We start from the raw sequence: 56,596 nt of genomic DNA on the forward strand, positions 1-56,596 counted from the left end.
CCCCCGAACGGGGCGCACTCGGGGATTCGGCCACGAAATCGTGCCAGGCGTGCCGAACCGCGATGCGCCGGACACGCCCTACTAGTTGGCGTTCATTCACGGCACTTCGACCCACTCTCCGGGCTCGCTGGAGAACTCATCCTGGGCCGCGATTGTGGGGTTCTGAATTCCAGGTCCAGCACTGGTGCATGCCGGGGGTTCCGGGACCATGGCGGCGTTCGGGATGGCGCTAGCGCAGGTATCGCAGGTGTCGGCGAGGTGCCAGGTCCGGCCGTGATCCGCTCGGATCAGCAAGAGGCGTAGAGGGCCACAGCATGGCCCCTGACGCCGGTGCCACGCGCAGGACCTTTCGCGGCATTGACAGGTGCGCAGGTGGGGCGGCAGCTGAGACTCCAAGAGGTGCCGTGTGAGGTGACGGCGAATCTCCGGGAACGTGGCAGCACCTGCCGCTGGTGCTGGCAGGAGGCAGGCGCTGCACGTCAGTACGGGCCGCCCAGCTGGACTGCTGATCGTGATGGTCCAGGCGCGTGAGGGCAGGGCGGTGGTCATCGGTCCTTCCATGCAGTGATGGACGGTCCCCGGGCCTCCTCGCGAGGTGGCTCCGAGCGCGGACACCGTAGTGCAGACCTATGCCCCAGGTGAGATGCCTGCGCACCCCCGCAAATAGGGCAGAGGTCTGCACTGTCAGGGCAGGGGTCTGCACCTTCGGATGGACGGGTGACGATCTTCCCGCCGCCGGAACCCGACCCGACGGCACTGTGGCAGTCCCATTCGCGTCTGCGCGCGGAACGCGGCTGGAGCTACGACCAACTCGCCGCCCGCAGCGGCCTGTCCTGTCGCACCCTCATCGAGATCGAACGGGGCCGCACCATCGGCTCGCTGGCCACCTGGCACGCTCTCGCCCACGCCTTCTCACTCCCGCTGGGCGAGCTCCTCGACCCGCTGTGCACCGGCCACGAACCTCCAAGCGCCCCGCGCTGACTGAGCCGTCACCAGTCACCCGAAGGGAAAGCCGGTCTCGTACACCAGTCCGCGCGCTTCTCGTGAGTCCACGTTGAAGAACCGATAGACCTCGACGCCCTGTCTGGGCAAGGTATGTCAGCCGGTCCACGGAGATGTTGTGCTCTGCCGGCTTCGAGTCTGCGCTCACGCGGACTTGGCCACCTGGACGGCGACGGGTGGGGTCTCGGTGATGACGGCGCGCGCAGCTGCTCCTGCTTCGTTGGCAGGTCAGCGAGCCCGTACCGGTCCCGAGCCACGGCGGCAGCTCGTGATCGTCTGCGCGCTGAGCAGATCAGTCGCAGATCCTCGATTCTTACTGCGCAGAAAAGAGTTCGACACGATCGTCGCTGCCTGAACGTCACGCTCAACTCGGTGATCTTCCGCACCACCGACCAGGACTGACCACCGCCGGCGCCTACATCGAGCTGACCTCCCGCCTGGCCGAGCCGGTCCTTCTGGGCCTTGCGGTCCTCGCCGTCCGCAACCGCGTCAAACGCTGCCCCACTGCCACCCGACACTGAAGCAATCGCTGCACCCGAACCCGCATGAGCCTTCGCACGTTTCAGTGCCCAGGTCACAGGCCCGCTCACTGAAATCTTCCGTGCTGTTCGACAACCCGATCGGTGCGGCGAGACGCACACCCGCGGTGCGCTGGCCTCTCCACCGCAATGTGAACCGCTCCCCGCGGCAGCCATCTCCCGGCCGCTCTGAGCCGCCAGGCATGCGAGGCCCCGGAGAAATCCGTGCCTCGCGCCAGCGTGCCGGCGCTACTGTCCCTCCCCTGATGCCGGGCTGTTGTCTCTCGGGCAGGTCCCGGTCCCCAGGCAGGCAACGAGCCGGAGAGAAAAGGGGGAGGCTTCGGGTGCTCGCGAGGCGGACACTGTGCAGTTTGAGCCGCGCGCCAGCCGCCGCACTGACCCGCCGGAGGCCGCGGGCCGCGTGCGCGGCGGCCACCGGTACGGGGCCCGTAATGCGAGCCAGGCGTCCACGCGCCACCGGGTGCCAGCCCTCGGCCACCTGCGGCGAAACGCCCTGAGGTCAATCACGCCCCGCATCACGAGTTGCAGATCTCACACCATAGATCGTTTAGGATCTGGGCAGTCTCGAAGCGCACTTGAGTCATCAACTACCGACTCAGGTGGAGCAGTTCGAGTCACCGGGCGACAACAACGATCGCCCGTTCGCAGGGGCGGGGGCCTGTGATTCGTCTCAAGAGAGGACGCGCATGCCACAGGACGTCAGGTTCGAGCTCCCCTTCAAGACCCCGGTCAGCGAGCACTTGGAGTACGCCCGAGAGCGGCATCTGCGCTGGGTCTGGGACATGGGGCTGGTACGCAGCCAGCCCGGGTTCGAGGAGTACCAGTCCTGGGACCTCCCCCAGGCCGCGGCACGCACCTACCCTCACGCCTCGGCCGACGACATGGTCGTCCTGATGAACTGGTTCAGCTTGGCCTTCCTGTTCGATGACCAGTTCGATACCGGCAGGCCCGACCGCGCGGACCGCATAGCGGAGGTCGCGCGAGAGCTGATAGCTACTCCGCTCCGTCCGGCCGGGACCACTCCACGCGTGGTGTGCCCGATCACTGTCGCCTGGGCCGAGGTCTGGTCCCGCCTCTCAGATGGCATGTCCCTGACTTGGCGGAGTCGTTTCGCTGCCTCCTGGGGGCGCTTCCTAGTGGCACACACGGAGGAAGTCGACCTGGCAGCGCGGGGTCTGGCGGGCACGCTCGGCCTCAAGGAGTACGCCGAGTTCCGGCGCCGCACGGTGGGCATCCACCACAGCATCGACGCCGGCGAGCGCAGCCGTGGCTTCGAAGTGCCGCCGCAGGTGCAGGCCCATCCGCTCATGGTCCGGATGCGCGATCTCGCCGCGGACACCATCGGGTTCATGAACGACATCCACTCCTTCGAACGCGAGAAGCGTCGAGGAGACGGCCACAACTTGATAGCCGTGCTGCACCGCGAACGCGGCTACAGCTGGGAGGAAGCCGCCGCCGAGGCATACCGGATGACCACCGACTGCCTCGACGAGTACCTCGAACTCGAAGCCCGCGTCCCTCACATGTGCGACGAACTCGGCCTCACCGCCGAGCAACGCGCCCACGTCCAGATGGGCGTGGAGGCAATTCAGCACTGGATCAACGGCAACTATGAGTGGGGCCTCATCTCCGGTCGCTACGCCGCATCGAAGGAAGGCCCCGCCGCCACCGCGGAGCTGGCAGGCAAGGGATCGTTGGACGACCTGCTCGCCGTGTGACCCACTCTCTCTGTCCGCCCGGATCGTCACGGCGGGCGGAAGGAGCACCCCACGCACGGTGCGGAGCCCGTTCAAGAGGACGGGCGGGCTCCGCGCCCACGTCAGTCGCTACACCCCGCGATGAGTCGTGTGCCGCATGCTCGTTGCCTTCACCGTGGCGGCAGCGCGGTCCTATTTCTTCACGGCAGGGCCGTAGCGGGCGAGCTGTCGCATGCAAGCGATCACAGCTTCGGGCAGTTCTGGTTGCGGCAGACTGAGCATCGCCATAGGCCTCTTCCCACGCACAGAGGTGTGTCGGGGTGGGGATCGGACTGTCTGAGGTGTTGGCCGAGCTTCGCGAGGAGCTGTACCAAGCTCAGGAGGACGGGTCGGGCGAGCAGTTCCGCTTCGAGGTCGAGAGCGCGGAGCTGGAGCTGACCGTGGAGTTCCGTGAAGGCGGCGACGGCAAGGTCAAGGTCTCCGTCGGGGCAGCAGGCGTCGAAGCGGGCGGCACTGTCGCAAGGTTCTCAGAGGTACGCGCGCTGTGATCCGGCGGAACGCTCGTCAACTGCCCGGTCGTGAACGATCGGGCTTGCTGCTCGAGTCATCACTGGCTGTGATGGGTTCGGCTGCGTCCAGTTCTCACGCGATGAGGGTGAGTTCAGGGGCCGTTGACTGAGCCCCGCAGACCCACCCCATCCAGCCGCGTTGGGCGATGTTGTGGGACGCGTTGTAGTCCGCGTGCTCAACGAAGCCGCAGGACCTACACGCGAACCGGGCCTGGGAGGGCCGGTTTCCGCGTACGGTGTGATGACACTTCGAGCATTCCTGGCTGGTGTAGGCCGGATCGACATAGACGACCGGCACCCCGGCCCGCTTCGCCTTGTAGGCGATGAACGAGCCGAGCTGGGCGAACGGCCAGGAGTGGAGCGTGGTGCGTTGGGGCTTTCTCAGCCGTGCCCGCTCGCGGATGCCCGTGAGTGTCTCCAGGGCGATCCCGCGACCGGTGCGTTCAGCCTCCGCCACGATCCGCTTCGAAATCTTGTGGTTGATTTCCTTGTTCCGCCGGGCTTCCTTGCCCGCGTACTTCTTCGCCCGCCGCTTGGCGGACTTGGTGTTCTTCTTCTGCAGCTTGGAACGCAGCTTGCGGTCACTCTCGCGCTTGCGGTTGATCCGACGCCCGCAGTGGCGCTCGCCATCGGAAGTGGCCGCGATGTTCACGATCCCCAGGTCCACCCCGAGGAACCCGACCGGATGAGAGTTCGGGGCGGCTTCGGGGATCTCGCACGTCGCGATCAAGAACCACTTCCCGCCCTGGAACACCAGGTCGGACTCACCCTGGCGGTGCGCAGCCAGGACCTCCAGCTGCTCGGCCTGCCCGGTGAACTCCACGCCCTTGAGCCGGCCCGCGGTGGTCCAGATCGACACCGTGCGTGCCTGGTGCTGCCAGGACAGCATCCGGTCGTCGTACGGCTGCGCCGCCTCGGACCGGCTTGCCCGAGGCGCGGGCGTGCCGCTTCGTGCCGGGCCGCCCGTAACGTCCCGCCCGGAGGTTCGCCTTCAAGGTGGTGTAGGCGTCGCAGGTCTTCTTGATCGCGTGCTGGGCGGCCTGCGCGCCCAGGCCCCACCTGACCCGGATCTCGGCATAGGTGTGCTTGCGGAGCTCAAGCGGACGTCGCGCGTTTTCCTCGAATGCGACCCCGGCCGCCCAGGTCGCCGCTTGATTGCAGGCGTGCAGGGTCGCCTCAAGTGCCGCCGCCTGTACGGGCGTCGGCAGCAGCTTCACCCGCACCACCAGCTTCACGATCAGCGAACCTATACACCCGGACGAAGACCCACCACACGTTCGCCCCACCTCACCCGAACGAGCGACACCCACCCCGACCCTGACCGCACACACCGCCGTAGCCCGGCTCCGCCGGAACGCCCCGGGCCGCTCCGCGGCCGTCATGGCCTGAGGCACGTCACGGCGACGCTCCGCGTCGCACCCCGTGGAGGCGATTCCTCCCGGGCGTGAACGCCCGGGGCTCCTCGCAAGAACCCACTGAAGCACCCCCAGCTCCCGGAACTTGCGATGGCCCCCCGGGGCGCCGGCAACGAGTACGGGCGACGCCGGGGAGGAAGTACCTGCGGAGACTGTGGAAGAGCGGCCAGTTCGCCCGTGGGACCGGTGACGTGGATCCTGCGCGTCTGGCTGCGAGCGGGTCCTACAGCTGGTCGCTGGGGCCGTTGAGGGAGATGAGGTCTCGGTCGGGCACGTTCACTTGTACGCCGACATCAGGGGAGCCACGTGCGTTTGTGGCTCCCCTGCGCTCACGCTCAGGTGGGCTGCGCCGCGAACTCCACCGGCAGGGCGTCGAGTCGTGCCTCCCAGGTGGAGGCCGTCGAGGTGAGCTCATCGGCTGGCACAGCCAGCCGCAGGCCGGGCAGCCGGTGCAGGAGGACGTCGACGGCGGTCTCGATGATGGCCTGACCGATGTTCTGGCCGGGGCACTCGTGTGGGCCGCCGCTGAAGGCCAGGTGCGACTGGTTGCCCTGGAGTGAGACGCCGGCGTCGGGCCTGATCTCGGGGTCGAGATTTCCTGCGGTGAGCCCGAGTACCAGGAGGTCGCCCTCCTTGAGGTGTTGGCCGCCGAGTTCCAGGTCAGTGGTGGCGAAGCGTCCTGGTAGGACGGCCAGCGGCGGCGTGTTCCACATGACCTCCTCGACGACCGTGGAGACGCTGAGCTGTCCGCTCACGAGGCCGGCGAGACGGGAGGCTTCGGTGAGGATGAGCTGGAGAACCCGGGCCAGCAGATTGCTGGTGGTGGTGTGTGCGGTGATCAGTACCAGGCGCAGGTGGCTGAGGATCTCGTCCTCGTCGAGGTCCGCGTGGTGCCCGAGGAGCCCTGTCGTGAAGTCGGCGCCTGGCTCGTCACGCTTGCGCGACGCGAGGTCTGCGAGGATCTCCATGATGCGGTCGTTGTGGGCGACGGCGTCTTCGCCCTTGATGAGCTTGGCGCAGGAGACGGCGAGGTTGCGTCCCTCGGCTGCGGGGAGCCCGAACAGCCGGGTCAGGACGAGCATCGGCAGGTACTCGGCGTAGTCACTCACGAGGTCGGCGCTGCCTGCTTCAGCGAAGGCGTCGATCTGCTTGTTGGCGAAGTGTGTGACATGGCGTCGGATGCCGCGCCCGGCGACGGTTTGCAGGCCGTCGGTCACCGCACCGCGCAGTCTGCGGTGCGGCTCGCCGTCCTGGGATACGCAGTCGGGGCGCCAGCCGAGCATGGGGATGAGCGGTGAGGTGGCTTCGATCCGGCCGTCGTTCCAGTCTCGCCAGATCCGCGAGTCGCGGCTGAACTGGCGGGGGTTGTCCAGCACGCGCCGGTTCTCCCGGTACCCGAGGACGAGCCACGCGGGGATGTCGCCGTCCAGAAGGACCGGCGCAACCGTCCCGTGCTCCTTGCGCAGGCGCGCGTAGATGCCGTGCGGGTCGATCGCTGCTTCCGGCCCGTACAGCCGCATGAGGTCGCCCCCGTCGCCGTGTGCGACGGGGCATCCGCGAGGGGCGTCAGTGCCGTTTAAGGGCTGATTGTTCATCGGGACTCCAGAGCGACGGCAGAGCGTTCCTCAGCGACCGCGGTCCGTTCCTTGAGGTGACGTATCAGAGCGATGAGGACGTCACGACTGGATTCGCGCTTGCGTGCGTCGAATTCCACGACCGGTGTGTGGGAGGAGATGTCCAGCGCGTCGCGGATCTCTTCGACCGGGTGGTCCTTGGAGTCGGGGAAGCGGTTCAGCGCGATGACGAAGGGGACGTCCTGGCGTTCCATCTCCTCGATGGCGCGGAAGCTGGAGGCCAGCCGCCGGGTGTCGACCAGGACAACAGCGCCGAGGGCGCCTTTGAACAGGCCGTTCCACAGGAACCAGAACCGCTCCTGGCCCGGCGTCCCGAAGAGATAGAGGACGAGCTCCTCGTTGATTCCGATCTTGCCGAAATCCAGGCTGACGGTGGTCTCCGCCTTGTCCGCCACACCGATCAGGTTGTCGACGCCGGCGCTGGCCTGGGTCAGCGCCGCCTCGGTGGTGAGCGGCGTGATGTCGCTGACCGAGCGCACCAGCGTGGTCTTGCCGGTGCCGAAGCCACCGGCGATCATCACTTTCACCGAGCGGGTGCCTCCGCTCTGCTGCCGGTCGGGATAGTCAAAGCTTTTGGAGTGCACTCAGAACCTCCTCGAGGAGCTCAAGGTCCGGCCCGCTTCCGGTGCTTGAGGCCGGGATGGGGTTACGGGCTTCAACGCGGCCTGCGTCCAGGAGATCGGCCAGGAGCACCGCGACAATGTGGAAGGGCAGGCCGAGATGGGCGCCGATTTCGGCTACGGCCAGCGGGTCGCGGCAGCGCCGGATGATCTCCTCGTGCTCGTGCTGCATCCCGGGTACGGGGGCGGTGCGGGAGACGATGAGGGTCGCCACGTCAAGGCTTGAGGCCGGGCCGTCCGGTCCGCTGCGGCCGCCCGTGAGGACGTAGTAGCGCTCGAGACCGGACGGGTCCGTGGGCCGGGAGGCACTCATCCAGAATTCTCGTCCAGGCGCGGAGTTGTGCCCAGGAGCTCGCCCATCCTGTGGGCGCAGTCCATCATCTGGTGGCCGAGAACACCCTGGTCGAGGCCTTCCTTGGCTAGTACTCCCAGGTACGTCTCCACGCCGGCTCTCACCACGAAGAGGTGGCCTCCGTCGACCTCGATCATCGCGAGGCGTAGCTGGCCTTTCTTGGGGAACTGCTGGGCCACCGGCTGGGCGAGTGCCTGCAGGCCCGCGACGACGGCGGCGAAACGGTCCACGTCATCAGGATCCTCGGCACCAAAGGATGTGATGGCCGTGCCGTCACTGGAGGCTACGAGAGCGAACCGGATTTCCGGGATGCTCTCCGTGAGGTCACGCAGCGCCCAGCTCACGTCGGTTGATTGAGTCATCGGGACTAGTCGCTCTCTTCAGTGTCACGTCCGGCGCTCTCGCCGCTGCCAGCTGCGTCGCGGTCCGCGTTCCTCTCGCGCGGCGGGCCGCTCTGCCGGCCTGCGGTGGCGAAGGCGGCGAGGCCGTCGAAGGACGCCTCCGACGGCACATCCGACGCGGCCTCGTCGGTGTGCACGGCGTGCCCGAGCAGCTCTGCCTTAGCGCTGCGCAGGCCCTTGCGCCGGGGCAGGCCGCCGGGGGTGGTGTCTGTGGCCGCGGAGGCGGGGACCGGGGCGGGTTCGGCGCTCGGCTCTGCCACTGCGGCCGCCGCAACGGGCTTGGGCGCGGCGGCGGGAAGGGGGCTGAAGTATTTGTGGGGGACAAGAATGACCACCGAGGTGCCTCCCCAGGGGGAGTCGGTGAAGGTGACGCGGATGCCGTAGCGGCGCGCGAGGATGCCCACCACGCGCAGGCCCAGGTTGGCATTCTCGGAGATCCCGCCGAGGCCGGGGCCCGCTGCGGTGCCCGCGAGGGCCTGTTCGGCTTCGCGTTGCTTCTCCTCGCTCAGGCCCTTGCCCGCGTCCTGGATCTGGATGCCGACACCGGCGGGGACCTGCCTGCCGGATACCTGCACCGGCTCGGAGGGCGGCGAGTAGCGGGCCGCGTTGTCCAGGACCTGGGCGAAGATCAGCGTGAGGTGGTCCACCAGCCCGCCATCGACGCCGAGCTCGGGCAGGGCGTCGACCTTGACACGGTCGAAGTCCTTGATCCGGCCCTGGCCGCCTCGGACCACGCTGAGGAGCTTTTGCGGCTCCTGCCACTGCCGTCCGGGACGGACCGAGCCACCGAGCACGGCGACGCTGGCCGCGAGGCCGTCGGCGGGTCCCAGCCGCTGATCCAGGTCCATGAGGCCCTTGGCAACCGCTGGCCTTTGTCCGTGTTCCGTCTGCAGATCATGCAGGCGGCCGCGCACGCCGCTGATCAGGGCCTGGAGGCGGCTGGCGATGCTGACGACGGAGTGCTCGGCTGAGGTCGCGCGGTCGAGCTGTTCCTCCACGGCGATCAGTGCGGTGCGCAGAACCTTGCGCACCCCGGCCCGCAGTTCGGGCGTAGCGGCCGGCTCGTCGACTTCGGCCAGGACGTCGTCGATGGCGTCACCGGCCCGCAGACGCTCAAGCGCGCTCGGCAGATGCGCGTCGGCAAGTCGCGCGAAGACGGCCTGCTGCCTCTCGGCTTCAACGCCCAGCCTCGCTTCATGGGTCTGCGTCTCTTCAGCGAGGTGGGCCTCCAGGGCGGAGCGCTCAACGGCGAACTCCTGCCTCAGGCCCGCCACATGTTCTTCCCACTTCTGCTGGTGCTTGGCCTGCTGTTCCTGGTGGTGCTTGGCCTGCTGCTGGAGCTCGGCCCGTGCGGTGATGGCGTCAGCGGTGCTTCGGCCTAGCTCGGCCCGTGCGGTGATGGCGTCAGCGGTGCTTCGGCGTAGCTGGGCCTGGGCTCGCACGAGGAGCCATACGCAGGCGGAGCTGGCCGCGGTGGCCGCGACGCCGGCGAACGTCGCGGGTATCTGGACCTGGTCGGGTCCCACGACAGCGGTGAAGACCGTTCCAGCGCCTAAGGCCGATGGCATCAGCCACCAGCTCTTCCAGGCGCCGGGTGCCTGAGCCACCGGGGGCGGAGTGGCTTGTTCCATCTGGATCCTTCGCAAGCAACACGATCGGACAGGGGGTGTGTGCGGGCGCCGCATGCGTCGGGGAACGCAGCGTGAGGCAGTCGAGTGAGGTGTCGTCAACTCGCAGCGCCGCAGGGGAGCTTATCGGTTGTGAGATCGAAAGGATCAACTCCCCTACCCGTACTGACGGGTATTCGATCATGTTCAGACAGGAATGCTCGTGTCGACAAATCCCCTCACTGACAATGCAGTTGCCAAGAGAGTTCGGCGACTGAACGTTCGGCGGTGATCAGATCGCTGGGGTAAGCAGCGATCAGCAGGGGCATGCATGCCACGCTCGACCCCACTCGGAATGATCTTGAGGAGACGTACGCATGAGTCGCCTGTCGGGTTCCCCCACCGCGGCACCCACCGCGCCCGGCCGCTTGCCCCTGATCGGACACGCCCACCAGCTGGCCCGCCGCCCGCTGGACTTCATGGATTCCCTGCGCCGGCACGGGAGCGTCGTGCGGATCCTCCTCGGACCCACCCCCGCCTACGTGGTGACTGACCCCGCCGTCACCCGCAAGGTATTGGTGACGGAGGTCGAGACCTTCGCCAAGGGCGGAAAGATCATCGACGCGCTGCGGGTCTTCTTCGGCGACGGACTCGCCACGATCGCCGACGGCGACCTGCACATGAAGCACCGCCGCCTGATGCAGCCCATGTTCAACAAGGCGCACATCGCCACCCGCGGCGACGTCATGATCAACCATGTACGAGCGGCGACCGGCGCCTGGACGCCCGGGGTCGCGCGCGAGACGTACGACGACATGAACGATCTCGCCCTCTCGACCTTCCTGGTCGCCCTCTTCGGCTCCGGTCTGCCCGACCATGTAGAGGAAGAGTTCACGGACCTGATGCCGGCGATCATGCGCGGCACGATCCGGCAGACGATCCTGCCGGGCTGGGTGACGAAACTGCCGTTGCCGGCGAACCGCGCGCACGAGCAACGCGTGGCGCGCCTGCGGGCGTTGATCGACCAGGCGATCGACCACCACCGCGCGCAGCTGTCTGCCTCGGCACCGGCCGCCTCCGAGGTACCGACCGGCTGCCCGGCGCACCAGCCGGCTGAACAGGCCACATCGGGTGGGCTGTTCTCCACTCTCCTCACCGCCGACGATCCCGAGACCGGGCCGCTCTCGCATCAGCAACTCCAGGACGAGGCGATCACGCTGCTCACGGGTGCCATCGAGACCACGGGCACGACCCTCGCCTGGGCGCTGTACGAGATCAGCAGGAACCCGGCGGTCGAGAAGAGCCTGTACGCGGAGCTCGACGCGGCCTGCGGCGACCGGCCGCTCACCCAGGAGGACCTGGCTTCCCTCCCGTACATGCGCAGTGTTCTGAAGGAGACCATGCGGATGTACGGCCCTGCGTGGCTGGTCACGCGCACCACGACGCGCCCGGTCACGCTGGACGGCCACCCGATACCCAAGGGCGCGGACGTCATCTACAGCCCGTACGTCCATCAGCACGACCCCGAGGTCTACAGCAATCCGGGCACCTTCGACCCGGGCCGCTGGGAACCCGAGCGGGCAAAAAGCGTCAACCGCTCCTCGTTCCTGGCCTTCGGCGACGGCCGCCGCAAATGCATCGGCGAGGAATTCGCCTGGACAGAACTACTCATCATCCTCGCCACGGTGCTCCAGCGCTGGCGGCTGACGCTCACCTCGGCTCCCCCGCGCCCGCAGGCCATCGTGACAGTCAAGCCGGACAAGCTGTCGATGACGCCCAACCCGCGTACGGCCTAGGCCTACGCCGGCCGCCGCCGCAGCCGCAGCCGGTGCGCACGAAAACGTGCGCGCCGTCGTCCAGCCCGATCGGGGTTCCGGCCGGGCTCCTCCGTGGCACCAGGCCGAGTGGCTGGCGGCCACGGGGTCCATGCTCAGCTGGGGGCAGACGTTGCAGCAGACGGACGCAGTGGCAGTTCGTGGGCGCCCCGGACCCGATGACCGCCACGGTGTGCATCCCCTGTCGGTGTGAGGTCTCAGGACTTCCTTGCCGGTTTGTCGTCAGGAGATCCATGCCGATCCGCAAGAGGAATGCCTCGATCCCAGCTCAACTGACCACACTGATCAACGACATCCTGGGAGTCGAGGATCCGCGCGAGGGCGTCACTCCCTCGGCGGAGGAGTTCAATCGCGCGCTGAAGGAGGCTTTGTGAGCTTGGCTCGATGTGAGCGTGAACGGATGCGCGCAGCGAGACGGGGAGGCGCGATTGGCGCCCCTGCCGCCCTTGGCTGGCCGGCGTCTGGCTCCTCGCGCTGACCTTGCTGGGCACGCTGTCATTCGGCACCGCCTCCCCCAACCCGGTCCAACGAGGCGAAGGTGCCCCGTTCCAGCCCCTCGTCTACCCACTCGATCTCTTGATCCCCATCGGCGGACTGGGGCAGCGCACAGCGTTCGTGCTGGTCTCCGACGGTCATTCGTGCCAGCCAGTCGGCCACTGAGACATCCCCCTTGTCCGCGACCACCATCCCCAAGGGCACCGACCTCACCGTCCACACTCGTGGCTTCGCTCACTTCTTGCGACAGCGTTTGTTCACGAGTTTTGGCGTCATCGTCCGGCCGAGGGCTTCGCGGATCGTCACGAGTTTTGAAGGCATCTGCTGATTGAGGCGAGTTGGGTCGGCGGGCGACAGGACCGTCACAGGCTTCGAAGATCACTTGACCTTGCCCCAGGGGGAGAGACGACGGTGTCCATGTCGATCACATGAGCGGGCGATCTGTGCTCGCTGGTCAGGCCAGGCCGAAGAGGGGGAGTTCGCGTGAGCGAGACCTGCGTCATTCTCGACATCGGCGGCGTGCTGGAGATCGCGCCGGAAACGGGATGGGTGCAACGGTGGGAAGTGCGGCTGGAGCTGCCGCTGGGCACTGTCCAAGAGCGGATGCGCGACGTGTGGCGGGCTGGGAGCGTCGGGAGCGTCAGCGAGCGAGAGGTGCACGAGCAGGTAGCGGCCCGTTTGGGGCTCGACGCGCCCCAGGTTGAAGACTTCATGGCCGATCTCTGGGCGGAGTATCTGGGGACGCCGAACGAGGAACTCATCGGCTATGTGCGAGGGCTGCGCGGAAGCTGCAGGCTCGGCATCCTGAGCAACAGCTTTGTCGGCGCCCGGGAGCGGGAGACGACGCTGTATCACTTCGACGAACTGGTGGAGCAGATCGTCTACTCGCACGAGATCGGCATTGAGAAGCCTGACCTGCGTGCCTTTGAGGCGGCATGCGCCAGCTTGAACGTGCGGCCGGGGAACTGCCTGTTCATCGACGATGTCGCAGACAACGTTGAAGCCGCCCGGGCGGCGGGCATGCAGACGCATCTGTTCGAGGAAAACGCCCGGACCATCACGCGCATCGCAGCTCATCTGGACGCCGGGCCCTTGGTCCCAGGGCGTGTCCCGCCCGGATGACGTCGGCCTGGCCGGTCTTCAGCGGTTGCCGGCCAGGCGCTGAAGCAACGCGTCGGCACCGGGCGACCGGACAGATCCCAGCGGACCGGCTCGATATCGAACGCACCACCTTGCACGTCCTCCCGCTGGAGCCGCTGGCGCTCACGCTGGGCGAGGAGCAGGTGGTCGGCTCGGACCGCACCGTCAGCTTCAACTCGGTGCGCTACTCGACCCCGCCCGGCTACACCGGCGCCAGGGTCTGGTGCCGGGTCGTCGGCGAGGAGCCGTCGATCACGGCCCGCACCAGCTCCGGTGACCTGTCGGAGATCTAACGCCACCAGCTGTCCACACCTGGCGTCCCGCAGATCATCGATGCGCACTGCCCCGAACACCCTGACGGCCGCTCGGTCCATCAGCCCAGGCTGCGACCGCGCTCGGAGGCGAAGGTCGCGTTCGTTGGCATCGGCCCGGGAGCTGGGCGCTGGCTGAAGGAGGCCGGACCCGCCGGGGTGTCCCGGATCCGCGCCAAGATGGCGGTGCCGTCCGGGTACAGCAGAGCCGACGATTCGGCCCGGCGAAGGAGCGCATCCGAGGCATCCACGTGCCGCTCCCTCGCGGTCGTCGAGCCATCACCTCATGGCTTCAATATTCGCATTCCACTTATTCATCGCACTACCTGCGCCTTGGTGCCACAGGTGGCTTAACCTCTCGCCCAGCATTCACTCAAGTTCGCTCATCGAGTGCAGCTGCGTGAACTCGTCAGCGAGCATGCCCATCACAACGAGATCATGGTGGCGGCCGGCAAAGAAGGGCCTTCCCCCGTGATGGTGGACACGCTTCGTTGATCACGCGGCGAGCGTGAGCTTAGCCGCGTGGTGTCGGCTGTTCGTATTCGTTGGGGCTGAGGTGGTTGTTGGCGGAGTGTCGGCGGCGGGTGTTGTAGCGGGCCAGCCAGACAAATACCGTCCTTCTGCAGGTGCCGGCGTCGCCATAGTCGCGGGCGCCCTGGAGGGTCTCGCGTTTCAGGGACGCGTGGAAACTCTCGCAGGCCGCGCTGTCCGCGCTGGTGCCGACCCTCCACGAAGGAAGGCCCGCAGCACCGTCTGCTGGCGCCTGCCAACAACCACCAACCTGCCGGGTCCACCCGCATCCACCCCAGCCCCCAAACGGCCGCCCCGCACAAAGGCTCAACCCTCAATGCAGGGTGCAACCATCACTCGATGGGAACATGAGCCATCACCCATGCGTACTATCGCTACACCACCATTCGCCGCCGCAATACATGAACAAGCGGGCTCCCCTACCTCAGTAGCACTCACGGTGATGCGCCATTGCTGCCGAATTGAAGAAAGGCCAACACCATGACTGACAACCCCGTCACCATCACCAGCGTGACATCTCAGTACGCCACTCAGGTCGCACAGGACCTCGAGCTCAATACCAAAGAGCAGGAACGCATCGGCGCGGAGCTCTCCGCCCTGCAGGCGCAGTTGCGCATCCTGCAGGACGACCAGAGCGTGCTGCACAGCATCCAAAAGACGCTCGACAGCCGACCGGCATCTGCGCCGACAACCCCGGAGCCTTCGACGTCCCTCCCACAGCAGGCATCCGGCAAGAACACACCTACCCGACGTGCCCCGTCCAAGACTGCAGCCAAGGCCCCCAGCGCAAAAAAGACCACTGTGCAGGCCAAGAAGGACAAGACCCAGGGCGCAGAGCCGAAGGCGGCTACGGCATCGGCGCAGCCCACGCTGATCGCGCTCATCCGCACCCACCTCGACCAGCAGAAAGCACCCCGTTCCGCGGCAGAGGTCACCTCGGCGCTCGCTAAGGCCCACCCCCAGCGCAACATCAAGTCGACCGTCGTGCGCACCACGCTCGAGAATCTTGTCGCCAAGAGCCAGACTCATCGATCGAAGCAGGGCGGCTCGGTCTTCTACACGTCAGTTGCCGTGCAGACCGCGACTGAAAAGGCCCCGGCTCCCGCGCTGCCCCAAACCGAGCAGGACAGCAACAAGCGCGAGAAGGCCGACGCGGTCAGTTCGTAGCCGTCGAGGACATCCGAAGAAGCCAGCTCTCGGCGAGCAGCCAAACGAAGTACCCGGCCACGCGGCCGCGGTCGCGGCGGCCTGTGTCGCTGCGCCAGCCCGGTGTGAAGGCGTTCAGCCAGGCGGCCAGCGTGTCGCGTAGGTAGGGGTAGCGGTCGGCGTGGCGGCGCCAGGGGGCGTCGGCGCGCAACCTGCCGCACGCCGCGACCGTGGCACGGACAACTCCCGAACTGTTGCAGGCCCGCGATCGACCCCTCGTTGGCCGGACAGGTCTCTCTGCGCATCGCTCAGCCTCAGTGAGCACGAACGAGGGCTGGCAAGAATGGGCAGCTCAGCAACTCCCATCCTTCTCCGAACGCTGACCCCCTCCGCCAACGCGCCAACAGGCGCCCCTATAAAACTCAGTTGAAGCGAGAACTCGCAGCTCAGCGTTTCTGCTCTGCTCACCCAGATTGGTCCGCGACAGGGGAGCGGGGCCCGCCGAAGCCGGATCAGGCGCGCAGGGTGACGCCGAAACGGGATCTCATCCGCCGCAGTTCCCACAGCGAGACGGCGGTCACCGACAGTGGCCCGCCCAGCGTGGAGCCGAACTGGACGATGGGCGGGCCCCCCGGCATGCCGTCGCCGGTCAGGTTCAGGACCGCGAACACCCACACCAGCGCCATGGTGAGGACGGGCGGCAGCATCGGGTGGACCTGGGCGCTGTTGAAGGCACTGCGGGCCGAGTACAGCGACGCCATGAAGAAGAAGGGAAAACCCCACGCGACCACGACGAGCGCGACGACGGCCAGTACGTATTCCCACCAGCTCTTCCCGTCGCGGTCGTCAACGGTCAGGGCCGTAAGGACGAGGACTCCGCCGATGACGGCCAACGTCAACACGTACCAGCCGACCGCCTTGAGCGGAGCCCGCAGCCGGGAGCGCAGATGCGGCCGCAGGTGCGGGGGCGCGTAGTAGATGAATCCGATGATGACCAGGGGCGCGGCGACGATCAGCACGAACGGGGCGATCATGAGTTGGGCGGCACCGCCGTACGCCGCGTCCTTCCAGCGGTTCGGATCCACGTTGTAGGCGAGGATCAGGGCCATGGTGGCGGCGGCACCGAGCACCGTGCGGGCCAGCTGGACGCGGTCCACGGTCCGGTCCACGATCCGGCCTTCACCCTCCTGCGCGAAGAGCCTGGTGGCGACGCGGTGCGCGGAGCGCAGGATCGCGCCGACGAGCCCGAAGGGAGACACGTACGACAGGCAGCCGCGGGAACGCCGGACGGCGGGCCTCGTGGGCTGGGGGCCGTAGGGGTACGGGTTCGGGTACGGAGACTGGTTCGGATACGGGCCCGGATTCGGTGGTGGCGGACCGTACGGGCCGCCCTGCGGTGGTCCGTAGGGAGCGCCCCAGCCGCCCTGGCCTCCCGGCCCGTTGCCGCCAGGCTGACCCGGGCCGTTTCCCGGCCCCCATCCCCCCGTAGCCATCCCGCTCCCCGTTCACTTTCGGTCAGTTACTGTGTGGCGCCCTGTGGCGCCACGGCGCAGTGTATTGACGTCCTCCCCCGCTGAAGCAAGGGGATTCCTAGCTCACTTTGCCTGGCACCTAGCAGGTGGCAGGGCTTACAAGATCAGCACTAGCCGGGTTGAGACCAGCCCGGACGAGCATCACGCGGGCGGAGTTCTTGTCCCTGGGGGACACGGTTCCGCACGCGGTGCACGTATACATTCTCTCGGAGAGAGGCAGGCGATGCTTGGCTCTCGCATCGCAGTGCGCACAGTCCATCGTGGTGTACGCAGGGCTGACGAGGTGCACAGCCCGGCCGTGTTTACGGGCCATCTCCACCAGGGCGCTCTTGGTCGCGCCGATCGCAGCGTCAGCGGCCTTGCGGGCCATCGTCGACTTCGCCAGGAACTTCGGGCGGAAGTCCTCTACCGCCAAGGCATCGTGGTCGCGGACCACACGCTTGGCCCACTTGCGGGCGGTGTCCTGACGCTGCCGGGCCACCTTCTTGTGCAGCTTCGCCGCCTGCTTCTTGGCGCCCCTGTAGCCGTTCGAACCGGGCCGGCCCTTCTTCGGCTTCCTGCGGGCCATCATCCGCTGGTAACGGGCGAGGCGCTGCGCGGCCTTGCGGCCATGCTCGGGATGGGGAAGATCGTAGTCGTCGGATGTGGTGACCGCGGTCTCCTTCACACCCCAGTCGATGCCGATCACGCAACCGGTTTCGACAAGCGCCTGGATGCTGGTGGCGACAACGAACGAGGCGTACCAGTGGCCGAGACTGTCGCGGTAGACGCGCACGCTGGACGGCGGCTCGGGCAGCTCACGCGACCACACGACCGTCGCCCCGATGCCGCCGGCCAGATGCAGACGGCCGTCTTTCACCCGGAAACCGCGCTGGGTGTAGTTCAGGCTCGGGTCGACCTGATGCTTCTTCTTGTACTTTGGCATACCGGCCCGCTGCCGCATCGGCAACCGGGCCTTGATGTCTTTCAGCGCCTTCGCCCGGGACTTCGCGAAGTCCCGTATCAACTGCTGCTGCACCACGCTGGAGCCCTCACGCAGCCACGCGTTCGCGGTACGGGCCGCGGTCAGCATCTTGTCGAGCTGCGCCGGGCCACACGTTGTCTTCTCGCCGGTGGCCTTGTTGTGCAGATGCACGGCCTTCGACTTGGCCACCGACTCGTTCCACACCCAGCGGCAGCGCGCCCATTCCGCTTCCAGCGCGCGGACCGCCCTGGACGACAGACGCAGCCGGAAAGTGTAGCGGGCATGCCCGCCACCTGCCGCCAACGCTCCGATCGTCATGAAACACAACCTATCTGGGAGGACTGACAGTTGAGCACAACCGATCTCGCTGGGGTTCCTCACCATCACGCGAGATGGACCCGCCGGATCGCCCCGACGGCAATCCGGCTCTTTCTGCCCTGCTCCCCAGGAGTCCGATATCTCCCCGGCCCAAAGGCCGGGGCGTCCTCGGAGGAATCCGATGAATCAGAGATCGTCGGGCAGGAGTGTGAAGATCAACTCCGTTGCATCGTCGAGCAAACGCGGTTCGTGCTCGTGCATGGCCGGGTCGGCTGCCCTTTTGTCCTTGGCCTGTGCGAGGCAATGAAGGTTGGCGTCTGCCAGGCCGGTCTCAGGTGTGAGACGTGCCAGGAGGGAGGTCAGTACTGCACGGGCGATCAGCGCCTCAGCTGCGGCGTCCACCGCAACCTGCGCCAGGATCAGGGATGACATGGCCCAGTCCAGTGCAGGCGGGCCGTGGCCGGTGTTGCACCAGTCGATCACCACCGGACCATCAGGGGTGAGCATGACGTTGTCCGGGTGCAGATCGAGGTGGAGGGTGCGCACCGTCGGATCGGCGGCGTCCGGGCCGGGGATTGCGTGCAACTGGTGCAGTAGGTCGGCGAGTATCGCTCCCGCTCTTTCGGCCGTGATGGTGCCCTGAACCAGTGCCTGCAACATGGTCGGACCACGCAACCGCCGAAGCACTAGATCCGTGGAGGCCGCTCCGTCTGCCGCTTCCCGCACAGCTGGTACCGGGTAGCCGCGCTCGAAGAGGTAAGTCATCACGGCGGCTTCGGCAGTGGCATCCCCACCGTCTCGATAGCGGCGCAGCGCCCAATGGTCATCGATCGCGAAGACGTCCGCGCTGCGGCCGGAGCCGAGCAACTCTCCCATCCTCATGCCGAGCAACCTACAGGTGGTGACATCAAGTGGCATTGTTGCTGGACAGGTTACATATGCGCGGAATTCTCGACTCAGAGGACTAGGGCCTGTCTCCCCGATCACGTGCGGCTGGGGCTTGTTCCGTCACGAGTGACGTGACCGGTATCAGGATGCGAAGCGGCCGATTGAATCGAGGAGTTGGAGTTCGTCCGGTGTGAGCCGGAGTGCGCCCGCTGCCACGTTGTCGACGAGATGTTCCGGGTTGCCCGTGCCGGGGATGGCCAGCACATGGGCACCTTGCTGCAGGATCCATGCCAGGCGGACCTGCGCAGGTGAGACGCCGCGCGCGTGAGCCACAGCTTGGACCTCGTCATGCTCGGCCTGGACGGCTCCGGCCTCGCGGCCTTTCCCGGCGATGGAGAAGAAGGGCACGAAAGCGATGCCGCGCTCTGCGCATGCCCGGAGCATCGCCTCCCCGCTGGGTGCGTCGATGCCGTAGCGGTTCTGGACGCAGACCACCGGTGCGATCTCCTGGGCCTCGGCCAGGTGTTCTTCGCGGGCGCCGGAGATGCCGAGGTTGCGGACGAGCCCGGCGTCGCGCAGTTCGGCGAGAGCCCCGAAATGCTCGCTGATGGAGTCTTGGCCCATGAGGCGCAGGTTGACCAGGTCGAGGTGGTCGCGGCCGAGTTGGCGCAGATTTTCCTCGACCTGGCCGCGCAGTTGGTCGGGCCGCGCCGAGGTGGCCCACTCGCCGTCGGCGTCCCTGGCCGGGCCGACCTTGGTGGCGATGACGAGATCGTCCGCATAGGGCGCCAGCGCCGAGTTGATCAGCTCATTGGCGGAGCGCAGCCGGGAGAAGTAGAACGCCGCGGTGTCGATGTGGTTGACGCCGAGCTCGACCGCGCGGCGCAGTGTGTCGATCGCCTGGCTGCGGTCTCTGGGGGTGCCCTGGTGGAATGCGGCGCTGCCGGTGAGGCGCATGGCGCCGAAACCGATCCGGTTGACCTTGAGGTCACCGAGCATCCATGTGCCGGCGGCTGCCGCAGAGACCGTTTGGGACGTCATCTATTCCATCAGCTCCATCTGATCGGCCGTCGCCTTTCGACGGTTCAAGGCGTGGCGGTCCTGGAGTATGCGCAGGTGGCAGGTGTAACGGGAAGGCGCGGAGCGTTGGGGGAATGTCACAGCGTGACCGGGAATCCTGGCTACGTACTGCGAGTTGTTACTGGTGAAGCATTCGTCCATGAGCGCCCCTTGTCAGGAGCGAAGCCAGATAAGGAGCGCGGCAGCTGTGACGGTGCCGAGGTAGACATATCCGTGCTTGTCGTAACGGGTGGCCACGGCTCTGAACTGTTTTAGCTTTCCGATGGCCCGCTCCACCGTGTTGCGATCTTTGTATCGGGCCTTGTCGAATCCCGGGGGCCGTCCGCCGCGTGAACCGCGGCGCAGGCGGGCGGCCTTGTGGTCCTTCTTCTCTGGAATCACGTGCCGGATGCCGCGCTTGCGGAGGTAGCCGCAGATCTTGCGGTTGCTGTACGCCTGGTCGGCGCTCACGCTGTCTGGCGTGCAGCGGGGGCGGCCGAGCCCCTTCTGGGGAACGCGGATCTGGTCCATGACCGGCTCGAACTGGGTGCAGTCTGCCCGCTGCCCCGGCATGATGAGCAGGGCCAGCGGCCGGCAGCGGCCCTCCGCAGCAACATGGATCTTCGTGGTCAGGCCGCCGCGGGACCGGCCGATCTTTTCGCCAGGCTCACCACCAGCGGCAGTTGCTGAACCGATCTTCGCGGGGCCCCTTTTGAGGAGCCCCGCAGCGACGGCGGCGGGCCTTCGGCGCGCCCGCGGCGTGCTGGTGCGCACGCACGACGGTGGAGTCGCCGTTGATGTCCCAGTCGATGTTATCTTCCGCGTCGGCGGCGGCCTGAACATGTCGCAGAAGCATCTTCCAGGTGCTGTCGGGCGACCACAGCGCATGCCGTTTGTGGACGGTTTCCACGGGCCGCAACGCTCCGGCAGCTCGCGCCACTGCACTCCGGTGCCCAGCCGGTGAATGATCCCGTTGATCACCTGCCGGTGATCCCGCCAACGGCCACACCGGTTGTTGCTCACCGGCAACAACGGCTCCAGTACAGCCCACTCGTCGTCCGACAGATCCCCCCGACTCATCATGATCAGAACAACGGCTACCTGATCGAAGAGACACGCCCTAGTGTCCTGCGCCGCGGAAGCTCCGCCGATGAGTTTCCGGCGGTTGTGCCGTCTACCCGTCGACGAAGGGAGCGCACCATGCGCAAGATCATCGTTTGCACGTTCCTGACGCTGGACGGCGTCATGCAGGCGCCGGGCGGTCCGGACGAGGACGCTGAGAGCGGCTTCGAGCACGGCGGCTGGCAGAAACCGGTGGACGACGACGAGGTCGGCACGGCCATCGCCGGTTGGTACGAGGACTCCGACGCGATGCTGCTCGGCCGCAAGACGTACGAGATCTTCGCGTCGTACTGGCCGACCGCCGATCCCGACAACCCGTTCACCAGTCGGATGAACAGCATGCACAAGTACGTGGCGTCTCGGACCCTGACGTCCGTCGAGTGGCAGAACTCCACGCTGCTGGAGGGCGACATCGTCGATGCCGTACGCAAGCTGAAGGCGTCCGACGGCGGCAACATCAACGTCGTCGGCAGCGGCGACCTCGCCCAGAGCCTCATGCAGCACGGCCTCGTCGACGAGTACCGGCTGACCATCCATCCGGTGATCATCGGTACCGGCAAGCGGCTGTTCGCCGACGGGGCGATCCCCACTGCGCTGGAGCCGGTCAGCGTCTCGACGACGAAGGGCGGCACCATCGTCGGCGTCTACCGGCCGAACGGCAAGCCCAGCTACGACAGCTACTGAGCGGTTTCGTTCGGATCACACCACGAGGAGGACGTCCGTCATCGGTGGACCGCGAGACGGCAGCGAAACGGTTTCTTGCCCCGGGCTGGAACCGATCTTCACCGAGATCGGTTAGTGGTGGGAGAGTGCGGGACGTCGTGTCCCCGGCGGGTATGACGAGGCGCGGCCCCGGTCAGCGGAACCGGGTTCCCCGGCCGGGGCCTGAGCGGCCTCGCTGCATCGCGATCGTCAATCTCTTTGAGGCAGCTGGGGCTTGATCCTGAAGAGCTCGCCGCCGACTTGGCCGGTGAGGTCGTGGGGGTCGCTGGGGTCGTCGAGAAGGACGGGACCACGCACACCGTCCGTATCGATGCCATCTCAGGGAAGGTGATCCAAGTCCGTCGTCGAGACCGGCCAGGACTCCGGTGACAAGCGTGAGATGGCCGACCGGATCGCCCGTGCCACGCAGTCGCCGCAGGAGGCGGCCAAGGTGGCCACGGACAAGCAGAAGGGCACGGTCACCGTCGATCTCGAAGTCGGTCTTGTTCCAGTCCTTGGTGACGACGTCGAGATGACAGTCTTGGTTGTCAAAGGGCACCATCACCCGTGAGGAGGTCGACCACGACTGACACGTTGCCGCCGTGGGAAGCGGGTGAGCCGGCCTCTCACGAGCACAGCTCCGGCGGCTGGAGCTACCTCAGGGGGCCGCACCGCCGTCGTCCTTGTCAGCGCGTGGCCTGCGCCGTGGTGTGGTCCAGCCCCAGCCGTAGTGCGTCGCGCTCCGGGCGGATGCTGGCAACAGAGAGCAGGCCGGCGAGGACCATGACGAGGGCGGCGACGAGGAAGGCGGTCGTATATCCGGATGCCCTGGTGTCCGCAGCGTCGATGAGGTGGCCGGTGAGGGAGGGCGCGACGAGACCGGGGAGGGTGCCGGTGGCGGCGACGATGCCGAAGACGGCGCCGCGTTGGGCGGTGGGGACGACTTCGGCCGTGGTCATGTAGTGCAGAGGGATGGCTACGGCGACGGTGCCGAAGGCGAGCGCGATGAGCAGCAGGCGAGGCAGGGTTGAGTTGATGAGCGGGAAGGCGGCCATGGCGGCGCCGCCTACGCAGACTGCGATGCCTTGTGTCGCGCCGCTGGACCAACGGCTGGTGACGCCACGGGTCTTGAGCGCGTCCATGAGCGGGGAGACGGTCAGCAGCAGGACGAGGCTGAGGGCGGAGACGGCGCTGATGGTGGTGGCGGCCGTGCCGGGGCTCATGTCGAGTTCGGTGCGGAGGTAAGAAGGCAGCCAGGCCTGGCTGAGGGACAGGGCCCAGGCGGCGCCGAAGGCGCTGGAGATGCTGCCGAGGACCGTGCCGGTCAGTAGAAGTCTGCGGTAGGGGAGGCGTGTGATGCCGGGCGATGCCGTTGTCCCCGAGGCTCTGGGGCGTGCGTCGTCGAAGGGGCCGTCGTGACCGACGCGCCACCAGACCAGGGCCCAGGTCGAGCTGGCGACGGCGAGCGCGGCGTACGCGGAGCGCCAGCCGTGTTGGCTGATGAGCCAGGTCAGGGCGGGCGCGGAGACGAGGGTTCCCAGGGCCGCGCCGCCGATCTGCAGGGCGGAGGGCAGGCCGCGTCGATGCGCGGGAAACCATTTGTAGAGGGCGTGCATGGACATCGAGGCGGCTGGTCCTTCGGCGGCGCCGAGGAGGAGGCGTCCGGCGATGAGTGTGGGGACGGAGGCCAGGACGAGGATGGGCAGTTGGGCGACGGTCCACGTCAGTGTCATGACGAGCAGGAGGGTCCGGCTGGAAATGCGGGAGGAGAGCAGTCCGACGACGAGTCCGGAGAGGCTGAACAGCAGGGAGAAGGAGCTGGAGATCAGTCCGTACGTGCTGTGGCTGATGTCCAGTTCGTCCATGATCGGGATGGCGGCGAGCCCGAGGACGGCCTTGTCGGCGAAGTTGATGACCATGAAGGCGACGATCACGGCGGTGAGCAGCCAGGCGCGACGCCGGTCGTACGGGGGAGCGTCGGCCGCCTCGGCACTGCGAAGTGTGCCGGGTGGCGCGGGTGGTTGGGGTGCCATGGGTGACTCCTGCGGGCGTGGGTGAAGCAGGGGTACGGGCGAGGGGAAGGCGAGTTCGTGTGGTGACCGGACGGTCGCCCTGGCGTGGTCCTGGCCCCACCGTCCGGTCGCGCCGGTTCGTGGGGCCACGGCCGGCGGTCCGCATTGAGGGCGTCAAGTGCCCTGTGCGGTACGGGGCTTGGTCAGACGAGCGCCTTGGCGATGGCGTTCTTGTGGATCTCGGTGGTGCCTGTGACGATCCGGAACATGCGCAGTGTGCGGAAGATCTGCTCGACCTCGTGGCCGCGCGTCAGGCCCGTCTTGCCGTGGATCTGTACGGCCTGGTCGGCGATGCGGAAGCACGCCTCGGAGGTGAACAGCTTGCACATGTTGGCCTCGACCGCGATGTTTTCGCCGCGGTCGGCGCGTGCCGCGGTCGCTAGCACCATGGAGCGGGCGGCGTAGAGGTCGGTGGCCATGTCGGCGAGCTTGTGCTGGACGGCCTGGAGCGCGAGCAGTGGCTGCCCGAAGGCGACCCGGCTCTTGGAGTGCGCAACGGACAGGTCCCAGGCCCGGCGGGCGGCGCCGATCAAGGAGGGGCAGTGCAGCAGCCGGTTCAGGGTGATGCGGCCGATGCCGATCCGCAGGCCCTGGCCGATCTCGCCGAGCAGGTTGGCGGCCGGGATCCGGCAGTCCTCGAAGACGAGATCGCCCTCCATCTGCTGCCCGGACATGGGGACGTCACCCTCCAGGACCCGGCAGCCGGGGGAGTCGAGGTCGACGAGGAACGCGCTGTACGCCTCCTCATTTCCTGCCATGCGGGCGACGACGATGGCGAAGTCCGCGAAGGGGGCGGCGGAGGAGAAGACCTTGTGCCCGTTGAGGACGTAGGTGTCGCCGTCCGGTGTCGCGGTCGTGCTCATCCGTCGTACGTCGGAGCCCGCGTCCTGCTCGGTGATGGAGAAGCAGCAGGCCCGCTCACCGCGGATGACGGGCATCAGATAGCGTCGCATTTGCTGCTCGGTCGCGTACTTCACGATCGCGCCGACGCGCAGCGGCCCTCCCATGTCGCCGAGGACCGAGTGGGACAACGCGGCCCCGGAGGCCGTCAGTTCCTCCTTCAACGCGCACAGATCGGTGAAGTGCAGGCCCTGGCCGCCGAGTTCGGGCGGCAGGCTGATGCCGTAGAAGCCGAGTTCGGCGCTGCGCTTCCAGACGTGTTCCAGCGTGGCACGGTCGAGTTTGCTCTCGGCGGTGATGTCGCGGTCCCGCTCGAACGGGATGAGTTCGTCGGTCAGATACGTGCGCAGCCGCTCGACGAGTTCCTTCAGGCGCGGGTTGTCGTCGTAGGAGGGTTCGAGGGTGTAGGGCATGGTGCGGTTTCCCGTTCTCGGTTGCAGAGGGCTTGTCGGTGTCAGTGGACGCGGCGCTCGGCGCCCGCCCAGTACCGCTCGCGGATCGCGCGGCGGTCGATCTTGCCGTTGGGGTTGTGGGGCAGGGCGTCGACGACGTCGACGGATCGGGGCTTCTTCATCCGGGCCAGGCGCTCGGCGCAGAAGGCGATCAGCTCGGTCTCGTCGAGGACGGTCCCTTCGCGCGGCACGACGACGGCGTGGACGGCCTCGCCCCACTGTTCGTCCGGAACTCCGACGACGGCGGCCTCGTAGATGTCGGGGTGCTGGTGGAGGACGGCTTCGACCTCGACGGCGTAGATGTTGAACCCGCCGGAGATGATCATGTCTTTCTTGCGGTCGACGATGAAGACGTACCCGTCGGACCTGCGGCGGGCGAGATCGCCGGTGTGGAACCAGCCGTCGCGGAACGACTGTGCCGTGAGGGCGGGTTCGTTGTAGTAGCCGGGTACGACGTCGGGTCCGCGGACGGCGATCTCGCCGATCTCCCCGTCGGCGACGGGGCAGCCGCTGTCGTCGACGATCCGCACCTCGGCCTCGGCGAGCGGCCGCCCGCACGACAGCAGCAGTTCCTCGTCCTCGCCCTCGATCGCCCGCCGATGGTCCTCGGTGGACAGGAACAGCACCCCGGAAGTGGTCTCACCGCAGCCGAACCCCTGCGAGAGCACCGGGCCGAAGAGATCCCAGGCCGCCCGGATCCGAGCCGGTGACATGGGGGCCGCGCCGTAGATGAGCCGGCGCAGGCTGGAGACGTCGTAGTCGCGGGCACCCGGCAGCGCGAGGACCGTGTTGACCATCGTGGGGACGACGAAGGCGTGCGTGGCGTGTTCGCGCTGGACGGTGGCGAGGAACTCCTCGGCGTCCCAGCGCGGCAGCACGATCGCGCAGCCACCGGCGAAGAAGATGCCCAGCAGCGGCATGCCCGAGGCGTGGGTGACGGGACCGGCCAGGATCTGCCGGTCACCGGGGCCGACCCGGGTGCCCTCACTCATCACCGACTTGCGCAGCAGCGCAAGACGATTGCCGTACGTCTGGACCGCCGCCTTGAGCTTGCCGGTGGAACCGGACGTGAAGTGCAGCACGGCGATGTCGCTCTCGGCGCACTCCACGTCGACGGGTTCGGCCACGGTGGCGGTGAGGATCTCGGCGTAGCCGGGGCCCAGCTCGCTCGGGCCGTCGTAGCCCACGACCGTCCGCACCCCGGTGCCGGGGATCGCCTCGCGTGCCGTCTGCCAGTGGGCCGCGTCGGTGAGCAGGACGCGGGCGTCCGACTCCGTGAGCAGGTGGGCGACTTCCGCTGTGCCGAGCCGGGCGTTGATCGGCGCCCGGGTCAGACCGGCCTTGTACAGGGCGACTTCGGTGACGACGAGTTCGGCGCGGTTGGCGGCAAGGGTCGCCACGCGCTCGCCCGGGCCGAGATCGAGCCCGCGCAGCGCGGTCGCGAGGCGGTCGCTGTGGTCGTCGAGTTCCGCGTACGACAGCCGGACGGGCCCGCAGACCACGGCGTCGGCGTCGGGTTGGTGGCCGGCGGTCCGGCGTATGTACCGCCCGAGGTTCATCACGTCTCCAGAGCTTCCGAACAGTGTGTCTTGTAGCAATCTTGGTGTCCGGAAACGTAAGGGCAGCGTTAGGGTCAGGTCAACGGTCCGGAGAGAGGGAAGCGAAGTGGACATGAACCCCGCGGGAGACCGCCGCGTCCGCAGGACCAGGGCCGCGCTGCGCCAGGCCCTGGTCGAACTGGTCCTGGACAGGGGGTTCCAGGCGATCACCGTCGAGCAGATCACCGAGCGGGCCGACGTCGGGCGCGCCACCTTCTACGCGCACTACCGCGACAAGGAAGACCTGCTGGTCGGGATCGTCCGGGACCTCGCGCAAGACCGCGAGCGCCTCCTGCCGGCGGTCCAACAGGCGCACGCCGAGGGCTTCACCGGCCTGCCGGTAAAGTACATTTTCGAACACGCCGAACAGGAGAAGCCCGTCTACCGCGTCATCCTGCGGGGCGAAGGCGACGGGCGGGCCCTGCGCGAGTTCACCGACCTCATCTGCGCGCACGCCGAAGCCGCCTTCCGCACGCGGACACAGCAGCTCGCGGTCACGCCCAGGATTCCCCTCGAGGTCGTCGCCAGGGCCTGGACCGGCGAACTCATCGGCCTGTTGACCTGGTGGGTCGAGAACGACACCGGCTACAGCGCCGCCGAGATCACCGCCCACCTGCGCGACCTGTCCGTCTACGGCCGCGTATGGGCCACCGGCCTGACTCCCTCCGACGCCCCCGGGGCGCTCGACCTCGCCCCCTGAGGCGCGATATCCGCTCCCTCCCTGGCACCCCTGTCCGCGTTACAAGACACCATGTACGGTATCGAGCTCAGTGAACTACGACAGCGCATGATGGAAAGAGCGGAGCGGACGCATGACAGGCATGCCCACACTGGCCGACCTCGTCTGGGCACGGGGATACACCGATCCGGCCTGGGCTCGTCGGCACACAACATCAGGCCGGGAACTCATTCCCAGCCGCAGTGTCTGGCGCGGCTCCGGCACGGCTTCGGCCCTACCCACCGCGCCGCCCGGCGCCCTGGACAGCCTCACCTTCACCGGACCACACGGGCAGCCGCTCCCCCTCCCCGAACTGCTCGCCGCCGCCGAGACCGACGCCCTGCTCGTCATGCACCGAGGGACACTCGTCCACGAGCAGTACCTGCACGGATACGAACCCCACGTCCCGCACTTCAACGCCTCAGCCGCCAAGTCCTACCTCGGCCTCGTCGCAGCCGTCCTCACCCACGACGGGCAACTCGACCGCGGCGCGCAGGTGGCGAAGTACGTCCCCGAACTCGCCGGCACCGCCTTCGGCGACGCACAGGTCGACCACCTGCTCCACATGGGCACCCGCATGAGCTACGCGGGCCGCCCCTACGACAAGGCACTCGAAGCCCAGCGCTACTTCGCCGTCCTCGCCCCCCAACTACGCCCCTACGGCTACACCGGTCCCGCCACCATCCGCGAACACCTCGCCACCGCCCGCACCACCGGCGAACCCGGCACCGAGTTCCGCTACGAGAACGGCAACGTCGAAGCCCTCGCCGAGTGCCTGCGCCGCATCACCGGGACGACCACCTCCGCGCTGCTGTCCGAGATGATCTGGTCCCGCATCGGCGCCGAGGAGGACGCCTACTACCTCCTCGACGCAGACGGCACCGAGGCCGCATGCGGGGGGTTCAGCGCCACCGCCCGCGACCTGGCCCGGTTCGGCGAGATGATCCGCTGCGGCGGCGCGATCGGGGACCGTCAGATCGTCCCCGAGGCAGTCGCCACCACGATCGCCTCCGGTGTCCCTGACGGCTACGCCCGCCGCGTCCGCTTCCCCGCCGCGCCCCCCGAGGCTCCCGCCACCCTCTCGTACCACGACCTGTGGTGGATCCCGAACGACCCCTACGGCTCCTTCATGGCCAGCGGCATCCACGGCCAGCGCCTCTTCATCTCTCCCGCCCTCGACCTGGTCATCGTCCACTACGCCTCCCAGATCGTCTCCCCAGCAGTCCCCCAAGTCCCGCTCGTCCAGGCATTCCTCGGAATCGGCGCCCACCTCTGCGCCTGAGGAGCAGCAGCGGCCGGACGGACGTTGCTGTCCCTCAGAGGTCATCTGGAAATCGTCCCCTGGTCGACAGGCACTCGAACCCCAGTCTGTCGACCACCACCAAGTCGGAACCGGGCCACGACGAGGGGTGCCCCCGCGGCACCCCCGACCTCGATCCGGTCGGCGCCCAGACCGGCCTCGGCGCTTCGCCGGAGCGCTGACGGGTATGCACGTATGTGGCGCGACCGGCAACGAGCGCAGCCTCGGTTACCCGATGTGTCACCGGATTCCTCCGAGGATGCCCCGGCCTTTAGACGCCATTTCACTTGGCGCGATCTTGAGGGAGCCTGGGGTGATGACTGCTGGGCTTGTCGAGCGGATGGCACCGGAGGATCTGTGGGAGTTGTTTCAGCGGGTGGTTCCTGCGGCCCCGCAACGGCCGCAGGGTGGTGGCCCGCGTCGGCGAGGTAACCGCGAAGTTTTGGCCGCGATCATCTTTGTGGCCACGTCGGGGTGTACCTGGAACCAACTGCCGCCAGGCTTCGGCCTGTCGGGAGTGACCGCCTTTCGACGGTTCACCGAGTGGACGGAGGCCAGAGTGTGGGCCAAACTTCACCGCCTGGTCCTGGACGAACTCGGCTCCCGCGGCGAGCTGGACTGGTCGCGGTGCGCGATCGACTCGGTCAGTGTCCGAGCCCTCAAAGGGGGCGGCTGACGGGACCGAATCCGACCGACCGTGGCAAGAACGGCTCGAAAATCCACCTGATTGTCGACCGCCACGGCCTGCCACTGTCGATCGGCATCTCCGCAGCGAACCTCCACGACAGTCAGGCCCTCATACCGCTGGTCCGAGGTATCCCGCCCATCCGTTCACGTCGCGGCCGCCGACGCCGGCGGCCCGGCAAACTGCACGGAGACAAGGGCTACGACTATCGGCACCTGCGGCGCTGGCTGTCGTCCCGCGGCATCCAGCACCGCATTGCCCGCAAAGGCATCGAGTCCTCCCAACGACTGGGCCGGCACCGCTGGGTCGTGGAACGTACCGTGTCATGGCTGTCAGGCTGCCGCCGACTCCACCGCCGCTACGAGCGCAAGCCAGAGCACTTCCTCGCCTTCACTGCGATCGCGGCAACGCTCATATGTCACCGGAGGCTCGCCGCCTGACCTTTCGCTGTATTACAGGGCGACTGCAGCAAGACCAACTGCCGTATAGCCGGCCAGAAGGACAGCTACAACAGCCGCGGCGAGAGATGCCACCAGGTGAAACCGGTTGCCCGACACACACTCCTCGGCGTTGGCGAGCGAAGGCCGGGCCGGATCGTAGAGGATGACCATCTCCTGTCCCGGAGCGGTCCCCGTGACCGAGACTATGGAAGATTCGCTACAGTATGTGACTCCCTTCACCTCGTACTCGAAGTGCAGGGACACACCGCCGTCGAAAACCTGAAGGTACGTACAGCGTGCCGTAGCTCGGAGGCCGTCACGGCTGAGGCGGTTACCGGCACGCCACGATCTCAGCAGGTGCAACGCCGCGACAGCTAGACCCACCGCCATGGCTCCGTAGATCGCTAGCGCTACGAGGTTCTGCACCATGCACGTCTCCCCACCCAACGTCTCGGTGTCTCATAGTGCCCCAACTACCACGCCTCGCAAGTAGCACCGCAACCATCTGCGTCAGCCACCGCATCACCTAGTGAAATCACCTCTTACTGATCTTTTCGTAAGTTCGGTGGGTGTGGTGGGCGGATGGTCAGGCCGGTGTGGGCGAGGAATGACCATGGCAGTTGGGGGTTGGTGTTGATGCGGTGGATGCCTTGCTCGGTGGCGTCGGCGACATCGGCGAGGTGGTCGCTGGCGAGGTTGGCGAGTTCACGCTTCTTGAGTGAGGACCACAGCAGTTCCACCGGGTTCAGCTCGGGAGCGTAGGCGGGTAATCGTTCCAGGGTGAGCCAGTCCTGTTCGGCGACCCAGGCCCGCATCGCCCGGCTCCAGTGGGCGGACAGTCCGTCCCAGACCAGGACCACTCGCTCGCCGCGGTAGAACACCTTCATCTGCTCCAGGACCTCGATGAGTCCGGCGGTGTCGTAGCTGCCGGGCTTGAGGTGGAAGCACAGGCGGGCCCCGCGATCGGGGTCGGTGGAGTGGTAGCCCAAGGCCCCGGCCATCGACGCACGCTTCCAGTTCAGGCGGTGCCGCAGGAGCGGAGTTTGCCCTCGGGGCGAGTAGGTGCGGCGGATCTGAGGGAGCAGGGAGACGCCTGATTCGTCGAGGAAGACGATCCAGGAACGTGTGTTCACGGCCCCTTTTTGATGCGCGGCCACTCGTGCGCGATCCAGCGGGCGATCTCCGATTCGTCCCGCTCGACAGCCCGCCGCTCGGGCCGTTGAAGGCTCCATCCGAGCCGGCCGGTCAGCAGCCGCCATACCGACGCCCTCGACAACACCACCCCCGTTGTCCGGGTGACGACCGCGCCGACTCGTTCCAGGGTCCACAGGTCGGCCTCGAAACCATGAGCCTGGGCTCCTTGCTCCAACGCGGCCCGGACCATCTCGACCTGAGTGTCGTCCAGCTTGGGTGGGCGTCCGGTGGCTGCCCGTCGCCGCAGGGCCGAAGCACCGCCTTGCTCCCACACCCGCCGCCAACGCCGCACACTCTCGGCACACACCCCCACCGCCCTCGCGATCTCCGCATTCGAGACGCCGTCCTCGAACAACTCGACTGCCCGCACACGACGCGCCTCCGCCAACTGAGGCCGCGACAAAGGAGGAAGGGAGGAGCCAGCAACCGAAGGGGAAGGTTGATAAGCCACGCCGACAGCCTCCCACCCATCCGCCCACCACACCCACCGAACTTACGAAAAGATCAGTACTGATCTTTTCGTAAGTTCGGTGGGTGTGGTGGGCGGATGGTCAGGCCGGTGTGGGCGAGGAATGACCATGGCAGTTGGGGGTTGGTGTTGATGCGGTGGATGCCTTGCTCGGTGGCGTCGGCGACATCGGCGAGGTGGTCGCTGGCGAGGTTGGCGAGTTCACGCTTCTTGAGTGAGGACCACAGCAGTTCCACCGGGTTCAGCTCGGGAGCGTAGGCGGGTAATCGTTCCAGGGTGAGCCAGTCCTGTTCGGCGACCCAGGCCCGCATCGCCCGGCTCCAGTGGGCGGACAGTCCGTCCCAGACCAGGACCACTCGCTCGCCGCGGTAGAACACCTTCATCTGCTCCAGGACCTCGATGAGTCCGGCGGTGTCGTAGCTGCCGGGCTTGAGGTGGAAGCACAGGCGGGCCCCGCGATCGGGGTCGGTGGAGTGGTAGCCCAAGGCCCCGGCCATCGACGCACGCTTCCAGTTCAGGCGGTGCCGCAGGAGCGGAGTTTGCCCTCGGGGCGAGTAGGTGCGGCGGATCTGAGGGAGCAGGGAGACGCCTGATTCGTCGAGGAAGACGATCCAGGAACGTGTGTTCACGGCCCCTTTTTGATGCGCGGCCACTCGTGCGCGATCCAGCGGGCGATCTCCGATTCGTCCCGCTCGACAGCCCGCCGCTCGGGCCGTTGAAGGCTCCATCCGAGCCGGCCGGTCAGCAGCCGCCATACCGACGCCCTCGACAACACCACCCCCGTTGTCCGGGTGACGACCGCGCCGACTCGTTCCAGGGTCCACAGGTCGGCCTCGAAACCATGAGCCTGGGCTCCTTGCTCCAACGCGGCCCGGACCATCTCGACCTGAGTGTCGTCCAGCTTGGGTGGGCGTCCGGTGGCTGCCCGTCGCCGCAGGGCCGAAGCACCGCCTTGCTCCCACACCCGCCGCCAACGCCGCACACTCTCGGCACACACCCCCACCGCCCTCGCGATCTCCGCATTCGAGACGCCGTCCTCGAACAACTCGACTGCCCGCACACGACGCGCCTCCGCCAACTGAGGCCGCGACAAAGGAGGAAGGGAGGAGCCAGCAACCGAAGGGGAAGGTTGATAAGCCACGCCGACAGCCTCCCACCCATCCGCCCACCACACCCACCGAACTTACGAAAAGATCAGTAGGCCGGGGAGGAATCGGACTCCTGGGGAGCAGGGCAGAGAAGGCCGGATCGTCGTCGGGGCGATCCGGCGTCCACCTCGCGTGATGATGAGGAACCCCACCGAGACCGGTTGTGCTCAACTGTCAGTCCTCCCAGATAGGTTGTGTTTCATGACGATCGGAGCGTTGGCGGCAGGTGGCGGGCATGCCCGCTACACTTTCCGGCTGCGTCTGTCGTCCAGGGCGGTCCGCGCGCTGGAAGCGGAATGGGCGCGCTGCCGCTGGGTGTGGAACGAGTCGGTGGCCAAGTCGAAGGCCGTGCATCTGCACAACAAGGCCACCGGCGAGAAGACAACGTGTGGCCCGGCGCAGCTCGACAAGATGCTGACCGCGGCCCGTACCGCGAACGCGTGGCTGCGTGAGGGCTCCAGCGTGGTGCAGCAGCAGTTGATACGGGACTTCGCGAAGTCCCGGGCGAAGGCGCTGAAAGACATCAAGGCCCGGTTGCCGATGCGGCAGCGGGCCGGTATGCCGAAGTACAAGAAGAAGCATCAGGTCGACCCGAGCCTGAACTACAGCCAGCGCGGTTTCCGGGTGAAAGACGGCCGTCTGCATCTGGCCGGCGGCATCGCGGCGACGGTCGTGTGGTCGCGTGAGCTGCCCGAGCCGCCGTCCAGCGTGCGCGTCTACCGCGACAGTCTCGGCCACTGGTACGCCTCGTTCGTTGTCGCCACGAGCACCCAGGCGCTTGTCGAAACCGGTTGCGTGATCGGCATCGACTGGGGTGTGAAGGAGACCGCGATCACCACATCCGACGACTACGACCTTCCCCATCCCGAGCATGGCCGCAAGGCCGCGCAGCGCCTCGCCCGTTACCAGCGGATGATGGCCCGCAGGAAGCCGAAGAAGGGCCAGCCTGGTTCGAACGGCTACAGGGGCGCCAAGAAGCAGGCGGCGAAGCTGCACAAGAAGGTGGCCCGGCAGCGCCAGGACACCGCCCGCAAGTGGGCCAAGCGTGTAGTCCGCGACCACGATGCCTTGGCGGTAGAGGACTTCCGCCCGAAGTTCCTGGCGAAGTCGACGATGGCCCGCAAGGCCGCTGACGCTGCGATCGGCGCGACCAAGAGCGCCCTGGTGGAGATGGCCCGTAAACACGGCCGCGCCGTGCACCTCGTCAACCCCGCGTACACCACCATGGACTGTGCGCACTGCGATGCGAGAGCCAAGCATCGCCTGCCTCTCTCCGAGAGAACGTATACGTGCACCGCGTGCGGAACCGTGTCCCCCAGGGACAAGAACTCCGCCCGCGTGATGCTCGTCCGGGCTGGTCTCAACCCGGCTAGTGCTGATCTTGTAAGCCCTGCCACCTGCTAGGTGCCAGGCAAAGTGAGCTAGGAATCCCCCTCAGCGGGGGAGGACGTCAAGAGACACAGCAGACCGTGGGACGGCCTCGCCCCCAGGGCGGCGTGCCACCGCACACGGCGGGCCTAGCGTCGAGGTCACGCAACAACGACCACAGCCCGCGGCGCGGGGCGCGTCCGGCATCCCTGACTGGTGTCCGACGGGTCGGCTATAGCGTTCACTCCCATTTCATTGCAACGACCGGGATTTAGGCCGTTGCGTTAGAGCCGAGATCATTGCAATGAAATCCCTGCAACTACCTGCGCTTATCGGGTTCTTGCGCAACAAGGGTGTTGCCCGATCCTTGAATGCAACGTAGCGTTTCATTCATCAGAAACAACGGATCGAAGGAAAACACCATGCAGAAGTTCGACACCCCCGCCGCCGTCCTCGCCATCCTGGACATCCCCGCGGGACGCATCCAGTTCATCGCCGCCGACCGCGCCGACACCACGGTCGAGGTCCTGCCCGCCGACAAGTCCAAGACCCGCGACGTGAAGGCCGCCGAGCAAGTCACGGTCGAATACGCCGACGGCGTCCTGCGCATCGAAGCAGCCACCGCGAAGAACCGGATCCTCGGCAACTCCGGATCCGTCGAGGTGACCGTCCAACTGCCCGCCGGCTCCCGGGTCGAGGCGAAGGCCGCCGCCGCCGAACTCCGCGGCGTGGGACGGCTCGGCGACATCACCTTCGAGGGCGCGCAGGCCCTGGTCAAGCTCGACGAGACCGCGAGCGCCCGCCTCACCCTCCAGGCCGGCGACGTCTTCGTCGGCCGCCTGAACGGCCCCTCCCAGATCAGCACACAAAAGGGCGACCTGAACATCGCCGAAGCATCGAACGGCACCGTCGAACTACGCACCGAGTCCGGCGACATCACCATCAGCGCCACCCGCGGAGTCTCCGCCTCACTCGACGCCGGCACCACCTACGGCCGCATCCACAACACCCTCCAAAACACCAACGGCCCCGACGCCAGCCTGAACATCCACGCCACCACCGCCCACGGCGACATCACCGCCCGCACCCTCTAACCCACCCACACCCTCCAAGGAACAGTCACCATGACCGACCTGGCCGTCATGCGGGGCCCTGGGCATGACGCAAAGGGGCCGGCCGCGGGAAAGCTTCCCGGGGCCGGCCCCCTTGGCGATCATCCGTGCGTCAGCGGACCGGGGCGGCTCGCAGCAGCGTCTGGGACACGGAGTTCCCGGCACGGTCCTGGGTGGTGAACCGTACTCCGAGCCAGGTTCCGGCAGTCAGGCCGGTGCCGGGGACGGTGAGGCGGTAGTGGCCCCGGGTGTCGACCGCGTGGGCCTTGACCGACCTCCAGGTCTTGCCGCCGTCGAGGGTGTAGGCGGCCAGTGCCCCGGTGAAGCGCCGGCCGGTCGGGGCGAGGGCGGTGCTGGTTGCCTGCACGTCCAGGGCGGCGCTGCGGCCGGCGGTCAGTCGACCGGACAGGTCCAGGCTGCGGGCGCTCCAGACCAGGTTGGCCAGAGGCAGGAGGGCCGGGGTGCCGTCTGCGTTGGCCTTCACCGGTTCGGTCTCCCAGACGGACGAGATGCGTCCGCCGCTCGGGAAGACGTTCTGCGCGTCGTAGGCGCGCTCGATGCGGTACGAGGCTTTGGTCGAGCCGTCGACCGGGGTGTTGCCGCCGGCCGAGGTGAGCGCGACACCGTTGCGGTAGAGGCGCATGCCGCCCGTGCCGACCTGCGGGGAGGTGAACTCGCCGTAGGTGCCGAGGTGGCCGTCGGAGTCGGTCAGGTCCTGCATGTTCGTCTTGAGGTTGTCGCCGATCAGCGCCGCCTGGCCGGTGGCGCCCAGTGGGCCGCCCCACCAACGCTCTGAGGTGTGCTGACTGTTCTTGTACGTGATGGCAAGCTTGGAGAGGTTGGTGGAGAGCGTGCCGCCCTTCACCGTGTCCGAGTGGAAGCCGAGCTTGGCCCAGTAGACGCCGTTGGCGGTGTAGTACCGGGTCTGGTGGACGGGTGCCTGGACGTAGGAGGGGGTGGTGACGTTGAGGCCGACTATCTCCTCACCGATCGCCGTGACGCCGATCTGGCTGCGGTGAGCGTCCTCGTTCATGCCGTAGATATCGGTGTCCACCTTGGCAAGGCGCTGGATGTCACGTCGGCTGAGGGTATGCACGGGGTTGGCGGGCACGCTGCTGCGGTGCCAGACCAGGTCGTAGAGGCGGGTGGCGTCGCCGGTGGTGTTGCTGCTGTCCTTGTTGGCGAGCGTCCAGTGCTCGTCCAACCAGACGGTGCCGTCCTCGACCTTGCCCTTCGTGGGGCTGATGCGCATCGCGCCACGATCGAGAGGACCGTAGGCGCCGCCGCCGATCATGCCGTTGGAGATCAGTGAATGCGTGGTCTCGTTGACCCGGCTGAGCTGGTAGAGGCCCATCTCCTCGCGGGTGCCGCCCTGGTGCAGGTCGGCGTAGATCGGGACGGCCGTCTTCGCCTCGAGGGTGACGCTGGTGGCCTGCGCCGGGACATCAGCGGTGACGACGCTGTTGATCGGCTTGTCGGCGGCGTCGCGCTCCTGAATGGTGCTGGTGACCGCGAGGCGGCCGGGGAGCACGGGGATGCGGACGGTGCCCGAGGCGCCGAGCTGACCGGAGGTGTAGGTGCCGTTGTCCAGGTTGAGGACGGCGGTGAAGGCACCTGCGGCGGGTGCGCCCGTGGTGGTGTGGGCATTGATGGTCAGCCAGCGGGTGCGGGAGGCGGCCACGGGAAGGCGCAGCGCCGTCCCGCTGTCGGGAGTGACGGTCAGCGCGCCGGTGAGGCTCGTCGCCGTCGTGCCGGTGACCGGGACCTTGCTGCCGTCCACGGTGACGGTGGCGTCGGCCGAACCGCCCGCCGGGATGGTCGCCTCGGCCGGGGTGACGCTCAGCGCCGCGGCCGGGACGTCGGAACCGTCGATCGTGGAGCCGAACTTGACCGTGGTCGGGGAGTCCCCGGTGTTGGTCAGGGTGAGGGTCTTGGAGACCGAGTCGGTGGACTCACCGAGGGGGAAGTCGAACTTGCCGGTGTCGGTGACCACCTTGGCGGCGAGGGCGGCCGGGGCGTTCGCCTCACCCGCGCCGACTGCGTACGTACCGCCGGAGGCTGCCGTCGCGGTACCCATGAGGACGGCCTTCAGCCGCTTCCAGGACCAGTCCGGGTGCTTCTGCTTGAGCAGCGCGGCAACTCCGCTGACGTGCGGCGTCGCCATGGAGGTGCCGCTCATGGTGACGTACTTGGGGTCGGGGGTGGTCGCTTTCATGCCCGAGGACTTGGGGGCGGTGATCGCCACGCCGGGTGCGGCGATCTCCGGCTTCATGGCGCTGTCGCCGGTGCGCGGGCCTCGGCTGGAGAAGGAGGCGACGGTGTTCGTCGAGTCGACGGCGGCGACGGCGAGCGCGTCGTCGGCGCTGGCCGGCGAGGAGACGCTGCTCGCGGCGGGGCCGGTGTTGCCGGCTGCGACGACGAAGAGGGCGCCGTACTGCTCGCTGAGCTGATTCAACGCGGCGCTGACCGGGTCGGTGCCGTCGGTGGGGCCTGAGCCGAGCGACATGCTGACGATGTCGGCGCCGTTCTGGGCGGCCCACTGCATGCCCTGGACGGCCCAGGACAGGTCGCCCTGGCCGGTGTCGTCGAGGACCTTGCCGATCATGAGGCGGGCGCCCGGTGCGACGCCCTGGCGCACGCCGGGGGCTGCGGCGCCGGTGCCGGCGATGGTGCCCGCCACGTGGGTGCCGTGGCCGACGATGTCCATCATGGACGGCGCCGGGGTGAAGTTGGCCTCGGCGTCGACCTTTCCGGCCAGGTCGGGATGGTCGGCGTCGATGCCGGTGTCCAGGACCGCGACCTTCACGCCCTGTCCGATGACGCCGGCGTTCCAGGCGGTAGGGGCGCCGACCTGGGTGAGGTTGACGTCCCAGTCGGCGGCCTTCACCTTGCCGTTGAGCCAGATGTGGCTGATGCCGGCAAGGCGGCCGGCCTTGCCGGCCAGCTGGGTCTTGGGGACGACGGATCTGCGGTGCTTGGCGGCCTTCATGTCGGCCTTCGGAACGTCGGTCGTCGCTGCGTCGGTGAGCTGCTTGCCGAAGTTTCCGGTGGCGGACTTCTTCAGCTTCGCGGCGTACGCGCCGAGCACGTCGACGGAGTGTTGCTCGGTCAGGCCGCTGACGCCGGAGACGGTCTCGCCGTCGCCGCGCTGCACGATCAGGGGCACGCTCGTGGTGTGCGCGTCGTCGAGCCCTTGCTTGACCAGGCGGGTGATGTTGAAGAGGTTGCGGTCAAGTACCCCTGAGGGGCTGGCGAGTTCCGCGACGTCGGAGGGGATCAGGTAGGTGTCGGGGCCGACGGTATTCACCGAGAAGGTGACGCCGGTGCGGTCGACGCCGGGGACGGGCGCGATGGAGTACGAGGGCTTGCCGTCGGCGCCGGTCGTGATGGTGACCCGGTCACCGGTGATCAGTGTGACGGTGGATGTCTTCGTGGCCTTATCTGAGGTGGGGGCCGGTGTGCCGGGGGCCGCTGCCGCGGTCCCTCCGGCCAGCCCTGCTGAGCAGACGAGCAAGGCCGCCGTGGCAGCGGTCAGCGCGGTACGGACGAGCGGTCTCACGGAACCTCCGGGAGTGACGGGCTTCCAATGCGTATGCGGAAGCTGGTCGAGCCGTTCCTGTCGGCGGTGGCCTCCACGACGCTCCCCTTGCGCGTGCACCAGCCGGAAATGGCGGTGCGCACACCCGGGTTCGCGGTCACGACTTCGAGCACGCCGTGATCGGCCATCTCCTGGCTACGGCGGTCCAGCAGCGGCTCTACCCGGGACCAGGGCTCCCCGCCCGCCTCGACCACTACGGCCGCCGCGGGGTGTTGTGCTGACATGAGGGCTCCTCGCCGGTGTTGACCTGCTTCCGACGGGGACAGTAAAGGCCGCGCGTTACCGAGGAGTTCACACGTGGGCTCCCTGGTAACAGCGCTCCTACACGGTGGATGCTGCCGCGCTCATTAGCCGTTCTTCGGCCGTACGGTGGCCCATCGCGCGGGCCAGGCGCAGTGCTCCGCGCAGGTGCATCTGCGCCTCGTGCGGCTCGCCCGAGTGGTGGAGGACCAGGGCCAGGACCCGGCGTGCCTCCACCTGGGCGGGCCGGTCCCGGCCGGCCCGTGTCCGCGCCAGTGCCCGGCGGGCAAGCTCGGCGGCTTCGGCCGGACTGCCGCAGGCAAGCAGAGCCTCTGCCTGGACGATGAGGGCGCCGCTCTCCACGGCCGTCGCGCCATGGGGTCCGGGAGCGGGTGTGCCCGTGCCGGCGGCGCCCCCGGTCTCGCGAAGCCTCGCCAGTGCGCGCTGCGGCTCCCCCTCAGCGAGGTCGAGTTGAGCCAGGAGTACGCGGGCCGCGTGCTCCGCCTGGTGGTCGCCCAACTGCCGGGCTGCGACCGCTCCTTCGTTCAGCCAGCGGCTCGCCCGGGCCAGTTCTCCCGTACGCAGATCCACCTCGCCCTGACTGATCAAGCAGTACACCAGGCACCAACTCGAGCCGTACGGGCGTACCTCGGCAATGGCGGTACGGGCCTCCTCGCGGGCCTCGTCGAGCCGGCCCAGCCACAGGTGCACCCGGGCGAGGCTGGACCGTGAGAAGGCGACCGCGGTGGGGTCTCCGGTGCGTAGGGCAAGGGCGAGGGTCTTTTGGGCATACTCCTCCGCCTTGTCGAACCGACCACCCTGCTCGGCCAGTTCGCGCAACGTGGACAGCAGCAGCGCCTGCAGGGAGAGGTCGCCGAGTGCCTGCTCGGCGATGGGCAGTGCCTCTTCCGCGGCGGCCCGCGCCTCGCTCTGGCGCCCGATCAGCAGCAGGCAGGCGGAGCGGACGTGCAGCGCCCGCCCGAGCAGACCCAATCCCTGGCCGTCGGGTACCGAACAGGCGGAGCCGACCGCCTGTCCGACACTGACCAGGGCGTCCTCGTATCGTCCGACAAGGAACCAGAGCTGGGCCAGTGAGAGGTGGTACGCGGCGACAGCGATGGGGCCGGTGCCGGCGACCGGTGCCACTGCCGGGCCGTCCAGGAGATCGATTCCCTCGTACGGCCGTCCCGCCCTGCCCAGCACCTCGGCCAGGAGTGCGGCGGCGCGCACGGCCGTGTCCTGGTCACCGAGTCTGCGCACGGTCTTCAGCGCGACGCGCAGCACCTGTTCCGCTTCGGCGTGGCGGGCCTGGCGGATCAGTACACCGGCCCAGGCGAGGCGGGCCCGGGCGGCCTCGGCTCCGCCGTCGGGTGCGGCGTCCAGCCGGGCAACGAGGTCCGCGTAGTAGCGGGCCGCGCTGTCGTCGGCATAGAGGTGTGCTGCGCGTTCTGCGGCGCGGCGCAGCCAGACGGCGGCTTCGGGCGCGTCGGCACGGTCCAGGTGGTGGGCGAGGGCTTCGACGGCTTCGGGGCGGTGGCGGCGTAGGACCTCTGCGTGGGCGAGATGGAGCTGTCGGCGGGCCGCTGAGGTGAGTCGTTCGTAGACGGCGAGTCCCACCACCGGGTGGCGGAAGGTCAGTCCTTCGACTCTGCGGCCCAGGTGGACGATCCGGCATTCGTCGATCACTCCGGCAGCCACCAGTGCGTCCAGTGCCGCAGTGAAGGCGGGGCCGTCGATCGCAGGGTGCACACCGGACAGCGCCACTTCTGCGGCCTCGGCGAGCGCGGCTTCACCGCCGGCTGCGGCCAGCACTCCCAGCGTCTTGCGGACATGCGGCGCGAAGCGGGCGACACGCAGAGCGACCACCTCACGGACCGACTCGGGAACCCTGTCCTCGCGGTGAGCGTGTTCGTACGTACCGCCGTCGGCACTCTCGCGGGCCACGCGCACCAGTTCGGCGGCGAACAACGGGTTGCCGCGCGAGAGCCGGTAGACGCCCGCCAGCATCCGGGGCGACGGGGCCGTCCCGCTGTCGGCGCCGTCCTGCTGCGGTGAGCCGGCAAGGGCCGTGCGCGCGACGTCGGCGGCGAACAGATCGCAGTCAGCACGGGCCAGCCGCATGAGCTCGACGCGGTGAACCAGTCCCTGGCGGGTCGCCGCAGTGAGCACGGTGCGACGCTCGTCTCCCTCCTCCAGGTCCTCCTCGCGCAGCGTGGCGAGAAAACGGACGGGGCGCTCGCCGACCGTGCGCACGAGGTGATGCAGGAGCCTGAGCGTGCCCAGGTCGGCGGCGTGCAGATCGTCCAGCACCACGAGCACCGGGTAGTGCTCGGCCAGGGAGGCGAGGAGACCGCCCACCGCGCGGTACAGACGCGCCCGTTGCTCCTCAGCAGTGCGTCCGGGCGGGGGCTCGGTGCCGAACGCGGGCAGCAGGGCACCCAGTTCCGGGTGGGCTGTGGCAGCGGCGGCCCGCTCGGCGAGCGGCCTGTCGGCGAACCAGCCGGACAGGGCGTCGGCTATCGCCCCGTAGGGCAGGGGACCTTCGGCCTCGTGGGCGGCGCCCCACAGCACGGCGATGCCGTCGGCCGCGGCAACCCGGGCGGCCTCGGTGACGAGGCGGGTCTTGCCGACTCCGCTCTCCCCGCTCACCACGGTCAGTGGAGCTCCCCGTCCGCCGTCGCCGTCCACGTGTCCGGTCGTTGCGGGCAACCCGGCGAGTACGGCGGCGAGCGTGCTGGTGCGGCCGCGCAGCGGGATGGCTTCGGCCCGCCGCAACGCCGCAGGTGGGGCCAGAGGGGCGGGAGGCGCCGACGGTTCAGGGCGTGTACGGGATCCGTCCCTCGGCGCGACGCTGTGCAGGGCCCTGCCGTACAGCTCCTGGGTCTCCGGCTCGGGGACCGTGCCCAACTGTTGCTGCAGCAGCTCCCGCAGCCGTCCGTAGACCTCGGCGGCCCTGCTGTGGTCGCCGGCCGCCAGATGGGCGCTCATCAGGCGCCGGTGGAGAGCCTCGTCGAGCTCGTCGGCGGCCACCTCCCGCTCCAAGACCCACACCGCCTGTTGGGCGCGGTGCGCGGAGCCGGGAAGGTCCGCGAGCGCGAGGGCGAGGCGGCGCCGCAACGACGCGAGTTCACGCCGCCGGGTGTCCGCCCAGGCCGCGTACCGGTCCTCCGGGAGCAGTTCCTGACTGAGCGTGGTCCAGGCGGCGGCGAGGGTGTCCTGGCTTTCGGAGTCGAGTGCCGCGATGGCGGCACGCTCGGCGGCCACCACGTCCACTTCGACTGCTCCGGGCACCAGACTGAGGAGGTCGCCATCGGTGGCCAGGTAGGAGGAGACGCCGCGCGGCGCGAGTTCGGGTTCCAGGGTGTGGCGGGCTGTGTGCAGGCTCACTCTGAGGTTACGCCGTGCCGTGTTCAGGTCGGCGTCCGGCCAGCACGCCTCGGTGACCTGGTCCCGGTGCAGCCGGTAGCCGGGAGCGAGGGCCAGCATCTTCACAACGGTGCGGGCGCTGGGACGCCGCCACCGCTCCACGACCGGTCCGGCTTCACCACGCCCGGCGCGGAAACCGCCGAGCAAACACAGAGTCAGCAACGGGGCCCCGGCGCCACGCAGGGCCGGGCGCCTGCTCCGGTCCTGGGGCTCCTGTGTCATGGTCACGCGACTGTACTGGGCACCTGACGGACGATGCCAGGCTGCCGGGGCTCACCGGCGGCTCACGGCCATGAGGGCGCGCTGCCCAAGTACCGTCGCAGTAGGCCGGGCTTGAGGGTCCCACCACTGCCACAGGGCGCACGGCCGCTACCTCCGTGTGTGGCCGGTGAGCGACAAGCCCCGCCCAGGCCGGCGGCCCGACGCTCCCCCCGGCGACCGGGGATCCCGTCACCGGGACTGCGAGACGCCGCGACACCCATCCGGCGCCCCGGCCCCGGCAGTTCACGACGACCGTGTCGGCGGCCTGCGGACACCATCGGCGGCGGCCCCCACGACAGGGCACAAGCCGAGCGCCCTCTCCTCGCCTTCCTCGGCCAATGCACTCAGATCACGGCCTCGCCCTCAGCCCACCGCTTGTGACCTTGAGTCCGGCCGCACATGCGGCCGGACCAGGACCCCAGCCGTCGGCACACAGCGCGGTACATCAGTTCCTGGCCCCCGCCGATGCACGCTGCCGCGCGCTCCTCGGGTACGAGGAGGTGCGGCCGCGCCTCGCCGATGCGATGGGCGCCGATCCGGGGCCTGCGCTCGCTGCGCACCGTGCATCAGCAGGTCTGCGTCAGAGCCCGGTTCGGCTCCCTGAGGTGGCTCCGGCCGCCGGAGCTGTGCTCGTGAGAGGCCGGCTCACCTGCTTCCCACGGCGGCAACGCGTCAGTCGTGGTCGACCTCCTCGCGGGTGATGGTGCCCTTCACCGCGTCGATCTCGAAGTCGGTCTTGTTCCAGTCCTTGGTGACGACGTCGACCGACCAGATGACAGTCTTGTTGTCGTCGTCATCCAGGTTGATGGAAGTGACCGTGCCCTTCTTCTTGTCCGTGGCCACCTTGGCCGCCTCCTGCGGCGACTGCGTGGCACGGGCGATCCGGTCGGCCATCTCACGCTTGTCACCGGAGTCCTGGCCGGTCTCGACGACGGACTGGATCACCTTGCCCGAGACGGCGTCGATACGGACGGTGTGCGTGCTCCCGTCCTTCTCGACGACCTCAGCAACCCATTCCGGGACGGCGGAGCTGCCGCTCGGGCTGGGGCTGGGAGTCCCGCCGGGACTGGGGCTCTCGCTCTCATCGGTGTCGGTGTCGTTGTCGTCCAGGCCCTTCAGGTCGAGTTCGGCGAGCTTGCTGCCCGAGACCTCGCCCACTGCCGTGGCGGCGGCCTTGTCGAAGGTGACCTTGGTGACACCGAGCAGGTTCTTGCGCGCTGTCTGGTCCTGAGTGAGCTGCGCGCTGCCGGAGGGGCTGTCCGACGGTGTGGCCGGCGGGTTCGGAATGGCCTTGGCCGCTTCCGCGGTCGCTGCGGCTGTCGTCTTGCCACTGTCCCCGCCGCAGCCTGTCATCAGTGCTGCTGAGGCTACGACGGCGCACACGGCGCCGACGACGTGCAGGTGGCGGGCGCGCGGGATGCTGGTCTTCTTGCGTGGGGACTCAAATCTCATATCCCCATGCCTAGCCCTCACACCGATCGGCCATGTTGCCCGACGGCCGGGGTCACCCGATCGACCATGCGGCGCTGCCTCTTGACCGTTGTCGGAGTCAGCTCCGCCAGGCTGAGCATCCGGGGCTCGCGATCCGCTCGTGTTTTCGCGGGCGGCGACAGCGTGCACGCCGATCCGCAGCAATGCGGCTCGGGCTACCAGAGCCAGCGGGCGAGGAACTCCGCCCATTTGACATCTCCCCCCAGCTGAAGCAGGGGGATTCATTCCTCGCGGAGTGAACTTTCTGCTTCATCGACAGCCGCTGCCCCGAATGAACGGCGAGGGACGTTGGTACGCCCAGCAGTCTTACGCCAGCTCCACAGACCTGACATCCCGCCAGCCCGGCGGTAGACCCGGCCAGCTTGGTTATCGCCAGCCGGGCAAGCCGAGCATACAAGTCGCGGACGGTGCGTGGGACGGGTATCCGCCCACAGGGCGAATACCCGCTCGCTGCCCTGCTCCGCAGGAGTCCGTTTCCTCCCCCCTGAAGGGCGGAGTATCCACGGAGGATCTCGATGAAGCCGTGGTAGCCGTCGAAAGCGGCGGGGTCGATCTCCTTGAGCTCTGCCGTGAGTTCTTGGAGCTCGGCGAGAACCGCGTCCTCCTCGTGGGAGTCGGCGTTGAGGAGGAGATCGCAGGTGTCGACCCTCAGGCCATAGTGGTGCAGGCTCTGCAGCCACAGCGCGACGGAGGAATTGGCGAACCACACCTCGCCGTCGGGTAGGACGTAGTACACGGCACCGGTGCCAGGCTCGGCGCAGAAGGCCCACGTCAGAGTGCCGCCCCCGTAGGTGCGCCTGGTTTCCTCCGTCAGCCGGTAGTGCAGGGTGGCCTCACGGGTGAGGAGCGTGGGCTGCGGTTCGGACTGGAAACACACCCGGTCGATCAGGTTTTCGGCGGCGAGGCGGGGTAGACAGGCGAGACCCATAGGGCCGGCCCCTGCACGATCCGCGCTGCAGCCTATTCGCAGCCCGGCGGTTCGTCCCGGGTCGGTACGAATTGCATCGTGGGCATCCCGGCGGCGTCGAAGTTGGCGGTGTCCGGGCCGATCAGGGTCATGTAGCCGGCGAGCCTCTGGCTGGCCTGCGAGGGCTCCCCCTTGACCTGCTCGACACCGGGGAACACGGAGTCGAGGACCCACCAACGGCCGCCGAACTTAAGCCACTTGATCCCGCAGTGCGTATAGGTGTCGTACGGATATGGCTTGTGCTGCTCAGGCTTGGACGGCCCTTCCTTCCACTTCTCCTTCGCGACGGTGCGGGCGGGCAGGGTGGGACCGGTGTACCCCTCGTCGCCCGGGTTATCGGACGAGGACGAGCAGCCTGCGAGCAACAGCCCGGCGCTCAGGAGCAGGACGGCGACTTGGCGCGATACGTTCATGCACCTCAGACGCTGCGGGTACGTGTTCCGTTCAGATCCCTGCCGTCCTCTCCCGATGCTCCGCAACAGCGACTCCCAACCCGCCCCCACACGTTGACGAAGCCCCCTGGGCCAGACGGGCGTCATGGGCCCAGCGATGGCGGACCCGTCATTCGGGGTCAGGTGCGGGAGAACCAGCCGCCGGCCTTCTGCGCTGCCTGCTCGCCCTCCTGCTCCTGGCGGAGGCGGCGCTCCTGCTCCTGCCGGTCGCGTTCGTCGGCATCGGCCCGCTGCTCGACTGCGACCGCCCGGCTCTGGCAGTCCTCGCACAGACTGGGCGACTCTCGCCGGAAACGTGGGCCGACATCAGTGCATCCTCATTGCTGCGCTTACTCATTCAGTTCCGCCACACGGTTACCGCCGCGGAGACGACTGTGGTGATCGCCGCGAGGATCACCATCACGGCCCGCATACGCTCGGTCAGGCGGGCTGTCCGGCACCGCTGGCCAATGGGATCAATCCTCCCCCGTGGTGGCGCACCTCCGCCCGGTTCGGGGCGCCCATTGCACGGCGGAAGGAGTTGTCGGCACCATGGACAGTCGCTGTCAGAACTACTCAGCCAGTAGGTGCCCCTCAGTTGCGCCCGGGGCGCCGGGCGTCTGTCATCGTCGCCTCGCATGTCACTCCATCGCGGCTTCCACCGAGTCATAGATCCTCAAGGCCCGGTGCAGGCCGGTGATGTGGAAAATCTGAAGGACGTCCGGGTTCGTAATCACCAGCCTCAGGTCACCGACGTGCGCACGAATCCGCTTGGCGATGCTGACGAGGAACCCAAGGCCCGTCGAGTCGATGAACGAGACCCCCATCAGGTCCACGATGAGGCGATGCCGGCCCGCTTCGATACAGGTGAGCACGTGTTCCCTGATCTGAGGCACGCTGGAGACGTCGACCTCGCCATGGACCTCGACGACGGTCCAGCTCGTCTCGTCGCGGTGGCTGATGTGAAATTCCGGGTGCATGGGTTGCCTAACGGCGATGCCCTGGGGAGAAGTTCTGGGTCGTGCCTGCCGCACGTCCGTTCCGCATATGCACGAACGACTGGCCATGACGATGACCTCACCGGTCAGATGGCGCATGTTCCATGGCTCCGTCACCGCGAACGCGCCGGTAGCGCGAGGCGCGCGCAAGTCTCCCGGAAGATTCCCGCAACGGCAGACATAGATTGCCCGCGGTCCACACGTCCTTGTGGGCGTTAAGAAACGGGAGGGCCCATGGACCCGCAGGACCACGAGAGATTCCGGGACTTCGTCGATGCCCGGTGGAGCGCCTTGCTGCGCCTGGCGAACCTGCTCACCGGCGGTGACCGTCACGAAGCCGAAGACCTCGTGCAAACCGCTCTGATGAAGGCTCTGGGCCGCTGGCAGCACATCGAGGACCCGGAAGGCTACGTGCGCAAGGTGATGTACCGGCACCAGATCAGCCGCTGGCGGCTGCGCCGTCCGCACCGCGAGGCGACGTTCGCCGCACCGCCCGAGAGTTTCGGTGTCACCGACGGCACATCCGCCGCTGACCTGCGGATCGTTGTGAGCCAGGCATTGGCCCGACTGACGCCGCGACAACGCACCGTACTGGTGCTGCGCTATTTCGAGGACCTGTCCGAGACGGAGGCCGCCGGCGCGCTGGGCTGCTCGGTGGGCACCATACGCAGCACCACCCACCGGTCGCTGGCCCGGCTGCGCAAACTCGCGCCGGAGCTGGGTTCCCCCGAGCCGACCGCAACAACCACCCCGAACAACATGTCCCTGAAGGGAGCCCGCACGTGAGCGCCGACCAGAACGCCGACCAGCTGGACCGCGTGGTCCGGGATGTCCTGCACGCCTGGACCCCCAACGGCCCCAGCGCTCCCGAGGACATCGCCGATCGCATCGTGCGCCGCCGTCGGCGATGCAACCTCGTGCGTGTCACCGGCGCCGCTCTCGGCCTGGCCGGCATCACCCTGGGCGCCGCTCTCGCCACCGGTGCGGGCGGCGACAACGGGACGCCGTCGCCGCCCGCGCGGGTGAGCAAGCAGAGCAAGCTCCTGTGGCAGACCACGTTGCCCGGCAAGTCCTGGGACGCCTGCACCACCGGTGCCGATACCAGTGACGTGTACTGCCGGGGGATGGAGTACGACTCCATCGGTGTGGACGCCCGTACCGGCAAGGTCGAATGGCAGCGGAAGGCCCAGGACGCCAACGGCATGAGCGCCCCGGCGGGATCGATGCCCGGTGGCCGTGCCGGGGTCTTGTACACGTACGCTGATCACGCCCCAGGGGCGCCCCAGGCCGGCACCGACCTCGTCGCCCTCGACATCAATAGTCGGCGAGTGCTGTGGAAGCACGAGCTGGCCGACGACAGCCGAGGCCGGACCTCCGCCGTGCTGTTCGACGGCGGGATCCTCGCCAACGCCCCGACGATCAAGAGCGTGGCCGCTCTGGACGGAGCGACGGGCCGGACACTGTGGACGTACAAATGGAAGAAGGCCGATTGCGACCGGGCTGTGATCGGCGGCGTCCCGTACCTGACGTGCTCGCCGGACAGCGAGAAGGCGCCGCAACAGAGCACCGTCGTTCGCCTTGACCCGGCGACGGGCACACCGCGGACAGTCGCGACCGTTGAGGGCCCGACCACGTACATCGGTACGGACGGGGACGCCGTGCTGCTGGGCGGTATGGCCGGCGGACAGAAGTACTTCAGCGACCCCGGCCCCGCCACCCTGACCCGCGTCGACACGCGCTCCGGCTCGGTGACGCATCACCGCGTCGACGGCCTGCCGACCGGTGTGGTCGCAGACGGCCTCATCCTGGCCGCCGGCAGCAACGGCAGCGCTGTCGCGTACTCCGCCGACAGCGGCAAGCGGCTGTGGTCGCGCGACCTCGGGCTGACGTTGCACAAGGAGCCGCGCAACCCCACGATGCAAGAGTTGCCCTCCGCCGCCACGGTGGACCTCACCAGCCGGATGGCGTACTACCTCGCCCCCTCCGGGCACCTGGTGGGCCTCGATCTGGACAGTGGTGCGGTGCTCTGGCGCGGCCGGGTGCCGCTGCCGAAGAGCCCGCTGCAGGGCGGGATCGCTCCCGAGCTCATGCGATACGGCCACGACCTCATCGGCCAAGTCGGCGGCGAGCTCTTCAGGATCAAGCCCCAGCTGCCTCAAAGAGGTTGACGATCGGGATGCAGCGAGGCCGCTCGGGCTCCGGTCGGGGAACCCGGTTCCGCTGACCGGGGCCGCGCCTCGTCATACCCGCCGGGGACAAGACGTCCCGCGCTCCCCCACAACTAACCGATCTCGGTGAAGATCGGTTCCAGCCCGGGGCAGGGAACCGTTTCGCTGCCGTCTCGCGGTCCGCCGATGACGGGCGTCGTCCTCGTGTTCATACGGGCTCAACGCGCTTCGGCGTCCAGGAGCGGGCCGTGAGGTGTTCGCTGGGCGCGGTCCGCACCGGGGCGGCCTCGGCGGTCATGGATGTCTCGGTCCGTTCAGACGTCCGCCCCGGCCGCCCGCACGATGATCTTGCCTTGGTTCTCGCCCCGCAACATCCCCAGGAACCCGTCCACGATGCCGCCGAAGCCGTCGACCACGGTCTCGTCGAGCGTGACGTGTCCACTCTGCAGGTGCGGCACGACGAACTCATACAACTCCTCCTGCATGTGACGGTAGTTGCGGACCAAGAAGCCCTCCATGCGCAGGCTCTTCTCGACAATGTCGGGAAGGTTGCGCAGGGCGTAGGGCGTGCCGGTGCTGTTGTACTGGGCGATCGTGCCGATCCGCACGATCCGTCCGTGCTCACGCAGCGAGGAGATCGCCGCTTCGAGGTGCTCGCCGCCGACATTGTCCATGTAGAGGTCGATCCCGTCGGGCGCCGCCTTGGCGAGCAGCTCGGCCGCCGGGCCCGTGTGGTAGTCGAAGACCTCGTCGTAGCCGACGTGTTCGGTCAGGTAGGTGGCCTTCACCGCCCTGCCCGCGCTGCCGACCAGCCGTCCCGCGCCCATCAGCCGGGCGAGCCGCCCGGTGGCCGTGCCCACGCCGCCGGCCGCCGCCGATACGAACACGTCCTGCCCCTCGCGGAGTTCGGCGATGCGGGTGAGACCGACGTAGGCGGTCAGACCGGTGCCGCCGAGGATGCTCAGGTGCGCGGAGAGCGGTACGCCGTCGAAGAGGGGGACAGCACGCGCCTCTTCGGGGGTGACGACCGTGTGGGTGCGCCAGCCCTGCCGGTGGAAGACGATCTCGCCCTCGCGGAGCGCCGGGTCGCGGGAGTCCACGACCCGGCCGATGGTGCGGCCCTCCAGGGGAGCGTTCAGCACGAAGTCCCCGTCCATCATTTCGCGGTGATAGGGGTCCACCGACCAGTACAGGTTCTCCACCAGCGCCCTTCCCGGCCCTGGCTGCGGCACCGCGGACTCGACGAAGGCGAAGTGGTCGGGGGTGGGGAAGCCATGGGGGCGGGCGGTCTGGTGCACGGTGAGCGCGGTCTCGGTCATGACGGTGACCGTACGAAGGAATGCGGAGGCCGGGGAGAGGGTTGCGCTCATGGAACGGCCCGATCCATGAATGGCCCTCATAGAAGCAGGTGGGACCCCCTATGACAGCCGCAGCCCCCAAAGCCCCCACACCCACGGCGGCTGCCGCCACCGACCTCGCCCCGCACGAGCTCCGCATCCTCGTGGCCGTCGACCGCGAGCGCGGGTTCTCGGCAGCCGCCAAGGTCCTCGGACTGACCCAGTCCGCAGTCTCGCACTCCATACGCGGGACGGAACGCAAAGTCGGAGCGGTCCTCTTCGAGCGAGGCCGCAAGGGCGCGACGCCCACCGCGGCCGGTGCCGCCGCTGCAGCCCACGCCCGCCGGATCCTGCGGCTCCTGGACACTCTGGCCGCAGAGGCCCGCGGCGCCGAGCGGGGCACGGTCACCGGCCCGCTGCGCATCGCCGCCTTTCGTAGCGCCGCCCTCTTCCTGCTGCCGCCCGTCCTGAAGCGCCTCACCGCCCGCCACCCCGGCATCGAACCGGAGGTGCGTGTCGTCCGGGAGTTGGGCGCGGGCACCGCCGGCGAGGTCGCCGAGGGGCGCGCGGACGTGGGCATCGCAACACTCGGCGCCACCTCGCCCGTGCCCGCTGGGCTCATCGGCGACGTACTCATCGAGGAGCCCTACTCGCTGGTGCACCCGGCCGGCCACCCCGCCCCACGCTCCCTGCCGCTGGTGGACTGGCACGAGAACTGCGGCTCCTACACCCGCCAGTGGTGGGCCGGCCAGGACTGGATCCCGAAGGCAACCGTCCTGACCGAGGACGACGGTGCGGTGCTCTCGATGGTGAGCAGAGGTCTCGGCATGGCGATCATGCCCGCGCTCTCGCTGAACGAAGCACCGGACGGCATCGAGATCACCGATCTCGGACCCGAGCCCCCGACCCGTTCCGTGGGCTACATCACCACCCCGGAGCTGGCCTCCAGCGTCTCCGTCCGCGCACTGATCCGCGAGCTCAGAGCGGCCCGCCAGTGAAACTTGGTCGAGTCTGAGCGGAGCAGAGCCTTGCGGTTCGTTGTTAAGGAGTTTCGACGGCAGCCGAGAGTGCGTGAGTCTTTCCCAACGTCAACTGCCCGGCCGGAACGCCTCCCGGCCGCTCCGCAGCCGTGAGGGCCTGCGGCACATCACGGCGACGCTCCGCGTCGCACCCCGTGAATGCGATTCCTCCCGGGCGTGAACGCCCGGAGTGCCTCGTAAGAATCCGCTGAACGACGCTGCGCCGCCTGGACCAGTGCGGGACACCGCCGTAGGGCTCATGCCTTTCTGCGGGCGATCACCAGTGCGATAGCCACTGCGGCCGCCAAGAAGCCCGCTGCGACAGCGAGCAGCACGCTCGTGAGCCCGAGGGCAGCCGCCGAGTCCGGCGCGTTCTGCAGGTGAGTGAGCATCACACTGACCGGGGAGACACCTTTGCCCAGCAGCGCGGCCAGCAGGAGCACCAGGGCGAGGACGAGTGCGTAGCCCTGCCGCCGGAACACCAGCCGTGAGCAGACCAGTCCGATGGCGATGCCGGTGAAGGCGCAGGTAAGTTGGACCTCGCTCCCCAGTACCAGGTCCGCAAGGCCGGGTGCGTGGGTCCCGAACATCAGCGGCAACACCAGACCGGCAGCCGTCAGCAGCAGGCACCACACAGCTGCCGTCCCGACCGTGGCGAGCAGGACGCGTAGATGGCTGCCGGCGCTGACGACGACGATCGAGCGGTGCGGCTGGTCCTCGAGACCGCTCAGTGCCATGGTCAGCCAGACCGAGCACAACAGCATGGCCCCGGCGACCGAGGCGTAGGTCGCGGTGAGCGGGCCGGTGTCGCTGGTGGTCAGCACGGCCACCAGGCCGATGAACAGCAGCAGCGGCGCAAGGTATCGCTGGGAGAGCAGCAGTACCGTGATCATGTAGCGGACCAGGGCGATCACAGAGCGGTCCTCCTCGCGTTGCCCCGGGAACCGTGATTGTTGGCAGTTCCGGCCAGGCTCACCACTGACCACCGATGCTGCAGCGCCGTCAGCAGCACGGTGTCCGAGTGTTCACGCGCTACCTGCAGGACAACCTCCGCATCACGCTGGACGATGTCCACCACACCCGGCAACGCGGACCAGTTCACCTCGACCGGCATGACGCCGGTGGGCGGCACCGCCAGGACCAGCTCGGCCATCGAGGCGCGCCTCCCGGCGTGCCGGCCGTCACGCCAGGTGCCTCGGCCGTCGCTGATGACGTAGACGCCACCAGCATGTGCCTGGGCGATCGCCTCACGGTGGTCGGTGAATACCACCGCCCCGCCCTGCGCGGCCACTTCGTCGATCAACTCGGTGAGGACACCATGGGCCGAGGCGTCCAGACCTGACCAGGGTTCGTCGAGGACCAACAGGTCGGGCTGAACAAGCAGGGCCTGAGCGAGCGCCACCTTCTGCGCGTTGCCCTTCGACAGCGTACGCAGCGACGCGTTCCGCCCGCCTACCAGGGACAGCCGTTCCAGCAGGTGATTTCCTCGGGCGCGGGCGGCGGAGGCTGACATGCCACGGATACACCCCATGTGGGTGAGGTAGGAGATGGCCGGGATGCGGTCATGGGCGGTGAAGCGGTCCGGTACGTAACCAATGTGCGGTGGTCGGCCGGACACGGTCCCGGAGGTGGGCTGTGACAGTCCGACGAGGATCCTCAGCAAGGTCGACTTCCCCGAACCGTTGTCGCCCACCACCGCGAGGACGTCGCCGGCCGAGACCTGCATGTCCACGTCGCTGAGGACCCATCGTCCTCGGCCGTAACGCTTGCCAACCGCTTCACAACGTAACAACTCGACTCCTCAACTGTGGCCCGCTCACTGTCCCATCCAGCCTGGCAAGCGGGCTTGGTAGTGATACTGACAGGCAGTGAAGCCCCTGGTAGATGGGTTTTCGACCAAGAAAACCGTCTCCCATGCCGCCAGGTTATGGAAGCAGGTATTGGACGACTACGGCGGGCTGGCGCGATCGTTGATCCCTCGCCCGGGGCAGATCGGTACCGAACCCATCGGGGAGCATCACGGTGACGACGAGTGAAGCCGTCGACCCCAAGGTCGAGGCCATTAATACTCCAGCTGTAGATCGTGATCTGAGGGAGGCGCGTCGGCGAGGGACGGCCGCTATTCCAGCCACATTCCGTCGCGCATGATGACTCTCCCGCGTAGTTCCGGCTCGCCGCGCCAAGCGCGCACAGTCCTCGGGACCACTCGTACATACAGAAAGGAACCCTCTTCCACGCGTGGATCCCAGCCGAACTTGTCGGCGAATGCCTCCGCTGCGCCTCCGGGCACCTCCTGGTCCGGGAAGCACTCCGCCTCACCCTGGAGGAGCACCACATCGAAGGTGTCCGGTAGTGACAGGCGCACGCGCGGCTCCTTGCGGACGTTCCGCGCAGTCACGGAAGTGGCGCTGGTGCACATCCACACTGCTCGCCCCTCCCACAAGAACCACAGCGGCACCTGGTGCGGCCCGTGATCAGGGTGAGCCGTCGACACCCATACATCCCGCTCGGTAACGAGCCGCTCCAGAGCGTCGCGCATACGCTCCGCCGTCTGCCGGCGAACGATTCCCGTGGTCTCCATGCGGACCGACCCTAGCCAGCAGGGGCGAAGCGCGCCTGAGGCGCAGGACCTACTCCCAGCGACCGATGAACCCCTCAGCTTTTGGCTAGGGGTGACCAACTTCGGTGCTCAGGGTGGCCAGCTGAAGTGCTCAGTCACGCTTGTCTCCGGTAGTGGCTGGCTCGTGATCGCGCCTGGTGGCTGCGTCGCCAGGCGGACCAGCTGAGCCGGTGGGCCGGGCCGTGAGCGGGCCGGACAACAACACTGATGAACAGGCGCTGGATCTCGTTACAGGTCAGCGGGATCAGGTTGGCCGGCGTGGGGCGGTGTGCGTGTTCGTCGGCACGGACGACGGCGAGGAATGCATGAGCCAGCATCGCGAGAGTTACCCAGCGGGCCCAGGAAAGGTAGCGGCGGACCTGGTGCTCATCCAGTCCGGCCAGCCCCTTCTCGCTTGGGAAGGTCTCCTCCACCCGCCATCTGGAACCTGCGACCTTGACCAGGGTGGCCAGGGATGCCGACGTGGTGAAGTGACGGCGATAATAGGCGAGTTCACCGGTAGTGTGGTTGCGACTGACCAGGAGCTGGTGGTGGCCCGGTGCCGCCTCGGCGAGGTCGATGACGGCCCAGTCGTAGAACCGCTGTCCCTTCGCGCCGCGTCCGGCCGAAAGCTTCTGCCAGGCCCGCTTCGGCACCTTCTTCACCAGCGCATCGGCGCGGAACGTGCCGGCGCCGGTGGTCATTTGGGCTGAGCAGGCCACTGCGAGGACGTAGCCGATGCCGCGTTTTTCCAGCGCGGATCGCAGTTTCGGGTTGCCGCCGTAGACCTCGTCACCCGTGACCCAGCCGACGCGGTGTCCAGTGTCCAGGAACCGTTCGATCATCACCCGGGCCAGTTCCGGCTTGGTCGCGAAGACGGTGTCCTCGCTGAGCCCCGCGGCCCGGCAGCGGTCCGGATCGCAGGTCCAGGAGCGCGGGATGCACAGCTCTCGGTCCACCGCCGCGTGCCCGCGCTCGCCGGCGTAGACGAGGTAGACGGCGATCTGGGAGTTCTCGATCCGCCCGGCGGTGCCGGTGTATCGGCGCTGGACCCCGACGGCGCGTGTGCCATTCTTCACGTCGCCGGTCTCGTCGACGACCAGCACTGCGGCCTCGTCGTGGAGGTGCTCGACGACGTATTCGCGTACGTCGTCGCGGATGGCCTCGGCATCCCAGGCGGCCCTGCACAGCAGATGCTGCATGCAGTGCGGGGTGGCCTCCCCGGCCCACTCTGCGATCGTCCAGCAGTTCTTGCGCGGCAGATCCGACAGCAGGCCCAGCACCAAGCGCTTGGCCCGGAGGCGGGGTTCGACCCGCGCGAACCACCCGGCTATCTGGCTCATCAGGCCATCGAACGCCTCCTGCCAGCGGGCAGGGTCTACGCTGTGATCTGCGGCCACCGCGTGATCGTTTGTCTTCACACACCGATGATCAACGTGGCCGCACCCGTCTCCACAGCGCGTCAGGGTCGCGCAGCGTCCGCATGCGGTCCTGTGTCAGGAGGACATGTGCAACGTGGCGAAGTCTGGTGGGTCGAGTTCGACGAGCGGCGGCCGGTCGTACTGCTGTCGGAAGGCGACGCGTCCGGGATCCGGGTGATGCAGGTCGTGGCTCCGGCGGGCGTCGACATCAGCGGTCTGGGCGTCGAAGTGGCAGTAGGCGCCATGGAAGGACTGCCCTTTGAAGGCGTGCTGCGGTTCGCGTTCCCATGTCCGGGCTTTACCCCTTGCACGTGGCTGACCACCGTGTCCCGGGACGACCTGATCGAGCGGGCGGGCGCCCTGCCCTACGCGAAACTCAACGAGATTGAGGCAGCCCTCCGACTCGCTGGACAGGCGAAGGAGCGGACCCCGGCGACGACCGAGAAGCTCAGCGCATTAAGGGACGCCATCCGACTCGGTGGACTTGAGTAGTCGGGTAGGCGGAGAAGGAACGGACACCCTCGGTGGCGTGGTCGATCTCGTCCAGATGATCGACACTGACCACCTGTCTCCTCGGCGGCCCCTCGCCATCGAGATCACGATCTACGGCTGGAGTATTAACCGCTTCTTCTCCGCCTACGCATCGCCCTGCCTGCGGGGCATCACCTCGCGGCAGAGGACCGCATCCGGTTCCAGGATCTGTACGACGAACCGTTCGTGGCGACTCCCGCCGAGTCGGGGGCGTGGCGCGACTACTGGCTCGCGACCGATGAGCGCGAGGGCCCCCAGTGCGTATCGGCGCGGTCGCCCACCACCCCGATGAATGGCTCAACGCGATCGCCCACGACCAGGACATCAGCCTCACTCCCGAAGCGACCGCCCGCTTTTGCCGGCGCCCGGACGTCGTCTACCGGCCCGTGACGGGCGTCAGTCCCAGTCAGATCGGTGTCTCCTGGTCCCGCACCCAACTGGTTGACGCCGCCGTCGACACCTTCATCCTTTGGTCGGCTCCGCAAAACCTTCGGGGGTTGCCTGTGGAGCCTGTGTTGTTTGTGGTGCGGAGTCAGATGCTGGGGTCGGTGAGGTACAGGCCGCAGGCGCAGTCGAGGGCATCTTCGGGGGTGCCGGCGAAGCCGCTGGGGGCAGGATGGCGTCTTGGTACTCATCGGTGCCCGCGAGGCAGAGGGCGAAGCCCCAGGTACCGGCGGATCCGCCGTAGCGCAGAAGCATCTGTTCGCCGTCATTCAATCGAGGCGTTTGACAGCGAATCCAGTCGTTCGGGCTTCCATGTCAACGAACCCGGTC

The 56,596-nt window shown here is 68.0% G+C and carries 51 protein-coding genes and 4 pseudogenes (1 of these 55 cut by a window edge); 21 read left to right on the forward strand and 34 right to left on the reverse strand.

Annotation, left to right across the window (positions count from 1 at the left end; genetic code table 11):
* Positions 1–717: 717 nt before the first annotated feature.
* From OG574_RS51145 to OG574_RS51155, 3 genes are all read left to right on the forward strand, one after another.
* Positions 718–981, forward strand: a complete 264-nt coding sequence (locus OG574_RS51145) for a helix-turn-helix transcriptional regulator (protein WP_326779205.1) — start codon at positions 718–720, stop codon at positions 979–981.
* Positions 982–2,227: 1,246 nt separating this feature from the next.
* Complete coding sequence (locus OG574_RS51150; RefSeq protein ID WP_326779206.1) at positions 2,228–3,259, forward strand: 7-epi-alpha-eudesmol synthase; 1,032 nt, start codon at positions 2,228–2,230, stop codon at positions 3,257–3,259.
* 299 nt (positions 3,260–3,558) lie between these two features.
* Positions 3,559–3,786, forward strand: a complete 228-nt coding sequence (locus OG574_RS51155; RefSeq protein WP_326779207.1) for a trypco2 family protein — start codon at positions 3,559–3,561, stop codon at positions 3,784–3,786.
* Between the two features lie 94 nt (positions 3,787–3,880).
* Here OG574_RS51155 and OG574_RS51160 read toward each other — a convergent pair.
* The 6 genes and pseudogenes from OG574_RS51160 to OG574_RS51185 all read right to left on the reverse strand — a co-directional run bounded on the left by OG574_RS51160 (position 3,881) and on the right by OG574_RS51185 (position 9,755).
* Positions 3,881–5,042: pseudogene (locus OG574_RS51160) on the reverse strand (RNA-guided endonuclease InsQ/TnpB family protein).
* Positions 5,043–5,557: 515 nt separating this feature from the next.
* Entirely contained in the window at positions 5,558–6,817 is a 1,260-nt protein-coding gene (locus tag OG574_RS51165; protein ID WP_326779208.1) for a cytochrome P450, read from the reverse strand.
* Positions 6,814–7,374, reverse strand: a complete 561-nt coding sequence (locus OG574_RS51170) for a GTP-binding protein (protein ID WP_442816975.1) — start codon at positions 7,372–7,374, stop codon at positions 6,814–6,816. Before OG574_RS51170 ends, OG574_RS51165 begins: the two co-directional genes overlap by 4 nt.
* A 46-nt stretch (positions 7,375–7,420) precedes the next feature.
* A complete protein-coding gene (locus OG574_RS51175; protein WP_326779210.1) occupies positions 7,421–7,789 on the reverse strand; it encodes a DUF742 domain-containing protein in 369 nt (122 codons plus the stop codon).
* Complete coding sequence (locus tag OG574_RS51180) at positions 7,786–8,190, reverse strand: roadblock/LC7 domain-containing protein (protein WP_100598713.1); 405 nt, start codon at positions 8,188–8,190, stop codon at positions 7,786–7,788. Before OG574_RS51180 ends, OG574_RS51175 begins: the two co-directional genes overlap by 4 nt.
* Positions 8,191–8,195: 5 nt before the next feature.
* On the reverse strand, positions 8,196–9,755 hold the full coding sequence (locus tag OG574_RS51185; RefSeq protein WP_326779211.1) for an ATP-binding protein: 1,560 nt from the start codon (positions 9,753–9,755) through the stop codon (positions 8,196–8,198).
* Positions 9,756–10,213: 458 nt separating this feature from the next.
* On the opposite strand from OG574_RS51185, the gene OG574_RS51190 reads away from it, so the two are divergent.
* The 5 genes and pseudogenes from OG574_RS51190 (at position 10,214) to OG574_RS51210 (ending at position 13,599) form a co-directional block, all read left to right on the forward strand.
* Positions 10,214–11,632 (forward strand): cytochrome P450, encoded by a 1,419-nt coding sequence (locus OG574_RS51190; protein ID WP_326779212.1) that lies wholly within the window; start codon positions 10,214–10,216, stop codon positions 11,630–11,632.
* A 272-nt stretch (positions 11,633–11,904) separates the two neighbouring features.
* Entirely contained in the window at positions 11,905–12,045 is a 141-nt protein-coding gene (locus tag OG574_RS51195; protein ID WP_326779213.1) for a hypothetical protein, read from the forward strand.
* 67 nt (positions 12,046–12,112) lie between these two features.
* Positions 12,113–12,301 (forward strand): annotated as a pseudogene (locus tag OG574_RS51200) (oxidoreductase); the annotation flags it as partial.
* A 348-nt stretch (positions 12,302–12,649) separates the two neighbouring features.
* Positions 12,650–13,288 (forward strand): HAD family hydrolase, encoded by a 639-nt coding sequence (locus OG574_RS51205; RefSeq protein WP_326779214.1) that lies wholly within the window; start codon positions 12,650–12,652, stop codon positions 13,286–13,288.
* Positions 13,289–13,398: 110 nt separating this feature from the next.
* Positions 13,399–13,599: a Mu transposase domain-containing protein gene (locus OG574_RS51210; protein ID WP_326779215.1), complete on the forward strand. Its 201-nt coding sequence runs from the start codon at positions 13,399–13,401 to the stop codon at positions 13,597–13,599.
* Between the two features lie 532 nt (positions 13,600–14,131).
* Here the strand turns inward: OG574_RS51210 and OG574_RS51215 are convergent.
* Positions 14,132–14,341 (reverse strand): annotated as a pseudogene (locus OG574_RS51215) (integrase core domain-containing protein); the annotation flags it as partial.
* 287 nt (positions 14,342–14,628) lie between these two features.
* Between OG574_RS51215 and OG574_RS51220 the strand changes: the two are divergent.
* Positions 14,629–15,315, forward strand: a complete 687-nt coding sequence (locus OG574_RS51220) for a hypothetical protein (RefSeq protein WP_326779216.1) — start codon at positions 14,629–14,631, stop codon at positions 15,313–15,315.
* On the opposite strand, the gene OG574_RS51225 is transcribed toward OG574_RS51220, so the two are convergent.
* The 6 genes and pseudogenes from OG574_RS51225 to OG574_RS51250 all read right to left on the reverse strand — a co-directional run bounded on the left by OG574_RS51225 (position 15,305) and on the right by OG574_RS51250 (position 21,135).
* Positions 15,305–15,505 (reverse strand): hypothetical protein, encoded by a 201-nt coding sequence (locus OG574_RS51225; protein WP_326779217.1) that lies wholly within the window; start codon positions 15,503–15,505, stop codon positions 15,305–15,307. The genes OG574_RS51220 and OG574_RS51225 overlap by 11 nt on opposite strands.
* Before the next feature lie 301 nt (positions 15,506–15,806).
* A complete protein-coding gene (locus tag OG574_RS51230; protein ID WP_326779218.1) occupies positions 15,807–16,553 on the reverse strand; it encodes a hypothetical protein in 747 nt (248 codons plus the stop codon).
* A 352-nt stretch (positions 16,554–16,905) separates the two neighbouring features.
* Positions 16,906–18,108, reverse strand: a complete 1,203-nt coding sequence (locus OG574_RS51235; protein ID WP_326779219.1) for an RNA-guided endonuclease InsQ/TnpB family protein — start codon at positions 18,106–18,108, stop codon at positions 16,906–16,908.
* 186 nt (positions 18,109–18,294) lie between these two features.
* On the reverse strand, positions 18,295–18,990 hold the full coding sequence (locus OG574_RS51240) for a phosphotransferase (protein WP_326779220.1): 696 nt from the start codon (positions 18,988–18,990) through the stop codon (positions 18,295–18,297).
* Between the two features lie 147 nt (positions 18,991–19,137).
* The gene (locus OG574_RS51245; RefSeq protein ID WP_326779221.1) at positions 19,138–20,037 is read right to left on the reverse strand and encodes an oxidoreductase; all 900 of its coding nucleotides are present in this window, start codon (positions 20,035–20,037) and stop codon (positions 19,138–19,140) included.
* Positions 20,038–20,229: 192 nt separating this feature from the next.
* Positions 20,230–21,135, reverse strand: a pseudogene (locus OG574_RS51250) (IS5 family transposase).
* A gap of 120 nt (positions 21,136–21,255) precedes the next feature.
* Here OG574_RS51250 and OG574_RS51255 point away from each other — a divergent pair.
* Both OG574_RS51255 and OG574_RS51260 read left to right on the forward strand, forming a co-directional pair.
* Positions 21,256–21,861 carry a dihydrofolate reductase family protein gene (locus tag OG574_RS51255; protein WP_326779222.1) on the forward strand — a complete coding sequence of 202 codons (606 nt, stop codon included), beginning with the start codon at positions 21,256–21,258 and terminating at the stop codon, positions 21,859–21,861.
* A gap of 418 nt (positions 21,862–22,279) precedes the next feature.
* Entirely contained in the window at positions 22,280–22,450 is a 171-nt protein-coding gene (locus OG574_RS51260) for a hypothetical protein (protein ID WP_326779223.1), read from the forward strand.
* A gap of 115 nt (positions 22,451–22,565) precedes the next feature.
* Here OG574_RS51260 and OG574_RS51265 read toward each other — a convergent pair whose 3' ends face one another.
* The 3 genes from OG574_RS51265 to OG574_RS51275 all read right to left on the reverse strand — a co-directional run bounded on the left by OG574_RS51265 (position 22,566) and on the right by OG574_RS51275 (position 26,862).
* Positions 22,566–23,912 (reverse strand): MFS transporter, encoded by a 1,347-nt coding sequence (locus OG574_RS51265; RefSeq protein WP_326779224.1) that lies wholly within the window; start codon positions 23,910–23,912, stop codon positions 22,566–22,568.
* A 182-nt stretch (positions 23,913–24,094) separates the two neighbouring features.
* The gene (locus OG574_RS51270; RefSeq protein WP_326779225.1) at positions 24,095–25,264 is read right to left on the reverse strand and encodes an acyl-CoA dehydrogenase family protein; all 1,170 of its coding nucleotides are present in this window, start codon (positions 25,262–25,264) and stop codon (positions 24,095–24,097) included.
* A gap of 41 nt (positions 25,265–25,305) precedes the next feature.
* Positions 25,306–26,862, reverse strand: a complete 1,557-nt coding sequence (locus OG574_RS51275) for an acyl-CoA synthetase (protein WP_326779226.1) — start codon at positions 26,860–26,862, stop codon at positions 25,306–25,308.
* Between the two features lie 112 nt (positions 26,863–26,974).
* Between OG574_RS51275 and OG574_RS51280 the strand changes: the two genes are divergently transcribed.
* From OG574_RS51280 to OG574_RS51290, 3 genes are all read left to right on the forward strand, one after another.
* Entirely contained in the window at positions 26,975–27,601 is a 627-nt protein-coding gene (locus tag OG574_RS51280) for a TetR/AcrR family transcriptional regulator (protein WP_234374864.1), read from the forward strand.
* A gap of 112 nt (positions 27,602–27,713) precedes the next feature.
* Positions 27,714–28,901, forward strand: a complete 1,188-nt coding sequence (locus OG574_RS51285; protein ID WP_326779227.1) for a serine hydrolase domain-containing protein — start codon at positions 27,714–27,716, stop codon at positions 28,899–28,901.
* Positions 28,902–29,235: 334 nt separating this feature from the next.
* Positions 29,236–30,044 (forward strand): IS5 family transposase gene (locus OG574_RS51290; protein WP_406517023.1). Its coding sequence is split into 2 segments (ribosomal slippage): positions 29,236–29,590 and positions 29,590–30,044, totalling 810 coding nucleotides; the frame shifts between segments, so codons are not numbered across the junction.
* 12 nt (positions 30,045–30,056) lie between these two features.
* Here the strand turns inward: OG574_RS51290 and OG574_RS51295 are convergent.
* The 5 genes from OG574_RS51295 to OG574_RS51315 form a co-directional block, all read right to left on the reverse strand.
* Positions 30,057–30,473, reverse strand: coding sequence for a DUF3592 domain-containing protein (locus tag OG574_RS51295; RefSeq protein WP_326779229.1), 417 nt, complete (start codon positions 30,471–30,473; stop codon positions 30,057–30,059).
* 113 nt (positions 30,474–30,586) lie between these two features.
* Positions 30,587–31,177 (reverse strand): transposase, encoded by a 591-nt coding sequence (locus OG574_RS51300; RefSeq protein WP_326779230.1) that lies wholly within the window; start codon positions 31,175–31,177, stop codon positions 30,587–30,589.
* Positions 31,174–31,608 carry a winged helix-turn-helix domain-containing protein gene (locus OG574_RS51305; protein WP_326779231.1) on the reverse strand — a complete coding sequence of 145 codons (435 nt, stop codon included), beginning with the start codon at positions 31,606–31,608 and terminating at the stop codon, positions 31,174–31,176. Before OG574_RS51305 ends, OG574_RS51300 begins: the two co-directional genes overlap by 4 nt.
* 134 nt (positions 31,609–31,742) lie before the next feature.
* Positions 31,743–32,336 carry a transposase gene (locus OG574_RS51310; RefSeq protein WP_326779232.1) on the reverse strand — a complete coding sequence of 198 codons (594 nt, stop codon included), beginning with the start codon at positions 32,334–32,336 and terminating at the stop codon, positions 31,743–31,745.
* A complete protein-coding gene (locus OG574_RS51315; protein ID WP_326779231.1) occupies positions 32,333–32,767 on the reverse strand; it encodes a winged helix-turn-helix domain-containing protein in 435 nt (144 codons plus the stop codon). Before OG574_RS51315 ends, OG574_RS51310 begins: the two co-directional genes overlap by 4 nt.
* Before the next feature lie 289 nt (positions 32,768–33,056).
* Here OG574_RS51315 and OG574_RS51320 point away from each other — a divergent pair, with 289 nt between their 5' ends.
* Together OG574_RS51320 and OG574_RS51325 are read left to right on the forward strand one after the other, a co-directional pair.
* Positions 33,057–34,259 carry an RNA-guided endonuclease InsQ/TnpB family protein gene (locus tag OG574_RS51320; RefSeq protein WP_326779233.1) on the forward strand — a complete coding sequence of 401 codons (1,203 nt, stop codon included), beginning with the start codon at positions 33,057–33,059 and terminating at the stop codon, positions 34,257–34,259.
* A 386-nt stretch (positions 34,260–34,645) separates the two neighbouring features.
* On the forward strand, positions 34,646–35,317 hold the full coding sequence (locus OG574_RS51325; RefSeq protein ID WP_326779234.1) for a DUF4097 family beta strand repeat-containing protein: 672 nt from the start codon (positions 34,646–34,648) through the stop codon (positions 35,315–35,317).
* A gap of 130 nt (positions 35,318–35,447) precedes the next feature.
* Here the strand turns inward: OG574_RS51325 and OG574_RS51330 are convergent, their stop codons facing one another.
* The 7 genes from OG574_RS51330 to OG574_RS51360 all read right to left on the reverse strand — a co-directional run bounded on the left by OG574_RS51330 (position 35,448) and on the right by OG574_RS51360 (position 46,846).
* Positions 35,448–38,894 carry a S8 family serine peptidase gene (locus OG574_RS51330; protein ID WP_326779235.1) on the reverse strand — a complete coding sequence of 1,149 codons (3,447 nt, stop codon included), beginning with the start codon at positions 38,892–38,894 and terminating at the stop codon, positions 35,448–35,450.
* Positions 38,891–39,157, reverse strand: a complete 267-nt coding sequence (locus OG574_RS51335; RefSeq protein WP_326779236.1) for a sulfurtransferase TusA family protein — start codon at positions 39,155–39,157, stop codon at positions 38,891–38,893. The genes OG574_RS51330 and OG574_RS51335 overlap by 4 nt, the downstream gene beginning before the upstream one ends.
* Positions 39,158–39,254: 97 nt before the next feature.
* Positions 39,255–42,821: an ATP-binding protein gene (locus tag OG574_RS51340; RefSeq protein ID WP_326779237.1), complete on the reverse strand. Its 3,567-nt coding sequence runs from the start codon at positions 42,819–42,821 to the stop codon at positions 39,255–39,257.
* A 711-nt stretch (positions 42,822–43,532) separates the two neighbouring features.
* The gene (locus OG574_RS51345) at positions 43,533–44,312 is read right to left on the reverse strand and encodes a PepSY domain-containing protein (RefSeq protein WP_326779238.1); all 780 of its coding nucleotides are present in this window, start codon (positions 44,310–44,312) and stop codon (positions 43,533–43,535) included.
* A 97-nt stretch (positions 44,313–44,409) separates the two neighbouring features.
* Positions 44,410–45,279 (reverse strand): SUKH-4 family immunity protein, encoded by an 870-nt coding sequence (locus tag OG574_RS51350; protein WP_326779239.1) that lies wholly within the window; start codon positions 45,277–45,279, stop codon positions 44,410–44,412.
* Between the two features lie 32 nt (positions 45,280–45,311).
* Positions 45,312–45,731: a hypothetical protein gene (locus OG574_RS51355; RefSeq protein WP_326779240.1), complete on the reverse strand. Its 420-nt coding sequence runs from the start codon at positions 45,729–45,731 to the stop codon at positions 45,312–45,314.
* Positions 45,732–46,390: 659 nt separating this feature from the next.
* Positions 46,391–46,846, reverse strand: coding sequence for an STAS domain-containing protein (locus OG574_RS51360; protein WP_326779241.1), 456 nt, complete (start codon positions 46,844–46,846; stop codon positions 46,391–46,393).
* Positions 46,847–46,981: 135 nt separating this feature from the next.
* Here OG574_RS51360 and OG574_RS51365 point away from each other — a divergent pair, with 135 nt between their 5' ends.
* Both OG574_RS51365 and OG574_RS51370 read left to right on the forward strand, forming a co-directional pair.
* A complete protein-coding gene (locus tag OG574_RS51365) occupies positions 46,982–47,533 on the forward strand; it encodes a SigE family RNA polymerase sigma factor (protein ID WP_326779242.1) in 552 nt (183 codons plus the stop codon).
* Positions 47,530–48,915 (forward strand): outer membrane protein assembly factor BamB family protein, encoded by a 1,386-nt coding sequence (locus OG574_RS51370; protein ID WP_326779243.1) that lies wholly within the window; start codon positions 47,530–47,532, stop codon positions 48,913–48,915. Before OG574_RS51365 ends, OG574_RS51370 begins: the two co-directional genes overlap by 4 nt.
* Positions 48,916–49,229: 314 nt before the next feature.
* Here OG574_RS51370 and OG574_RS51375 read toward each other — a convergent pair whose 3' ends face one another.
* Positions 49,230–50,234 carry an NADP-dependent oxidoreductase gene (locus tag OG574_RS51375; protein WP_326779244.1) on the reverse strand — a complete coding sequence of 335 codons (1,005 nt, stop codon included), beginning with the start codon at positions 50,232–50,234 and terminating at the stop codon, positions 49,230–49,232.
* 101 nt (positions 50,235–50,335) lie between these two features.
* On the opposite strand from OG574_RS51375, the gene OG574_RS51380 reads away from it, so the two are divergent.
* Positions 50,336–51,250, forward strand: coding sequence for a LysR family transcriptional regulator (locus OG574_RS51380; RefSeq protein ID WP_326779245.1), 915 nt, complete (start codon positions 50,336–50,338; stop codon positions 51,248–51,250).
* A 278-nt stretch (positions 51,251–51,528) separates the two neighbouring features.
* Here the strand turns inward: OG574_RS51380 and OG574_RS51385 are convergent, their stop codons facing one another.
* The 4 genes from OG574_RS51385 to OG574_RS51400 all read right to left on the reverse strand — a co-directional run bounded on the left by OG574_RS51385 (position 51,529) and on the right by OG574_RS51400 (position 55,213).
* Entirely contained in the window at positions 51,529–52,185 is a 657-nt protein-coding gene (locus OG574_RS51385; RefSeq protein ID WP_326779246.1) for a hypothetical protein, read from the reverse strand.
* Positions 52,182–53,003 (reverse strand): ABC transporter ATP-binding protein, encoded by an 822-nt coding sequence (locus OG574_RS51390; RefSeq protein WP_326779247.1) that lies wholly within the window; start codon positions 53,001–53,003, stop codon positions 52,182–52,184. The genes OG574_RS51385 and OG574_RS51390 overlap by 4 nt, the downstream gene beginning before the upstream one ends.
* A 387-nt stretch (positions 53,004–53,390) precedes the next feature.
* The gene (locus tag OG574_RS51395) at positions 53,391–53,852 is read right to left on the reverse strand and encodes a pyridoxamine 5'-phosphate oxidase family protein (protein ID WP_326779248.1); all 462 of its coding nucleotides are present in this window, start codon (positions 53,850–53,852) and stop codon (positions 53,391–53,393) included.
* Between the two features lie 134 nt (positions 53,853–53,986).
* On the reverse strand, positions 53,987–55,213 hold the full coding sequence (locus tag OG574_RS51400; RefSeq protein ID WP_326779249.1) for an IS701 family transposase: 1,227 nt from the start codon (positions 55,211–55,213) through the stop codon (positions 53,987–53,989).
* A gap of 165 nt (positions 55,214–55,378) precedes the next feature.
* Here OG574_RS51400 and OG574_RS51405 point away from each other — a divergent pair, with 165 nt between their 5' ends.
* Both OG574_RS51405 and OG574_RS51410 read left to right on the forward strand, forming a co-directional pair.
* Positions 55,379–55,783 carry a type II toxin-antitoxin system PemK/MazF family toxin gene (locus OG574_RS51405; RefSeq protein WP_326779250.1) on the forward strand — a complete coding sequence of 135 codons (405 nt, stop codon included), beginning with the start codon at positions 55,379–55,381 and terminating at the stop codon, positions 55,781–55,783.
* A 192-nt stretch (positions 55,784–55,975) separates the two neighbouring features.
* Complete coding sequence (locus OG574_RS51410) at positions 55,976–56,212, forward strand: hypothetical protein (RefSeq protein ID WP_442816976.1); 237 nt, start codon at positions 55,976–55,978, stop codon at positions 56,210–56,212.
* 369 nt (positions 56,213–56,581) lie between these two features.
* Here the strand turns inward: OG574_RS51410 and OG574_RS51415 are convergent, their stop codons facing one another.
* Positions 56,582–56,596 carry the final stretch of a DUF3291 domain-containing protein gene (locus OG574_RS51415; RefSeq protein WP_326779251.1) on the reverse strand. Its footprint extends 543 nt past the window's final position, so 15 of the gene's 558 nt are visible here — the last part of the coding sequence; its start codon lies off the right edge, out of view; the stop codon is at positions 56,582–56,584.

This window comes from Streptomyces sp. NBC_01445 (assembly GCF_035918235.1).
GTDB lineage: Bacteria > Actinomycetota > Actinomycetes > Streptomycetales > Streptomycetaceae > Streptomyces.

Excerpts from the sequence above, each read along its gene's own strand:
- OG574_RS51150 (WP_326779206.1), top strand. The coding sequence starts at position 2,228 with ATGCCACAGGACGTCAGGTTCGAGCTCCCCTTCAAGACCCCGGTCAGC.
- OG574_RS51165 (WP_326779208.1), bottom strand. The coding sequence starts at position 6,817 with ATGAACAATCAGCCCTTAAACGGCACTGACGCCCCTCGCGGATGCCCC.
- OG574_RS51170 (WP_442816975.1), bottom strand. The coding sequence starts at position 7,374 with ATGATCGCCGGTGGCTTCGGCACCGGCAAGACCACGCTGGTGCGCTCG.
- OG574_RS51175 (WP_326779210.1), bottom strand. The coding sequence starts at position 7,789 with ATGAGTGCCTCCCGGCCCACGGACCCGTCCGGTCTCGAGCGCTACTAC.
- OG574_RS51180 (WP_100598713.1), bottom strand. The coding sequence starts at position 8,190 with ATGACTCAATCAACCGACGTGAGCTGGGCGCTGCGTGACCTCACGGAG.
- OG574_RS51190 (WP_326779212.1), top strand. The coding sequence starts at position 10,214 with ATGAGTCGCCTGTCGGGTTCCCCCACCGCGGCACCCACCGCGCCCGGC.
- OG574_RS51195 (WP_326779213.1), top strand. The coding sequence starts at position 11,905 with ATGCCGATCCGCAAGAGGAATGCCTCGATCCCAGCTCAACTGACCACA.
- OG574_RS51220 (WP_326779216.1), top strand. The coding sequence starts at position 14,629 with ATGACTGACAACCCCGTCACCATCACCAGCGTGACATCTCAGTACGCC.
- OG574_RS51235 (WP_326779219.1), bottom strand. The coding sequence starts at position 18,108 with ATGACGATCGGAGCGTTGGCGGCAGGTGGCGGGCATGCCCGCTACACT.
- OG574_RS51240 (WP_326779220.1), bottom strand. The coding sequence starts at position 18,990 with ATGAGGATGGGAGAGTTGCTCGGCTCCGGCCGCAGCGCGGACGTCTTC.
- OG574_RS51245 (WP_326779221.1), bottom strand. The coding sequence starts at position 20,037 with ATGACGTCCCAAACGGTCTCTGCGGCAGCCGCCGGCACATGGATGCTC.
- OG574_RS51255 (WP_326779222.1), top strand. The coding sequence starts at position 21,256 with ATGCGCAAGATCATCGTTTGCACGTTCCTGACGCTGGACGGCGTCATG.
- OG574_RS51260 (WP_326779223.1), top strand. The coding sequence starts at position 22,280 with ATGGCCGACCGGATCGCCCGTGCCACGCAGTCGCCGCAGGAGGCGGCC.
- OG574_RS51265 (WP_326779224.1), bottom strand. The coding sequence starts at position 23,912 with ATGGCACCCCAACCACCCGCGCCACCCGGCACACTTCGCAGTGCCGAG.
- OG574_RS51270 (WP_326779225.1), bottom strand. The coding sequence starts at position 25,264 with ATGCCCTACACCCTCGAACCCTCCTACGACGACAACCCGCGCCTGAAG.
- OG574_RS51275 (WP_326779226.1), bottom strand. The coding sequence starts at position 26,862 with ATGAACCTCGGGCGGTACATACGCCGGACCGCCGGCCACCAACCCGAC.
- OG574_RS51280 (WP_234374864.1), top strand. The coding sequence starts at position 26,975 with ATGAACCCCGCGGGAGACCGCCGCGTCCGCAGGACCAGGGCCGCGCTG.
- OG574_RS51285 (WP_326779227.1), top strand. The coding sequence starts at position 27,714 with ATGACAGGCATGCCCACACTGGCCGACCTCGTCTGGGCACGGGGATAC.
- OG574_RS51295 (WP_326779229.1), bottom strand. The coding sequence starts at position 30,473 with ATGGTGCAGAACCTCGTAGCGCTAGCGATCTACGGAGCCATGGCGGTG.
- OG574_RS51320 (WP_326779233.1), top strand. The coding sequence starts at position 33,057 with ATGACGATCGGAGCGTTGGCGGCAGGTGGCGGGCATGCCCGCTACACT.
- OG574_RS51325 (WP_326779234.1), top strand. The coding sequence starts at position 34,646 with ATGCAGAAGTTCGACACCCCCGCCGCCGTCCTCGCCATCCTGGACATC.
- OG574_RS51335 (WP_326779236.1), bottom strand. The coding sequence starts at position 39,157 with ATGTCAGCACAACACCCCGCGGCGGCCGTAGTGGTCGAGGCGGGCGGG.
- OG574_RS51340 (WP_326779237.1), bottom strand. The coding sequence starts at position 42,821 with ATGACACAGGAGCCCCAGGACCGGAGCAGGCGCCCGGCCCTGCGTGGC.
- OG574_RS51345 (WP_326779238.1), bottom strand. The coding sequence starts at position 44,312 with ATGAGATTTGAGTCCCCACGCAAGAAGACCAGCATCCCGCGCGCCCGC.
- OG574_RS51350 (WP_326779239.1), bottom strand. The coding sequence starts at position 45,279 with ATGGGTCTCGCCTGTCTACCCCGCCTCGCCGCCGAAAACCTGATCGAC.
- OG574_RS51355 (WP_326779240.1), bottom strand. The coding sequence starts at position 45,731 with ATGAACGTATCGCGCCAAGTCGCCGTCCTGCTCCTGAGCGCCGGGCTG.
- OG574_RS51360 (WP_326779241.1), bottom strand. The coding sequence starts at position 46,846 with ATGCGCCATCTGACCGGTGAGGTCATCGTCATGGCCAGTCGTTCGTGC.
- OG574_RS51365 (WP_326779242.1), top strand. The coding sequence starts at position 46,982 with ATGGACCCGCAGGACCACGAGAGATTCCGGGACTTCGTCGATGCCCGG.
- OG574_RS51375 (WP_326779244.1), bottom strand. The coding sequence starts at position 50,234 with ATGACCGAGACCGCGCTCACCGTGCACCAGACCGCCCGCCCCCATGGC.
- OG574_RS51380 (WP_326779245.1), top strand. The coding sequence starts at position 50,336 with ATGACAGCCGCAGCCCCCAAAGCCCCCACACCCACGGCGGCTGCCGCC.
- OG574_RS51395 (WP_326779248.1), bottom strand. The coding sequence starts at position 53,852 with ATGGAGACCACGGGAATCGTTCGCCGGCAGACGGCGGAGCGTATGCGC.
- OG574_RS51400 (WP_326779249.1), bottom strand. The coding sequence starts at position 55,213 with ATGAGCCAGATAGCCGGGTGGTTCGCGCGGGTCGAACCCCGCCTCCGG.